The sequence below is a fragment of the Streptomyces sp. NPDC002623 genome, assembly GCF_053592635.1.
Map to the genome: position 1 here is coordinate 230,687 of NZ_JBSFWB010000010.1, position 57,671 is coordinate 288,357.

The window sequence follows — 57,671 nt, forward strand, 5'->3', positions numbered from 1 at the left end:
GTAGTTTTCTTGTGGATGGTTTTCCTCATAACTACCGTCCCTCGCATGCCGATTGCCACCGCTTGCCTTCCTGTCGACGAACTTCTCCGCGCCATACGTGAGTTGAGCCGCGCGGGCCGCTGGGAGACCGCCGCGCGTCTCCTCGACTCGCTGTCGGTCACCGATCCGGACGCGCGCGTGCGCGTCGCGCTGACCGCCGCCGAAGTCGCCCTGGAACACGACTGGTTCAGCGGGACGGACACCGCGGCAGAACGGATCGCGGCCGCGGACACGGTCGCGCTCGCGGTCGCGGTCGCGGTCGCGGTCGCGGAGAAGGAGACGCACACGACTTCGGACGACGCCTGGGATCTGGGGTTCGTACGGCTGCGGCACGACTACGCCCGGCTGCTCCTCGTCGACGGAGAACTGCGGTTCGGGCCCGCCGGCAAGGATCCCGAGGCGCTCGCCGCGCTGCGCCGCAGGGCGCGCGCCCTGTGCGACGGCGCACCGGACGGCCGACGGCGCGGCTGGGCGGCGCTGTACCTCGGCCTGATCACCGACAACCACTTCGCCGAGCGCACCGCCGCGCCCGTCCACTACGAGGCCGCGCTGCGGGCGGGCGAGGCGGGCGAGGACGATCTGCTGGCCCGGGAGGCCCTGCGTCACCTCGGCGACCACGACCACGACCGCGGGGACCACACCCACGCCCTGGACCGCTGGCGCCGCGCCACGGCCCTGGGCGCCCGGGCGGGCACCGTCCCCGGCACCCTGTCCCAGCAGTTGCTGCTGGCGGTCCTGGCCCGGGACACCGGCGACGAGCCGGCCGCGCGAGCACTGGCGACGGAGGTGACCCACTGGGCGGAGGCGATCGGCGCGACCCGGCTCGCGCAGCAGGCGAGCGCGTTCCTGGGCGGCACGGACCCGACGGCCCCGCCGCAGGACCGGTGACGGTCAGGCCTGCGCCAGGGTGTCGTCGGCGCCGACGGGGGCGTCCTCGGTCCGGGTGCGTGCGCGGCGGCGGATCACCGCGCTCAGCAGGACCAGTGCCACCGCCGCTCCGGCGCCGACGGGGAAGGCCGGCCAGTACGCGGGGACGTCTCCGAAGGCCGTGCGCATGAGGAGCGCGAGGAGCACGAGCATGCCGACCGCCCAGCCGAGCGCACAGGGGCCGAACCGATCGTCCCGCCCCAGCCGGACCCGGCCGGCCCGGGCCGCGAGGTAGGCGGCGGCGAGCACGGAGAGGGAGACGAGGTAGCCGGTGATCAACGGCATCAGCACCATCAGCGTGACGTCCAGCGCCCCGAAGTGCCAGCCTCGCCAGACGTTGCGGCCCTCGATCTCCACGACCCGCCCGTGCCACAGGCCGACCTGGACCCGCCGGCCCTCCCAGAGGTCCCGCGCGGCCCGCTCCTCGACCTGCTCGACCGTCCTGTTCCCTTCGCCCAGGGCGAGTCGGACCGTGAACTCGGTGTGGCTGAGGAGCGTGCCGTTGCCGCCGTCCTGGCCGCCGCCCGAATATCCGGAGACCGTGCGCGAGGTCACCTCCGTCACGGTCGCCGCGGCGGTGTCCAGGGACCCGTTGGACCGGGCGATCGCGACGGCCGTCTCCTCGTAGGTGCGTCCGGCGAGCAGCAGGATCAGGACGACCATGACGAGGCGGAACACCGCGCGCCGGGCCCGTCCGCCCCTGGACCGGACCGTCCCGACGTCCGCCCCGGCCTCACTCGTGTCCGACATGGCTCCCCCTTGACCCCGCACCTCGGCAGGAGGAAGGGATGCCCGGTCGGATCAGCCCTCACACGCGGTCCGGGCGGGCACGCGCGCGTGCCCGCCCGGACGGAACGGAACGGAATGGAACAGAACGAACCGGACCGGACCGGAGTGTCAGGTCAGCGTCCACTTCTGGTTGTCGGCGGTGCCGCAGGTCCACAGCACGATCGGGGTGCGGTTGGCCGTGCCCGCCCCGTTGGCGTCGAGGCAGAGGCCCGCGTTGACGTTGGTGATCGTGCCGTCGCTGTTGACGTTCCACTTCTGGTTGTTCTGGCCGTTGCAGTCCCAGATCACGACCTTGGTGCCGTTGGTCGTGCCGAGGTTGTAGGCGTCCAGGCACTTGTTGCCGTACACCACGAGTTCCTTGCGGGAGGTGTACGTCCAGGCCTGGTTGGAGCCGCCGTTGCAGTCCCACAGCTCGGCCTGGGTGCCGTTGGTGATGGTGCTGTTGTACAGGTCGAGGCAGCGGCCGGACTGTGTGCCGACGACGAGGCTGCCGTTCGCGCCCGGCAGCGGTTTCACCGTGATGTCCGCCAGGGTCGGGGCGTTCGTGAAGGTCAGCGTGTTGGCCGAGCCCTTCGACAGGGCGACCTGGAGGGTGATCGTGCCCTGCGCGGAGCCCGTCGGCGGGAAGGAGACGGTCGTCGTGGTCTGGCCGTTGACCTTCAGCGTCGCGGTACGGGCGGTCGAGCCGGTGTTGGTGTAGGCGACGTCGACGACCTTCAGGCCGGTGCTGCCGGCGACCACGCCGGAGAAGCTCGACGTGCCGGCGTAGGTGCTGCCCGACGCCTCGGTGCCGCCGCTGACGGTGAGCATGACCGAGCCGCCCGCCGGAACGCTCGCGGTGTAGCTCGTGGCGTAGGTGCCGACGTCGGCGCGCGCCCACAGGTCACGGACGGTCGCGGAGGCGTTGGTGAGACCCAGGTCCGACCAGCGCACGGTGATGTTCTGGGCGGCGGAGGTGCGGTTGAGCAGGACGACGGCGCGCTTGCCGCTGCCGGCGAGGACCTTGCCGTACACCTGCGCCCCGGTGACGTCCTCGGCGACCTTGACGCCCTGGAGGCCGCGTGCGTCCTGGTCGACGGCGATGACCTCGGGGTTCTTGAGGATGTTCGCCGTCTCGGTCGTCATCGTGGTCAGGTCGTTGCCGGCCAGGAGCGGCGCACCGGAGATGGCCCACAGGTTCATGTGGGTGCGGTTCTGGGCGGCGGTGAAGCCGGTCATGCCGACCATCAGCATGTCCGGGTCGTTGTAGTAGCCGGTGTGCTGGGCGGTGGGGTGCAGGCCCTGGTCGAAGTTGGACAACAGGTTCGTCATCGACGGCGAGTTGCCGTAGAAGATGATGTCGGTGCTGGTCCGGAACATCGGGGCGAGGCCGGGGGCCCAGTTCCAGGTGTTCTGGTAGCCCCAGTTGCAGATGGAGAGGGTGAGCGGGCGGCCCGTGGCAGCCGTCGCCTTCGCCACCGCCGCGCTGATCGCGGTGTACGTCGTCGCCGCGTCGAGGCCCTCGGCGTCGCCGCCGCACCAGTCGACCTTCACGAAGTCGAAGCCCCACTGCGAGAACTGGAGCATGTCCTGCTCGTAGTGGCCCTCGCTGCCGCTGCCCGGGGCGGCGGGGCGCCCGGTCGGGTAGTAGTAGCCGCAGCCGTCCTTGCCGGCGTCGGTGTAGATGCCGGCCTTGAGGCCCTTGCTGTGGATGTAGTCGGCGATGGCGCTCATGCCGCCCGGCCACTCGGACTCGTCGATGGTGATGTTGCCCGCGCTGTCGCGGGTGCCCTGCCACCAGCCCTCGTCGATGTTGATGTAGTTGTACCCGGCCGCCGGCAGGCCGGCGGCAACGAACGCGTCGACCTGCTGCTTGATGACGTTGTAGTCGATCTTCGCGGCGAAGCTGTTCCAGGAGGCCCAGCCCATCGGGGCGGTGGGCACGGATATCTGGCGCGAGGTCGCGGCCTGGGCCGGGCCGGGCTGGACGAAGAGCAGGGCGGCGGTGGCCGTCAGCAGGAGGGCCAGGGCCCGTGCGGCGGCTGATCTCCAGCGCCGGGCGAGGCCCGGACGGAGGGCGGGTGGGGGAAACATGCGGCGGCTCCGGGATACGAAATATCGAACGGGGGTCGATGAATCGAACGTATTGCGCGCCGAAAGTAGAACCGTCGGAGAGTGAAGTCAACGGCTGGGACAGAAGTGATGTGACCGCTCTCAAAGATGAAGTGGCCGCTTTCGTAGGGTCGTTCACCCCCCACCCGGCTGCCCGCCCCCATACTGTCCGTCGTGCGAGTGGCGATCATGACGGCGGGCTCCCGGGGCGATGTCGCCCCCTTCACCGGGCTGGGGCACGCGCTGGTGCGCGCGGGCCACGAGGTCACCCTGGTCACGCACGAGCGGTTCGCGCCGCTGGTGGCGGGTTCGGGGGTGGGCTTCCACCCGCTGCCCGTCGATCCGCGGGCCGAGCTGGAGTCCGAGCAGGGCCGGGGGCTGCATCGCAGCAGCACCGGTCCGGGCAAGCTGCTGCGGGTGGGCCGGATGGCGCGGGCGTTGGTCGGGCACATGACCGACGACCTCGTGATCGCCGCCCTCGCGGCCGACGCGCTCCTGCTGTCGGCCTCGGTGGCGCCGCTGGGCCACACCATCGCCGAGGGGCTGTCCCTGCCGAGCCTGGACCTCGCCCTCCAACCGGTCGCCCCCACACGGGAGTTCGCGCCGCCGTTGCTGGGCGGCGGCTCCTGGGGAGCCGCCGCCAACCGGCTCGCCGGACACGGCGTCGAGCTGGCCGTCGAGCAGATCTTCGCCCCCGTCCTGCCGACCGTACGGGCCCGGCTGGGCCTGCCCGCCGTACGCCGCCCGGTCACCGGCCTGCGAGCCCGCGGCCGGCGCGGCCGGCCGGTCCTGCACGGCTTCAGCCCGCTGGTGGTGCCCCGGCCCCGGGACTGGCGGGCGGAGCTGGGCGTCACCGGGTACTGGTGGCCCTACGACCGCGAGAGTCGACTCCCGTCCGCCCTGCGGGAGTTCCTCGACGCGGGGCCGCCGCCGGTCTTCGTGGGCCTGGGCAGCGCGACCGTGCCCGACCCGCGGCGGCTGAGCGTCGAGGTCGTCCGGGCGCTGCGGCGGGCGGGGCTGCGCGGGGTGATCCAGCGCGGCTGGGCGGGCCTCGCGGCCGACGGGGACGACATGCTGACCGTCGACGAGGTGCCGCACTCGCTGCTCTTCCCGGAGACGGCCGCGGTGATCCACCACTGCGGGGCGGGCACGACGGCGGCCGGGGTGCGGGCGGGGGTGCCCGCGGTGCCGGTGCCGATCCAGTTCGACGAGGCGTTCTGGGCGGACCGCCTGGTCGCCCTGGGGGTGGCCCCGGCCGCGGTGCCACTGCGCCGACTCACCGCCGACACCCTCACGGACGCGCTTGTGCGGGTCACTCGGGACCCCGAATTCGCCCGGCGGGCTCGGGAGTTGGGCGCACAGGTGCGCGAGGAGGACGGATCGGCGCCGGTCGTGGAAGCAGTGGGGCGGCTCGCAGAGAGATGACCGGCAGCCTCACTCGGCGTAGTGCGGACAGGACTTGCGCGTGGTCTCGACGATCTCCGGCAGCTCGGGAGCGGGCACCTGCGGCAGCCCCCATGCCGCCCTGGTGTCGTCGAGGAGCCGACGGGCACTGTGCGGCGAGAGGGAGAGTTCCGCCCGCACGACCGCCAGCCGCTCGAGACTTCCGTCCGGTCTGTTCACGTGCGCCTGCGCGCGGCGACGCTCGAACCCCGGCGCAGCGAACACATCGAGGAGAGTGACGCAGAAGTACGCGTAGGCGGCGGCCTCCTCCAGACGCTCCAGGGTGTCGGCGGGCAGATCTGCCCGCAGTTCGACGCCGCCGGGACCGTCCGCCCACCGCGCGAACCGGCCGATGTGCCCTCTCATCCCGTCGAGTTCGCACAGGCAGTCGGAGTGCAGGAACTCCGCCAGCCGCCTGGTCGCCCCGAAGACCATGTCCGTGCTCCGGGTGGGCAGGGCGCCCTCCTTCACCCCGACTCTGAAGGCGTCGACCGTGTCCCTCATCGCGCCGGTGACGAGCCAGGCGGCGATGTTCCGCAATTCGACCTCCCCCCTGCTTTCGCGCAGCGACACCATCTCGCGGGAGTACCGGATCAGGTCCCGCGGCACACCGCCGGCCAAGGCGTGGGCGAGCGCCACGAAGGGCTCCGAGACGCCGGCGGCGCGCTGGGCCAGGATCCGCTTCGACTCCTCCAACGAGCAGGGCCGCACATGGACGACGTCGTCGAACGTGCTGTCCGCGACATCGCGTCCGGGCAGTCCCCGCCGGACGAAGGACGCCCCCACGTCCTCCGAGACCGAGATCACGAAGTGCACGCCGGTGACGCCCAGGATGGCCTTGATCTCCCCGAGGAACTCCAGCGCCTTGGCGGTGGTTCCGAGCCGGTCGATCTCGTCGATGGTGACCACCACGCGGCGTTCCTGCGGCCGCAGTTCCCCCGCCACCTCGGCCAGGGTGCGCCTCAACTGCTGGACGAGTTCCGGCAGAGTGAGCGGAGACGCGGTGAGCGAGGTGCCGTAGGTGGATCCCAGACTGAGCAGCCCACCTGCCGGGGCCCCGCTCGCGCCGTACGTCACGCTCTGGACCGTCTGGAGCCGGTAGAGGTGCTCCCGGCACCGGCTGGCCAGGGTCGGCTCCCGCTTCCCGCGCTTCCACCGGAGTGTGCTGATCATGACGGCTCCCAGGGAGACCAGCGCCACTCGTTGCGACAGGTCCCACCCGAAGGCCGCATGCCGCATCCGGTCGTCGTTGAACGCCCCTGCGAGCCCGAGGAAGAAGACCAGGACCGCGGCCCGCTCCGTGATGCCGTGCGCGTCTTCCCAGAAAGGCATGACCGCCACCCAGACTGCGACGACGACGAGTGCCGCCACGACCGTCATCGTCGCGTAGTAGACGGCCGGTTCGTTGTGCCGCCACTCCTCGAACCAGGCGATCACCGGCCTCGGCGACCACGTGGTCACCAGGCCCAGCACTATCAGCAACCGGCCGACCGGGGCGAGAAGGGCCTTGCGCAGCACGCCGGTGAAGCCGCTGAACCGCCACCTCCTGACGTACTTCCAGACCAGGAAGCCGAGGACGACGGCCGCCAGGGCCCACCACGGCCGCCTGCCCTCCAGGACTGCCACCAGACCGTCCCGCAGCCGCTCCGCCGCGTCGTCGCCGACTCGCGCGAGCGCTCCGAAGCGGTGTACGACGAAGTCGTGCGCGGCAGCGAAGACACCCGTGACGAACAGCCCGAGCGCCAGCAGGCCGACGAACAGACGCCGAGTGAGCGCCTGCAGGGCGGCACCGAGCCTGCGCAGCCCGGAGCGCAGCGGGCTGAGGCGCCGGAACTCCGGAAAGCGGTACCCGTGGTCCTTCATGTACGTCTGGCACAGCTCGACGAAGAGAGCGGTGAGGAACTCCAGCGGGGCGTAGGAGGCGGGTGCCTGGACGGCGACCTTCAGGTCGTGCGCGTCCGCGCACGAGGCGAGCAAGGTCGACTTCCCCGAACCACGCGGTCCGCACACGGCGATGGTGCCGTCGACCAGAGCGTCGAGCTTCTGCCGGATCTCCGCCGCCGCCTGGTTGTCGACCACATAGCGCTGGTCCCGGTGGTCTCTGATGCCCTCGTAGTCCGTGGCGACGAGCAGACACTCGGGATCCTCGCCGAGGAGATCCGAGACGACGTTGTGCACCACCGAGGGCATGACGTCCCGCGCCGCGACGCGGGTGAGGTCGGCGGTCTCCTGCCGCACCTCGAGCACCCGGCCGGCCATGGCCGTCATCGCGATGACGCATCCCAGGAGAGCCCGCACCCGGCCGCGGGACTCCGGCCGCCCAAGGGTCCAGCCCAGAGCGCTCAGGGCGACGCCGAGCCCGGCAGGCCACCAGCCGCTCCCGGTCGCCGACAGGACGACCAGAGCCGTTCCGGACAGGGCGGTCAAGGCCAGAGGCAGGTCCCAGGTCAGACGGGGCAGCAGTCGCAGAACGCGGTCCTCGGCCCGGTCCCGTCCGTCGCGCGCGTCCTCGTAGCGCTGCAGGGCTTCCTGGTAGAGAGGCGCCTCACGGACCCGGGCGACGTTCTCCGGCAGCCGCATCGCCCGCCTGACGTCCTTGCGGAATGCGCCGGGGCGCCGGTCCAGGCGGCTCGCCACCCCGACGGCTCTCAGGGTCTCCTCCAGCGCCTGCGCGTAGGCCGCCCGCTCCCCCTCGTCCTGAACACCGGCCGCCGGCAGTTCCCGGTCGTCGTCGCCTTCGCCGTCCGAGTCGGGCGGCAGCAGTTCCAGGTCCCCGTCGAACGCGCGCCACCACTCGTCGTCCCCCGGTACCGGTTCAGGAGGAATGCTGTTCCCACCCTTGCGGCCGCAGTATCCCCAGCAGTTGTCGCACCAACTCGTCGACGGCCTCGTCCAGGGTGGCCTCCACCCAGCCGGCGCTCCAGTCGTGCAGGAGGCCGTTGACGCTGCCGATGAAGGCCGTGGCCGGGAGGCGGTAGTCACGGACGGCCGCCTCGCCGCGGTCCGCCGCGGCCATCGCCTCGCGGCAGATCAGGTCGATCCAGCGGGCGCGGCGGGCCAGGCGCTGTTCCTCCAGGCGGGGGCTGACGCCGACGATCTCGACGAAGGTGATGCGGATACGGCGGGGATCGGCGGTGACATTGGCGGCGTAGGCGCGGAAGATCGCGGTGGCGCGTTCGGCCAACGGCAGGCCCTCCGCGCCCGCGACGCCGGCCACGACCGCCGCCTCCGCCCAGTCGTTGACCTGAAGGTGCAGCGCCGCCAGGACATCCTCGAGGGTGCAGAACTCCTCGTAGAACTGGCGGGTCGACAGACCGGCCGCCTCGCTGAGCGCGGCGACCGTGGTGCCGCGGTAGCCGGGGACGTCCCCGAACAACCGCAGCGCCGCCGCCAGGAACCTCTCGCGCCGCTCGACCTGCCGCTGCTCGGCTGACTTGCCGCCGTACCGGCCGCTCGGCGCCCTGAGCCTGCCCGCCACTGACCCTCCTTCGTCGCTCCGTGCTCACCCTCCGCCAATTTTGTCGTGTACGGGGTCTTGTGGCGAAGGGCCCCCCTTCCTTACTTTCCAGTAAGTAAAGTCTGAATGCTTTCGTGTTCAGACTAGGCGGACCTCTTCCGCCCTGCCCCCACGCCTTCCGCCCCCAGAGGAGAGAGCAGCCATGCCTGCCTTCAGATCCAGGCACCTTTGCTCCGTAGCCGCCGCCCTCGTCCTGACCGTCACCGCCCCCGCGACCGCCGCCTCCGCCTCCGCCGCCTCCACCTCCGCCTCCGCCTCCGCCGCCGCACTGCGCGAGGTGCTGTTCGTCGGCAACAACTGGGAGGGCACCGCGGACGTCATCAACTCCCGCGGTGACTTCGCGAAGGTCGGCCGGATCAACGTGATCCCCGACAAGGACGCCCGGATGGCGGAGATCAACGCCGACCCGATCAAGTGGATCTACTTCCAGGCCATCCGCAACGGTGTCGGCGAAGGACACGACCAGTTCGTCGACGACATGTACACCACCCCGGACGGCGCCTCGGTCGTCGTCTCCCGGCCCAGTTTCGCCGACGTCGTCTCGATCGACCTGGCCACCGGGAACATCAACTGGCGTTTCCCGGTGTCCGGTTACCGCTCCGACCACATGGCCGTCTCGCCGGACGGGCTCCGGGTCGCGGTCTCCGCGTCGATCTCGAACACCGTGCACGTCCTGAACATCAGTACCGGGAAACAGTTGGGCTCGTTCAAGACCGGCGACAAGCCGCACGAGAACATCTTCACCAAGGACGGCAAGTACATCTACAACATGTCGATCGGCGACGTGAACACCTCGCAGGACGCGCCGTGGCAGGACTTCACGAAGGGCGACCGGCGCATCACCGTCGTCGACGCGAACACCTACCAGCAGGTCAGGATCATCGACATGCGGCAGCGGCTGGACGCGATCGGCCTCACCGACTACTCCGACGCGGTGCGCCCGGCGGTCTTCTCACCGGACGAGTCCAAGCTGTACTTCCAGGTCTCGTTCTTCAACGGCTTCTTCGAGTACGACCTCGCCACGGACCGGATCACCCGGACGAAGACCCTGCCGAAGAACCCGGCGACCAGCGACGACCGCACCACCTTCGTCAACGACTCGCGCCACCACGGCATCTCGATGAGCCCCGACGGCAGCAAGCTGTGCGTCGCGGGCACGATGGACGACTACGCGACGGTCGTCGACCGCGCCACGCTCCAGGAAGGCCCGCTGGTCACCGCCTCCAAGCCCTACTGGGCCACGGTCAGCGGGGACGGAAAGAGCTGCGTCATCTCCGAGAGCGGAGCCGACCAGGTCACCGCGATCGACTTCGGCACCGGGCAGAAGATCGTGTCGGTACCGGTGGGCGATCATCCACAGCGGGTCCGGATCGGCCATGTCGCGGCCGACTGGACCGGCACGACCTCAAACTGACGGGCCCTCATGTGATCGGGGCGGGTGGCGGTCACCGCCACCCGCCCCTGTGCCGTGCCCGGTGTGGCTACCCCACCTTCTGGGCCACCCAGGCCGCCAGTTCCGTGCGGGCCGCTGCCAGCAGGGTCGCGGACGGGGCGGTCGCGCCGTTGGTGACCAGGGCGTAGTGCACGGTGCCCGTGTCGGTCGTGCTCAGCAGCAGGCGGCGGCTGCCGGTGCCGCCCGGTTCGACGGCGGCGGCGATCTTCGTGGTGGACGAGTAGGCGGGCGGGCCGTACACCGTGCCGAGGTCGGAGACGACCGTGGTGGCGGCGGTCGGGAAGGACGCGGGCAGGTGCAGCTCGGTGGGCGCCGTGCCGCCGTTCGAGCGCCACACCAGCACGCTGTACTGCCCGGAGCCGACCAGCGAGGCCACGTTCGGCAGCGTGCTGGGGACGGGGTTCCAGGTGAGCGTGGTGGAGCCGTCGCGGGAGCGGTCCTCATAGGTGAAGGCGACGGTCGTGCCGGAGGTCGCGCTCGGGTAGATCCGGTCGAGGAGACGGGCGTCCTGACGCAGCGTCGCCGTCCCGCTGTCGTCCAGGCGGACGGCCGACAGGTCCTCGTCGTTCCAGGCGTCGCCCGTGGTGAGCAGCTTGTCGGGGTTGTCGTTCATCAGCTCGTGGTGGCGGCCGTTGTAGATGTCCCACTGCCATTGGCTGCCGGAGAGGACCGGGCCGGAGACGGCCGGGGTGGTCCACCAGGTCACGCCCTTCACCCGGGAGTCGAGTGCCTGGTACATCGCCTTCAGGACGGTCGGCGCCTTGCCCGCGGTGCTGCCGTTCAGCGGGTGGCCGAACTCGCTGACGATGGCCGTGGTCCCGGCCGCCGAGGCCCGGTCGCGGACGGTGCCGAAGTCGGTGACGTACTGGCCGTTCTCCGCGTTGCCCCACATGAGGATCCCGGAGATCGCCTTCTGGTCGTAGAAGTGGGTGTTGAAGACGTAGCGGGAGCCGAGCGTGCCCGCGTCGAGGAGCCCGCCCTCCTCCTTGCTGACGTTGCCGTTCCAGAAGAGGTTCGGCTCGACGAGGGCAGGCTTGTCGGTCCAGCCGGCCGCGTCCATCCGGGCCCGGAACTTCACGTAGAAGGGCCACAGGACGTCGCGTTCCCAGGTGCGGCTGGCCTGACCGGAGTCGTAGGTGCCGGCGTAGGGCTCGTTGTAGGGGTCGAAGCCCAGAACGCCGGCGAACTCCTCGGTGGTGAGGTTCGCCTTGATGTACGCCATGGTCTTCTGGGCGGTGGCCAGGAAGTAGTCCTGGAGGCCGTAGTTGTTGTGCCAGAAGTCGTACTGGGCGGCCTTCACCGCGCCGTTGTTGGTGATGTTCTGGCCCCAGAGGAAGCAGATGCCGCAGGACTCGGCGGGGTAGCCGCCGAGGGCCACCGCCCACGCGGGGGCGCCGTCTCCGGTGTACCAGCTGCCCGAGTTGAACAGGTAGCGGGAGTAGAGGTCCTGGTGGAAGTCGGGGTACACGCGGATGCCGGCGTCGAGGAAGGCCTGCATCTGGGCGGTCGCCGCGGCCAGGTAGGTGGTGCTGACCTGTCCTTTCACCGGCTCGGCGTAGGCCCAGGAGAGCAGGAAGCGGACGGAGTTGCCGCCGCCGAGAGCACGCAGGGCGGTGGCCGACTTCTTGGCGTCGGCGACCGAGGCGAAGGGCAGACCGCTGTTCTCGGCGAGCTTGGTCTCGCCGGAGACGTTGTAGCCGCGCAGCACGACCTCGCGGCCGTTGCCGTCGACGAAGCGGCCGCCGGACACGGTGAGCGCCGTGCCGTCGAAGGAGAGGGAGCCGGGGAGGGTGGCTGCGGTGGCGGCCGAGGAGCCCGCCGCCGTGAGGAAGCCACAGAGTCCGCAGAGGACAACCAGAACCGCGAGCAGACGTGCCCGGATATTCGGCATGTCCACTACAGTCCGGTGCTTTCCAGACACCGTCAATACCTTCTGACCCCCGAGTAAGTTCATGCTCCGTCAGCCACCGGGCCGGTCCCGTTCAACAGGACTCCGCACTGGTCAACGCATTACGGTTCAATCGTGCGCGAAATTCTCCCGGTGCTGAGCGAGTGGTACGCGGCCGACGAGCCGTTCGGGCTCGCCACCGTCGTCGCCGTCAGCCGCAGCGCGCCGCGCGATCCGGGCGCGGCGATGGCGGTGGGGCCGGACGACGAGGTGGTCGGCGGTGTCTCCGGCGGCTGCGTGGAGAGCGCGGTGTTCGAACTGGCCCAAGAGGTGGTGACCGACCGCGCGGCCCGGCTGGAGACCTTCGGATACAGCGCCGAGGACGCCTTCGCCGTCGGGCTGACCTGCGGCGGCGAGATCACGGTGCTCGTGCGGCCCGTCACCGCGAGCCTGGACCCGTCGTTCGGCGCGGTCGCGGAGTCGGTCGCCGCAGGCGAGCCGGTGACGGTGGCCACGGTCACCGACGGTCCCGCACCGCGCGGGGCCGCCCTCGCCGTCTGGCCGGACCGGACCTCGGGCACCCTGGGCACGGACGGACTGGACGCCGCCGTCACGGCCGACGCGCGCGGCGAACTCGCCCTCGGCGTCACCGGCGTACGGCACTACGGGCCGCGCGGTGAGCGACGGGAGGACGCCGTCTCGGTGTTCCTGCACTCCTTCGCGCCGCCGCCGCGGATGCTGGTGTTCGGCGCGATCGACTACGCGGCCGCCGTGGCCCGCATCGGCGACTTCCTCGGCTACCGGGTCACGGTGTGCGACGCCCGCCCGGTCTTCGCCACGCCCGAACGCTTCCCGACCGGCGTCGAGGTGATCGTGGACTGGCCGCACCGGTATCTGCGGGGCACGGACACCGACGGGCGCACGGTGATCTGCGTGCTGACCCACGACCCGAAGTTCGACGTGCCGCTGCTGGAGGTGGCGCTGCGCGGGCCCGCCGCGTACATCGGGGCGATGGGCAGCCGCCGGACCCACGACGAACGGCGGGCGCGGCTCGTCGAGGCCGGCCTCACCGACCGTGAGCTGTCCCGGCTGCGCTCACCGGTCGGGCTGGACCTCGGGGCCCGGACGCCCGAGGAGGTCGCCGTGTCGGTGGCCGCCGAGATCGTCGCGCTGCGCTGGGGCGGCAGCGGCGCCCCGCTGACGGCCACGGCGGGGACCATCCACCGCTGATCAGCCGCAGTCGGCCGAAAGGAGGTGTAGGACGCGTGGAGCGGGGTAGGCGGCCAGAAGGACAGGCATGCATGTCCTCCCTTCGTCTCACGAAGGAAGGAGGTCCGTTGAAGCAACGCACACTCGCAAGTTCCGGGCCGCCCCCGAGCCCACTCGGCCGGGGCGGCCCGGTCCTGTGTCCGCGGTCCTACGGCAGCCGGTGCAGGACGACGTCCGTGAGCCGGCCGTCGGCCGCGGTGGCGGTCATGAAGGTGCGGTGCGGCTGACGTCGGCGGTCGGTCGGGGAGCCCGGGTTGAGCAGCCGCAGTCCGCCCGGGGCCGTGGTGTCCCAGGGGATGTGGCTGTGGCCGAAGACGAGAACGTCCAGGTCGGGGAAGCGGGCGGCGCACCGGGCCTCCCGGCCCTGGGCGGGGCCGCTCTCGTGGACGACGCCGAAGCGCAGTCCGTCCAGTTCGGCGTAGGCGATCTCGGGCAGCCGGGCGCGCAGGTCGGGCCCGTCGTTGTTGCCGTACACGCCGACGACGGCGCGGCTGCGGCTCTCCAGCAGGTCGAGGGTGGCCGTGTCGACCCAGTCCCCGGCGTGGATCACCACGTCCGCGCGCGGGAGCTCGTCGAGCAGCGGGGCGGGGAGCTCCTTGGCGCGCTGGGGGAGGTGGGTGTCGGACATCAGAAGAAGGCGCACGGCCTCAGACTACGGACAGGTGAGGGGCGGTCGGCGGGGTTAGCATCGGGCCACGCGCACCCGCCGCCCCGCGCACGGCAGAGCGATCCAGCAAGGGGGCCAGGAGCCCGATGCCGGTCAAGGTCAGCGTCATCGTCCCCGTGTACAACCCCGGTCCCTACCTCGAGCCTTGCGTCGCCTCGCTGCTGAGGCAGTCGCTCCCGCCGGACGAGTACGAGGTGATCTTCGTCGACGACGGCTCCACCGACGCCACCCCGGCCCTGCTCGACGCGCTGGCCGCCGAGCACCCCCGGGTCCGGGTGATCCACGAGGAGAACTCCGGCTGGGCGGGCAAGCCGCGCAACGTCGGCATCGACGCCTCCCACGGCGAGTACGTCATGTTCGTCGACAGCGACGACTACCTCGGCGACGAGGCCCTGGAGCGGATGTACGGCTACGGGGTCGCCAACGACGCGGACGTGGTCGTCGGCAAGACGGCCGGCCGGGGGCGCCGGGTGCCGGTGGAGCTGTTCCGTACGAACCGGCCGCGCGCCACCGTCGAGAACGCGCCGCTCATCGACAGCCTCACCCCGCACAAGATGGTCCGCCGGGCGTTCCTGGACCGCATCGGGCTGCGCTTCCCCGAGGGGCGGCGCAGGCTGGAGGACCATGTCTTCGTCACCGAGGCCTATCTGCGCGCGGACAACGTCTGCGTGCTCGCCGACTACGTCTGCTACTACCACGTCAGACGGGACGACGGCGGGAACGTGAGCCTGCGGTCGTTCGACCCGGCGGGGTACTTCAAGAACCTCCGGGAGGCCCTCGACGTCGTCGAGCGGTACACCGAGCCGGGTCCGCTGCGCGACCGGCTGTTCCGGCGGTGGCTGCGGGTGGAGATGGTGGAGCGGCTGCGCGGCCGGCGCTTCCTGGACCTGCCCGAGGACTACCGCAGGGAGCTGTTCGAGGAGATCCACGCGGTGGTCGTCGAGCGGTTCGGGCCGGGTGTCGCGGGGCCGTTGCAGCCGACCCAGCGGGTGGTCGCCGCGCTGGCCGCCGAGGCGCGCTACGACGACGTCGTCGCGTTCGCGGAATGGGAGACCGGCGTCGAGCTCGCCGTCGACCCGGAGGACGTCGAATGGCGCAGCGGCGTGCTGCGGATCTCCTTCACCGCCGAGCTGATGCACGACGGCGGGCCGATGACGTTCCCGTCGGCCGGGGGCTCCCCGCGGTGGCCGCCGCACGATGTCGCCGAGGCGGTGCGATGGCTGGGCACGGACACCGTGGGCCGGTTCGACCGGGCCGTGCCCGATCTGCTGCTGCGCGAGCGGGCGAGTTCGGCGCAGTACTTCCAGCCGGCGGAGGTGGTCCGGGAGACGGTTCCGGCCGGCGACGGCAGCCGGGTGCGGCTCGTGCTGCGGGCGACCGCCACCGTCGACCCCGCCACCGCGGTCAGCGGCAACCCGGCCGGCGAGGGCCTGTGGGACGTGTGGGTCCGGGTGGGCCTGGGCGGCTGGACCAAGGAGCTGCGGCTGGGGCCGGCGCCCCGCCATGGCCACGGCCGTCCCACGCCGCCCGCCGGGGTCGTCGGGGGCCGCGTGGTGCTGCCCTACTGGACCGACCGGCACGCGAGCCTCGCGCTGGACGTCGGTCACGCGAGCGGACGGCTGGGCCTGGGCCGGGTCTCGGCCGGGGACGTCACCGTCGTCGAGGAACGGCTCCGGATCGTGCTGCCCCTGCACGTGCCCGAGACCGCCCCCGCGCTGCTGCGGCTGACGGGGGCGCGGTCCGGCGGCTCCCGCGAGATCTCCGGCACGCTGTCGCCGGGCGGACGGCTGGCGGCCGTCCTGCCGCTCGGCGAGCTGACCGGCGGGACCTGGCTGACGACCGTGTGCCTCACCCCCGGCGCACCCGGGGCGCGCTTCCACCCGCTGCCCTTCGCGCTGCACATCGACGCGGACGGTGTCCTGGTGGTGCCGGCGCCTCAGCCGGGCGGCGCACGGCGCGCGGCCCGCAGGGTGCGCCGGGCGCTGTACCGGACGCTCGGCAGGATCACGATCCGACGGCGGTGACCGGCCGGTTCATCACTCCAGCGGCAGTTCGCTCCACACCTGTTTGCCGCCGCTGACCGGGACCGTCCCCCAGGTGTCGGACATGGCCTCCACGAGGAGGATGCCGCGGCCTCCGGTGGCCTCCCAGCCGAGGGCGGTCGGCTTCACGGGGCTGCGGGGCGAGGCGTCGGTGACGGCGACGCGCAGCCGCCGGCCGATCAGGGTGAGGTCGAGGCGGACCGGGCCGTCGGTGTGCACGAGGGCGTTGGTGACCAGTTCGGAGACGACGAGGAGGGCCGCGTCCATCGCGGGGTCGGTGACGCCCCAGGCGCGCAGGGCGCGGCGGGTGAAGCGGCGGGCCTGCCGGGCCGCCTCGGGCACCCGCCACACCGTCCAGCCCTCGCGCAGGGGTTTGACGGCCATGCCGTCGTAGCGGATCAGGAGCAGGGCGACGTCGTCGCCGCGGTGGGCGTGGCCGAGGAGGGTGTCCGCGACGAGGCCGAGGTGGGCGGGGTCGGCGGCGGACAGGGCGCGGGCCAGGCGGTCCAGGCCCGTGTCCATGTCCAGGTCGGCGGATTCCACGAGGCCGTCCGTGGTCAGCGCGATGACGGTGCCGGGCGCGAGCCGCAGCGGGGTCATCGGGAACTCGGCCCGGGTCAGGACGCCGAGCGGCGGGCCGCCGTCCGTCTCGGCGATGTCGGTCGAGCCGTCGGGGCGGCGCAGCACGGGCGGCGGGTGACCGGCCCGTACGCACCAGGCGGTGCCCTCCTCCATGTCGAGGTCGACGAAGCAGCAGGTGACGAAGAGGTCGGTCTCCAGTTCGAGCAGCAGCCGGTTGGCGTGCGAGACGACGACGTCCGGCGGGTGCCCCTCGGCGGCGTAGGCGCGCAGGGCCGTGCGCATCTGGCCCATGAGGGTGGCGGCGGCCGTGCTGTGTCCCTGGACGTCGCCGATGACGAGTCCGACATGGTGGTCGGGCAGCGGGATCACGTCGTACCAGTCGCCGCCGACGTCGAGGCCGGCGGTGGCCGGCAGGTAGCGGGCGACCGCGACCGCGCCGGCGAGTCTGGGCAGCCGGCGCGGCAGCAGCTGGCGCTGGAGCATGCCGACGAGTTCGTGCTCGGCGTCGAAGGCGTGGGCGCGCATCAGGGCCTGTCCGGCGAGTGCGGCGGAGGCGGTGAGCAGGGCGCGTTCGTCGGGTCCGAACTCGTGCGGCTCGTCCCAGCCGATGAGACAGGCACCCGCCATACGGCCCCCGGCGGACAGCGGGAGCACGGCGAGGCCGCCCGGTCCGACCTCGGCGAGGGCCGGTTCCAGGGCGGTGCCGGCGGGCCAGATCCGGGCGCGGCCCTCGCGCAGGGCGGCGGCGAGGGTGGGCATGGCCCGCACGGGCGCGTCGGGCCACTCGGAGCGCCACTCCTGCTGCCACAGCTCGGGCCAGGACTCGGGTTCGGGCGGGTCGAGGACGGTGACCACGAGCCGCTCGTTCTCCAGTTCGGCGAGCGCGATCCGATCGGCGCCCAGCGGCCCCCGCAGCGAGGCCACGACGGCCTGGCTGACATCGCGGACGGTGCCGGCGGTCGCGAGCGCGGCGGCCAGCCGCTGGACGCGGGCGACGTCGGTGACCTCGTCGCGCAGGGTGGAGGCGTCGGCGACCGTGCCGACGAGCCGTGCGGCGCGGCCGTCGCGGCCGGGCAGCAGCCGGCCGCGCAGCCGGAGCCACTTCGGCGGCCCGGTGGGCTGGAGCACCCGGAACTCCAGCTCGCGTTCGCCGATCGACATGTGGTCGGCCTCGACGACGGACATCAGCGAGGGCAGGTCCTCGGGCACGGCGAGCCCCAGCAGGGTCTCCACCCGGCCGTCGAACTCGGCCCGGCTCAACGGGAACAGGTCCAGGATCTCGTCGCCGACCTCGACGCGGCCGGTGTCCATGGCCAGGCTGAAGGCGTTGGCACGCAGTTCCTCGCCCTCCACCGGAGCGGCGGCCGGGGCGGGCAGGGCCACGGCCTCGGCGACGAGTTCCAGACAGGCGCGGTCGTCGGCGTCGAACCCGCCGGGACGCTCGCCGACGGCGAGCAGACAGCCGCCCGCGCCGCCCTGGACGGGCAGTGCGGCCAGGTGGACGTCACGCGCGGGCATCCGCCGCGACTCCGCGCAGTCGGCGAGCTCCGCCGGGCCCAGCCACACCGGCCGCCCGGTGCGATGGGCGTCGGCGGCGGGCGAACGGCCGTCGAGCGGATAGCTCTCGCGCAGCCCGTACAGGGTCCTGGGGACGCCGGCCGACTCGACGAGGCGGAGCAGTTCGCCGTCCTCGCCGGGCGTGTAGACGGCGACGAGGGCCGCGCCGGCGAAGACGAGCGCCTGTTCGAGCGTGCGCCGCACCCGTTCGGGCGAGGCGGGATCGGCGGTGATCGTCTTGAGGGCGATCTCGGCACGCCGAGGTCCCGTTCCGCGCTCCCCCGCACCCTCACTGACCACGTCCGCAATTACAGCGCCAAAGGGGCCCGTGCGCAGCCCCTGCGCCTGTTCCACGGAGGTCGACGGGACGGGGTGCACGGTCACTCCCGGGTCGACGGGCCACTCGCCGTGCGCACTGGGCCGCAAGGGGGCAGATTTGGAGCCCGGGACCCGCGCTGCGCCGGGCGAGGAGGTGGTCGCCGTGCCGGAGGAGACATCCGGCCAGGCTCCGGCGGCCGTATGGGCACCGGTCGGCCGGCCGCTGCTCTCCCTGGCGCTGACGTCGATGATGGACGACGTCGGGGCGCACTCCGGTGCCGTCTACCTGCGCCGGGGCGACGATCCGGTACTGGAGATGGCGGTGGTGGCCGGGCTGCCCCGGGCCTTCGCGGCACCCTGGGAACGGGTCGGGCTGAGCGCGCCGATCCCGGTCGCCGAGGCGGCCCGCGAACGACGGCTGGTGTGGGTGGGCGGCGAGGAGGACATGGCCCGCCGCTATCCGCGGATCGCTGTCGTCCTGCCGTATCCGTTCGCCTTGGCCGCGCTGCCGGTGGCGACCGAGTCCCGGGTGTACGGGGCGGTCTTCGTCACCTGGCCGGGCTCCCACCCCACGGAGCTGTCCGACCGGGAGCGTCAGGAGCTGACGGCGGCCTGCGAGCGGCTCGCGCTGCGGCTGGAGCGCGCGGCGGCGCAGAACCTCTCGCTGCGCCCCGAGGCCGATGTGGTGGACGCGGGGCCGATGAGCGGGATCGCCGACACGCTCGGCACCCTGGAGGCGGCGCGGATGGTGGCCCGGCTGCCGTACGGGCTGTGCTCGCTGGATCTGAGCGGGCGGGTGGGCTTCGCCAACGCCGCCGCTTCCGAACTGCTGGGCGTCCCGGTGAGCGGGCTGCTGGGCTCGCAGCTGTGGGCGACCATGCCGTGGCTCAACGACCCCATGTACGAGGAGCGCTACCGGGCCGCGCTGATCAGCCAGAACGCGACCTCGTTCGTGGCGCTGCGCCCGCCGTCGCAGTGGCTGTCGTTCCGGATGTATCCGAGCACCACCGGGCTCAGCGTCCGGATCAGCCGGGCCCGGGCCGTGTCGGAGATGAGCCCGGCCGATCCCCGGTCGGAGGACGCGCCGACCCGGCTGGTGTCGATGTCACAGGCGCTGAGCCTGGCCGGGGCGCTCACCGAGACGGTCAGCGTGCAGGACGTGGTGGGGCTGGTCGCGGACGAGATCGCGCCGGCGGTGGGCAGTCAGGCCCTGGCGCTGCTCGGCGCCCGGGCCGGCCGGCTGCATGTGCTCGGGCACCACGGGTATCCCGACCCGCACACGGTGGAGCGGTTCGACGGGATGCCGCTGAGCGAGCCGAATCCGGGCGGGCACGCCGTCACCCACGGCGTCCCGGCGTTCTTCGAGTCCTGGCAGCAGCTGAATCATCTGTATCCGGCCCGGCACACCAGGCCGGACGGCTTCGCCGCCTGGGCCTTCCTGCCGTTGATCGCCTCCGGCCGGCCGGTCGGCGCCTGTGTGCTGGCCTACGCCGAACCGCACACGTTCTCCACGCACGAGCGCGCGGTGCTGACCAGCCTGGCCGGGCTGATCGCGCAGGCCCTGGACCGGGCTCTGCTGTACGACGTCAAGCACCGGCTGGCGCACGGGCTCCAGGCGGCGCTGCTGCCGCACTCGCTGCCGTCGCTGCCCGGCATCGAGGCGACCGCCCGCTATCTGCCGGCCACCCGGGGGATGGAGATCGGCGGGGACTTCTACGACCTGGTGCCCTCGCAGCCGCTGCCGGTGGCCGTGATCGGCGACGTGCAGGGGCACAACGTGACCGCGGCCGGGCTGATGGGGCAGATCCGCACGGCCGTGCGCGCGTACACGACGGTGGGTCAGGAGCCCGGGGAGGTCATGCGCAGCACCAACCGGCTGCTGATCGACCTGGGCTCGGAGCTGTTCGCCAGCTGTCTGTACCTGCGGCTGGACCCGGCCCGCGGGCGGGCGGTCATGGCCCGGGCCGGACATCCGCCGCCGCTGCTGCGCCGGGCGGACGGCCGGGTGCGGGTCCTGGATCTGGCGGGCGGCCCGCTGCTGGGCATCGACGACTCGGCGACGTATCCGACGACGGAGGTCGAGCTCTCCCCCGGCTGTGTCCTCGCCCTCTACACGGACGGGCTCATCGAGACGCCGGGGGTGGACATCGAGGACGCGGTCGCCGAGCTGGGGACGCGCCTCGGCGAGGCCGGGGACCGTCCGCTGGAGGAGCTGGCCGACGCGCTGGTGGGACATTACGCGGCGGCGGAGGAACGGATCGACGACGTCGCCCTGTTGTTGCTGCGGGCGTCGGCACCGGCGACATGAGGCGGGACGCGGCGCAGAACACGACGGTCCGGCCCTCCCGCCGGAGGGCCGGACCGTTCGACCGTGCGTCCGATCAGTGGTCGCTGATCAGTCGGTGATCAGTCTGATCTGTGGGGTGATCGGCGATCAGTGGGTCTCGGTGCCTTCGGCACCCTCTTCGACGCCCTGCTGGTCCTCGTTGCCGGCGCCCTGCTTGTCGCCCGCGCCCGCTTCCTCGCCGCCGACCGCGTCACCGCCGGCCTCGCCAGCGCCGGCTTCCTCGCCGCCGCCCTGGATGGCCTCGCCCGTGTTGTCGTCGATGCCGTCGGCGTTCTCGTCCACGGCACCCGCGCCGGCCTCTTCACCGCCGCCCTCGACGATGGCCTCGCCGGTGTTGTCGTCGATGCCGTCGCCGTTCTCGTCCACGGCGCCCGCGCCGGCCTCTTCGCCGCCGACCTCGTCACCGGCACCGAGTCCGCCGTCGCCGAGGGTCGCGCCGACGGCCTCCAGAGCGGTGGTCACCGGCTGGAAGAACGTCTCGCCGCCGACGGTGCAGTCGCCGCTGCCACCCGAGGTCAGGCCGATCGCCTGGCCGTCCTGGGTGAAGAGCGAGCCGCCGCTGTCGCCGGGCTCGGCGCAGACGTCCGTCTGGATCAAGCCCGTGACGGTGCCCTCGGGGTAGTTGACGGTGGCGTCGAGGGCCAGAACCTGACCGTCGTTGAGACCGGTGGTGCTGCCCATCCGGAAGACCTGGGTGCCGACCGTCGCCTCGGCGGCCTCCGTGATCTGGAGGGTCTGGTCGCCGAGGTTGACCTCGCTCGCGGCCACCGTGGCCGGGTCGTCGTACTTCACAAGCGCGAAGTCGCCGTCGCCGGGGAAGGTCGCCTGGTCGACGGTGGCGATGGGCTCGCCGTCCTCCGCGTCGGACCACTGCTCGGCCGCGACACCGCAGTGACCGGCCGTCAGGAAGGCCGGGGAACCGTCGCCCGCCGTCACGTTGAAGCCGAGGGAGCAGCGCGCTCCGCCGCCGAATATCGCGTCGCCGCCGGCCACCTTGGTGCTGAGGGTGCCGGCCGACTTCTGGATCGTCGCCATGCCCGAACCGAGGGTCTGGACGGTCGACTCCAGCTGGTCCCACTTGGTGCCGGTGACCGTGGAGTCGGCGGTGACGAGGATCTTGTTCGTCTTGGGATCGACGCCCCAGGCGGTGCCCGGGATGGTCGCTTCCTTCTTCAGCGTCGCCGCGGCCGCCTCGAGCTCGGCCGTGCTGTTGTCGACCTGGCGGATCTTGGCGCCGGCCTTCTTGGCCTGCACGATGACCTGGTTCTCGTCACCGTCGATGTTGATGTCGTCGCCCTCGACATTGATGACGTTGACGACCAGTTGCTGGCCCTCGCTGTCGTAGTACGAACCGGCGAAGGCTTCACCGAGCAGCTCGGCGAGCTGGGAGGCCAGGTCCGAGGCGTCGCCTGCCTTCAGGGTCTTCACCGCGGTGGCGTCGTTGGAGCCGCCGTCCTGGGAGGCGTTGGCCTGGGGAAGCAGGATGGCCGCCGCTCCGAGCGCCGCCACCGCGCCTGCGGCGATGATGACCTTGCGCTTCGTAACTCGCTTGTGACTCAAAAAACTCGACCTCCTGGGGGACGGGGTCTGCTGCCGGTGTCCGGCAGCTCCGTACAGCGGCGCCTGGTTGGTCATGGGTACGCAGGAGGCGCGTGGTGCGTTCAATCGCGTTTGCCAACTTCCTTTGCGAAACGCTGAATCGGCCATGACCCGCGCCCGACCCGGCCGCCGGGCGGACAACCGCCCAAATGGCGATGACGACCCCCTAAACCTCTCGTCTGCGAGCCGTCGAACTGAGGAAGACGGTCCGGCAGCCGACCTCGTTCCGGCGTTTGACGATCGATTCGGATGGCTGGATCTCGCCCACGATCACTCGGCACTCACGTCGGCACTTCCGGACCGACACCGTTCGTGGTCGGTCGACGACGTTCCGTTCGGATCGGGGGCCGGAATCCTGGTTTCGGAGAATCTGCACATCGAATGCCCAAGCAGGTCACTGGAAGCCGGGGTTCTGCACAACTCGACGGCACCGGGCATGCCATTGGGGCGGGAGTGTCGGATTCGCCGCGAGGGCGCAGCGCGCTCATCCGAGCGAATCCGCCCCGAGGTGTGAAGAAGTCGGCGACAAGCCGTGCCCGGTCCTGCACGGTTCAACACTCCTGTGACGCAAGTGCCCAGGTGGGACAGGGGTTTGATTGGAAGCCCCGGCGGCGGACCTGCTTTGATCCATCGCACCGCAGGGCCGTCGGGGCCTCCCGGAAACGGGTGTCCGGCGCTCTCGGCCGCGGCCGTCGTCTGTCCCCAGAGGGGGCCGCTCCCCCCTTATGAGATATCCATGTGAAGGGAAGTTCCACCATGAACTCCACCCCCCAGGTTGAGACCGTCGAGATCTCCGACGCCGAGCTGGACAACGTCTCCGGCGGTCTGTCCCTGAACGCCCTCGGCACCGTCACCGGCCTGGTGGACGGCATCGCCCCGGTCTCCGGCCTGGTCGACACGGTCGTCGGCACCGTCCAGGGTGTCACCGGCCTGAACACGGCCCCGGTCACCAACCTGGTCGCCGGTCTCTGATCGCGCCCTGTGTGACCCCTTGAGTCCCGGAGCCGTCACCCGGCTCCGGGACTCATCGGTGCTCCGAACTCCCGAGGGAAGTCCCGTGCAGTTCCGCCAACAGGCCCTCGCCAAGCTCCAGTCGCCGGAGGAACTCGACCTGCCGGTGCGTTTCGCGCGCCCGCAGGGCTGGCTGGTGCTGTCCGTGACCGTGGTCGTCATGGCGGCCGCGTCCGTGTGGGCGGTGACCGGCTCGGTCACGTCCACGGTGAGCGCGCCCGCCGTCCTCACCCACGGCGAAGGCAGTTACATCCTCCAGAGCCTCGCCGCCGGCCAGGTCACGGCGGTCCTCGCGAAGGAGGGCGAGCGGCTGCCCGCCGACTCCCCCGTGCTGAGGGTGCGCACGGCCGAGGGCGACGCCGTGGTGCGGACGGTCGCCGCGGGCCGGATCACCGCGCTCGCCGCCACGATCGGGCAGATCATCGCCACCGGCGCGAACGTCGCCGCCGTGGAGAAGGTCGCGGACGCCGACGACCCGCTGTACGCGACGGTGTACGTCCCCGCGGAGAACGCCGCGTCGATCCCCGAGGACGCGGCCGTCGATCTGACCGTGCAGACCGTGCCGTCCCAGGAGTACGGCGTGCTGCGCGGCCATGTGAAGTCCGTGGACCGTACGGCCCAGTCGGCGCAGCAGATCGCCGCGTTCCTCGGCGACAGCCAGCTGGGCGGGCAGTTCACGAAGGAGGGCCGCCCGGTGGCGGTCCTGGTCCGCCTCGACAGATCCTCCGCGACGAAGAGCGGCTACAAGTGGTCCTCGGCGGACGGGCCGCCGTTCGCGCTCACCTCCATGACCATGGCGACCGGTTCGATCCGGCTGACCGACCAGCGTCCCGTCGATTGGCTGCTCCCGTGACCGCGACCGAGCAGACCCGCAGCCGCCGCAAGGCCGCGCCGCCCCGGCGCACGGTCCCCAAGAGCCGGGTGAAGACGGTCCGCACGCCCACCGTGCTCCAGATGGAGGCCGTGGAGTGCGGGGCCGCGTCCCTCGCCATGGTCCTCGGCCACTACGGACGGCACCTCCCGCTGGAGGAGCTGCGCATCGCGTGCGGTGTCTCCCGCGACGGCTCGCGCGCCAGCAACCTGCTGAAGGCGGCCCGCAGTTACGGCCTGACGGCCAAGGGCATGCAGATGGACCTGGCCGCCCTCGCCGGGGTGCGCACACCCGCGATCCTCTTCTGGGAGTTCAACCACTACGTCGTCTACGAGGGCCTCGGCCGGCGCTTCGGCCGGCGGGGCGTGTACATCAACGACCCCGGCAAGGGCCGGCGGTTCGTGCCGATGGAGGACTTCGACGGCAGCTTCACCGGGGTCGTGCTGGTGCTGGAGCCGGGCGCGGACTTCGAGCGGGGCGGGCGCAAGCCGGGGGTGCTGGGCGCGATGCCCGCCCGGCTGCGCGGCACGGCCGGCACCATGCCGGCGGCCGTGCTGGCGAGCCTGCTGCTGGTCCTGGTGGGCGCGGCCGTGCCGGCGCTGAGCCGGACCTATATCGACATGTTCCTGATCGGCGGACAGACCTCGCTGCTGGAGGTGCTGTTCGCGTCGATGGGCACCTGTGTGGCGCTCACGGTCGCCCTGACCTGGCTCCAGCAGGCCAACCTGCACCACGGCCGCATCATCTCCTCGACCCTCTCCAGCGCCCGCTTCCTGCGGCATCTGCTGCGGCTGCCGGTGACCTTCTTCTCCCAGCGCAGCCCGGCCGACCTGGTCCAGCGGCTCCAGTCGAACGACGCGGTCGCCGAGACGCTGTCCCGCGACCTCGCCTCGGCGGGCGTGGACGCGGTGGTCGTCGTCCTCTACGCGGTCCTCCTCTACACCTACGACCCCCAGTTGACGTACGTCGGCATCGGCGTGGCCCTGCTCAACATCGTCGCCATGCGGATCGTCATCCGGCTGCGCGCGACCCGTACGGCGAAGCTGCGCGCGGACAACGCGCGGCTGACCAACACGGCCTACACCGGGCTGCAGTTGATCGAGACGATGAAGGCGACCGGCGGTGAGGACGGCTATTTCCGCAAGTGGGCCGGGCAGCACGCCACCACGCTGGAGGAGCAGCAGCGGCTCGGGGTGCCGAGCGCCTGGCTGGGCGTGGTCGCGCCGACGCTCGCCTCGCTCAACAGCGCGCTGATCCTGTGGATCGGCGGTATGCGGGCGATCGAGGGCCATATCTCGGTCGGCCTGCTGGTCGCCTTCCAGGCGCTGGTCACCCGCTTCACCGCGCCGCTGACCCGGCTGAACGGCGTCGCGGGCCGGATCCAGGACTTCGCGGCGGACGTGGCCCGGCTGAAGGACGTGGAGAACTTCCGCGCCGACCCGCTCCACGACCGGCGCGGCGGCGCCGAATCCACGCGCCGGCTCCAGGGTCACGTGGAGCTGGAGAACATCACCTTCGGCTACAGCCCGCTGGACAAACCGCTGCTGACCGGATTCGACCTGACCGTCGGACCGGGGCGGCAGGTGGCGCTGGTCGGCGGCTCCGGCAGCGGCAAGTCGACGGTGTCCCGGCTGATCTCGGGCCTGTACGCGCCCTGGGAGGGCGTGATCCGCATCGACGGGCAGCGGCTGGAGGACATCCCGCGCGGGGCGCTCGCCTCGTCGGTCTCCTTCGTCGACCAGGAGGTGTTCCTCTTCGAGGGCTCGGTCCGCGACAACGTGGCGCTGTGGGACCCGTCGATCCCGGACGACGCGGTCGTCGAGGCGTTGCGGGACGCGGCGCTCTATGACGTCGTCCTGCGGCGGCCCGGCGGCATCCACAGCAAGGTCGAGCAGGACGGCCGCAACTTCTCCGGCGGGCAGCGCCAACGTCTGGAGATCGCGCGGGCGTTGGTGCGCCGGCCCAGCATCCTGGTGCTGGACGAGGTGACCAGCGCGCTGGACGCGGAGACCGAGCAGGCGGTGATGGACAACCTGCGCCGGCGCGGCTGTGCATGCGTGGTGATCGCCCATCGGCTCAGCACGGTGCGCGACAGCGACGAGATCGTCGTGCTCCAGCACGGCACGGTCGTGGAGCGCGGGCGGCACGAGGAACTGGTGGCGCGCGGCGGCTCGTACGCGGCCCTGGTCAGGGAGCGTTGAGATGACGGCCGTACCCGAGGGCGGCGGCGACGTCGTGCTCGCCGCGCTGGGGCAGATGGGTTCGCGGATCGACTGCGCCGGCTTCGGCCGCCTCGATCTGGAGGGTCCGCAGGTGCTGTGGCTGGTCGCGTCGGGCGCGTTGGACCTGTTCGCGGTGGACGCCGAACAGCAGGGCCACTGGCACCACTTGGGCCGTCTGGAGGCGGGCGCGCTGCTGCTCGGTCCGGTCACCGGCCCGCAGCACACGCTGGTGGCCCGCCCGTTGCGGGACTGCGTGGTGCACCGCATCGGTCTGCGCGAGCTGTACCAGCCCGCGAACACCCAGACCTGGTCCTACGACGAGTACGGCAACCCCCAGTACGTGCCGCCGACTTCGAGCCCGCTGGAGTACGCGCTCGCCCTCGGCGTCGGGCGCGGTCTGTCCATCCTCTTCCAGGCGCCGATGGCCACCGAGCGGGCCATGGAGGATGGGGGTGCCCCCGCGCGAGTTTATTCGAGCGTGGGGGAGGACGACGATGTGTTCTGGATGCAGGTGCCGCCGGGCAGCGTGCAGTACGGCTCGCTGTACGGCGCCGAGGCGGCCGCCGACCTGCTGATGGACCCCGCGGTGTGGCAGAGCATGGTCGATCAGCAGTACCGGCTGCTGACCACGCTGGACCGCTGGATCGAGCAGCTGGAGCGCACCCACGAGACGCGCACGGCCGCCGGCATCAAGGCGGGCGAGGCGGTCCGCGCCCAGGCCGACCGGACGCTGCTGGCGTCGATCGGCAAGAAGCCGGGGCAGCGCACGACGGCCGCCGACGCCGACGCCACCTTCGCCGCCTGCAAGCTCGTCGCCCGGGCCGCCGGGATCACCCTCGCCGAGCCCTCGCAGATGGGCGCCGACAGCGACCGGCTGGACCCGGTCGAGCGGGTCGCGCTCGCCTCCCGGGTGCGCGCCCGGGCAGTACGGCTCGACGGCCGCTGGTGGCGGGACAACGTGGGCCCGCTGGTCGGGCACCGGGCGTTGTCCGGAGCGCCGGTCGCGCTGCTGTGGCGGCGCGGCGGCTATGTCGCGGTGCATCCGGCGACCGGGCGGGAGACGCCGGTCGAGAAGGCCAACGCGGCGGAGTTCGAGCCGCGGGCCGTCATGTTCTACCGGCCGCTGCCGGAGCGGCGGCCGAGCCCGCTCGGGCTGCTGCGGTTCAGCATGCGGGGCACCGGCGGCGATCTGACGAACCTGCTGCTCAGCGGGCTGGTGACGGTGGCGATCGGGGCGCTGGTGCCGATCGCGACCGGCAAGGTGCTCGGCGAGTACGTGCCGAAGGCCCAGCAGGGGCTGATCGTGCAGGTGTGTCTGGCGGTGATGGTGAGCAGTGTGGTCGCGGCGGCGTTCATGCTGCTGCAGAACCTGACCATCCTGCGGCTGGAGGGCCGGATCGAGGCGACGCTCCAACCGGCCGTCTGGGACCGGCTGTTGCGCCTGCCCACCAAGTTCTTCGCCGAGCGGTCGACGGGTGAGCTGGCGAGCGCCGCGATGGGCATCAGCGCGATCCGGCGGCTGATGGCGGGACTCGGTCCGGCGGTCGCGCAGTCCGTCACGATCGGCGCCATGAACCTGGGGCTGCTGCTCTGGTACAGCGTGCCGATGGCGATGGCGGCGATCGGCATGCTGGTCGTCATCGCCGCCGTGTTCCTGGGCCTCGGGCTGTGGCAGGTGCGCTGGCAGCGGCGGTTGGTGGTGCTGTCCAACAAGCTCAACAACCAGGCGTTCCAGACGCTTCGGGGGCTGCCGAAGCTGCGGGTGGCGGCGGCCGAGAACTATGCGTACGCGGCCTGGGCGGCGCAGTTCGCGCGCAGCCGCGAGCTGCAGCAGGGCCTGGGCCGGATCAAGAATCTCAACACGGTGCTGGGCGCGGTGTATCTGCCGCTGTGCTCGCTGGTGATGTTCATGCTGCTGGCGGGTCCGGCGCGGGGTGCGCTGTCGGCGGCGGACTTCCTCACCTTCAACACGTCGATGACGATGCTGCTCACCTCGGTGACCTCGCTGACCGGCGCCTTCGTCTCGGCGGTGGCCGCGCTGCCGCTGTTCGAGGAGATCCGGCCGGTGCTGGAGGCGACGCCCGAGGTCCGTACGGGCAACACCCGCCCCGGCCCGCTGACCGGCGCGCTCGAAGCCCGCCGTCTCTCCTTCCGCTACTCCGACGACGGTCCCCTGGTCCTCGACGACGTCTCCTTCGAGGTGCGGCCGGGCGAGTTCGTGGCGATCGTCGGCCCGAGCGGCTGCGGCAAGTCGACGCTGCTGCGGCTCCTCATCGGCTTCGACAAGCCGGTGTCCGGCAGTGTGCTGTACGACGGCCAGGACCTCGCGGCCCTCGACCAGTCGGCGGTGCGCCGCCAGTGCGGGGTGGTGCTGCAGCACGCCCAGCCGTTCACCGGCTCGCTGCTGGACGTCATCTGCGGCACCGAGGCCTACACGCCGGAGGAGGCGATGGCGGCCGCCGAGCTGGCGGGCCTCGCGGAGGACATCAAGCGCATGCCGATGGGGCTGCACACGATCGTCTCGGGCAGCGGGTCGGTCTCGGGCGGCCAGCAGCAGCGCCTGATGATCGCGCAGGCGCTGATCCGCCGGCCGCGCATCCTGTTCTTCGACGAGGCGACCAGCGCCCTCGACAACGAGACGCAGCGCACGGTCATCGAGAGCACCCGCAAGCTCAACGCCACCAGGGTCGTGATCGCGCACCGGCTGTCGACGGTGCTGGACGCCGACCGGGTCGTGGTGATGGAGAACGGCAAGGTCGCCCAGCAGGGCCCGCCCGCCGAGCTCCTTGCGGACACCGGCGGCCGACTGCACGAGCTGGTACGGCGGCAGCTGAGTTAGCGCTCCGCTGGACGTGCCGCGATGTGCCGTCGTTCGGCTGCGGCGCCGTCGTGGCTGGTCGCGCAGTTCCCCGCGCCCCTGACGGGGCGCTGCCGACCCGCTCAGGCCATGTGGATCAGTCCTTCGCAACGGTCTGTGGCCGCGGCTCACGGTTCCTGCAAGGTGCCCGCCCACAGCCCGGGCACCCGGCCGCCCGCGCAGGTCAGCTGCTGGGTCGCGGTGACCCGCAGGGCCGCCGCGAAACGGGCCGGGTCGCGCAGGAACTCCATGTGGATGCCGGGGAACTCCGCCCAGGGCGCCCCGATCCGGCGGGCGATCTCGATCGAGGGGCGGGCGTAGTAGGTGCCGCGGTCCTCGGCGCCGGCGGCCAGCAGGATCGGGAACGGGGCCGCCCGGAGGGCCTCCTCGTCGGGGCGGAAGCCGCCGAAGCCCGCCCATTCCGTCCCGAAGAGGTGGTCCTGGTTGGCCAGGAAGCGCTGCCAGAGGTCGGCGGGCCAGCGGTAGGCGCCCTCGCCGCGGGTCGTCTCGGCGAACCGGCGCCCGGCCGCGGGCCCGCCGCCGGCGGCGTACAGCGCGGCCAGTTCGGGGAAGAAGCCGCGCTCCGGGTCGTCGTCCGGCAGGACGTTCACGGCGGGCGGTTCATGGGCGATCAGGCCCGCCAGCGCCTCCGGGTGCGCGGCGGCCAGGGTGAGTCCGATGATCGCGCCCGCGCTGTTGCCGAAGACCAGGGCCCGGCCGCCGGCCAGGCCGTCGATCAGCGCCCGGGCGTCGGCGGCCTGCTGGGCGAGCCGCATCGGCCCGTCGCCCGCGCCGCCGCTGCGGGAGTTGCCCCGGCGGTCGTAGGTGATCACCGTGAAGGCGTCGGCGAGGTCCTCGGCCACGGCCGTGTAGTAGCCGGCGTCTCCCCCGGCCCCGCTGATCATCAGCAGCGCCGGGCCGCTGCCGCGCACCTCGTGGTACAGGCCGGTGCCGTCGATGTCGAACACACCGCTGCGCATGTCTGAGCTCCCCTCGCCGCGCCCCGCTAACGAAACTTTGCCGTTTCGCTGAAACTGGTTTAGCCTCTATCTGTACGAAACCGTTTCGTTTACGGGTTCTTTGCCTTCACGTCCCTGGAGTGGTTCCCATGTCTCCGAAGACCCTTACGGACGGCACCCTCACGGGTGCCGAACAGGATCCGTCCGCGGCATCCGCCAAGAAGTGGTGGATCCTCGCGGTCGTCGCCCTGGCCCAGCTGATGGTGGTGCTGGACGCCACCATCGTGAACATCGCCCTGCCCTCCGCCCAGGCCGACCTCGGCTTCTCCGACGGCAGCCGGCAGTGGATCGTCACCGCGTACGCCCTGGCGTTCGCCTCCCTGCTGCTGCTCGGCGGCCGGATAGCCGACCTCTTCGGCCGTAAGACGGCCTTCCTCGTCGGCGTCGTCGGCTTCGCCGCCGTCTCCGCGCTCGGCGGCGCCGCGACCAACTTCGAGATGCTGGTGACCGCCCGCGCACTGCAGGGCGCCTTCGGCGCGCTCCTCGCGCCGGCCGCGCTCTCACTGCTCAACACCACGTTCACCGACGCCAAGGAGCGCGCCAAGGCGTTCAGCGTCTACGGCGCCATCGCCGGCGCGGGCGGCGCCGTCGGCCTGCTGCTCGGCGGCATCCTGACCGACGCGCTCGACTGGCGCTGGACGCTCTACGTCAACGTGGCCATCGCCGTGGTCGCCTTCGCGGGCGGCTGGCTGCTGCTCTCCAACCACCGCGACGCAGCGAACTCCAAGCTGGACGTGCCCGGCACCATTCTGGTCGCCTCGGGTCTGTTCGCCGTCGTGTACGGCTTCTCCAACGCGGAGACGCACGACTGGAGCTCCCCGCAGACCTGGGGCTTCCTGATCGCGGGCGGGCTGCTGCTGGCGGCCTTCGCCTGGTGGCAGACGCGCGCCGCGCACCCGCTGCTGCCGCTGCGCATCCTGTTCGACCGCAACCGCGCGGCCTCGTTCTTCGCCGTGCTGATCTCCGGCGCGGGCATGTTCGGCGTGTTCCTCTTCCTCACCTACTACCTGCAGCTCAACCTCGGCTTCAGCCCGACGAAGACGGGTGTGGCGTTCCTGCCGATGGTCGCGGCGCTCATGGTGGCGGCGCAGATCGGCACCACGGTCCTGGTGCCGAAGCTCGGCCCGAAGGCGGTCATCCCGCTGGGCTTCGCGATCGCCGCGGTCGGCATGGGCTGGCTGACCGGGATCGGCGTCGGCTCCGACTACATGAGCGCGGTGCTGCCGCAGCTGATCGTCATCGGAGTCGGCCTCGGCCTGGTCATGCCGCCCGCCATGCAGCTGGCCACCGGCGGGGTCGCCGCCGAGGACGCGGGCGTGGCCTCCGCCACGGTCAACGCCATGCAGCAGGTGGGCGGTTCGATCGGCACGGCCCTGCTGAACACCCTCGCCGCGAGCGCCGCGACCGACTACCTGGCCGGGAAGGACCCGACGAACAAGCTGGTCCAGGCGCAGGCCACCATCGAGAGCTACACCACCGCGTTCTGGTGGTCGGCCGGCTTCTTCGCCGCGGGCGCGGCCATCGCGTTCGCGCTCTTCCGCCGCGGGGTGCCGCAGGTGGACGCCGACGCGGCGCCGGTGGTCCATATGTGACGGACCCTTCGAGGAGAGCCGCATCAGGGAGAGGGGCCGCCGTCCGGGATGGACGGCGGCCCCTCTGTGCTGCGCCCGCGGCGCAGCCTTTGTCGTGCCGGAGGCCGGCGGGCGGCCCCACACCACCCGCCGGCCTCCTGGTGCGGGATCGCCGTGGTCCCGGGTCAGGCTCGCACTCCCCACGTCACGAGCCTGCCTCGGCCGTCCCCACGGGGACCGGGCGACCCCGGCTCTCAGAACGCGAAGAGGCTGCTCGCGGCAGCGTTCCTCACGCACTCGTTGGCGAAGGCGCGCTCGAAGGAGACGCGCTTGCCCTGCCACACGCCGTCGACGGTGACGACCACCGGGTCGTACTGCTTGGTGCAGATGCCGCCGCCCGGACCCGCAAGGGCGTCGAGGTCGCCGCCGGCGGCGCGCAGTTCGGCGCAGGCGAGGGCGGCGGCGGGGTGGGTGCCGGAGGGCCTCGGCGCGCAGTTCAGGGTCACGGCCCGGGCCGCGTCGACGGTGGCGGCGCTCTCTCCGTGGCCCACGGTCAGCACGAGGGCCGACGGGGCGTAGAGGGAGGTCGGCGCTGCGGCCGGGGCGGCGAGCGCGGACCCGGTGAGGGGTCCGCAGACGGTGGCGGCCGTGAGGCCCAGGGTCGCTGCCCAGCGCGCGGTGTTCCGCATTGTGTGCATCCTTCCGCTCGATTCGGGGGTGTGCCGCTCCGGCTCCGATGGGTGCCGGACGCGACGAGCGCGAGTCTGCCGAGTCCGCCGCCGAATCTCACCTCGACCCCACCGGTTTCGGTAACCTTGCGTATTGAATCAGTGGCGTGAAGTGACGGAATTCGAACGTTCCAACGCCGGAAGCAAGCGCTTCATGATCCCTTCGGTCGACTCGATGACCGGTTTTCATAGCTCCGTTAATCGGCCTGAAACATTCCGCTCCGCGGCCGTCACGGATGCCCAGGGGCGGAGTAATGTTGATTACATGATTACCGCAGAGCAGAACGAGAAGCTGAGGGGCTGGTTCGCGGGCCGGCTGCCCGACGATCTCTTCGACGAGCTGACCGAGGTGACGGTCGATCGCGAGGAGATCACCGTCGTCGGCCGCATCCCCGCGCCCCGGCTGGCCGAGGACGCCCCGGCCGCCGAACGCGAGGCCGCCGTCGCCGCCCGGATCCAGGAGTTCCGGGAGCGCACCCGCGAGGCCCGGATGGCCGTGGCCGGCGACGCGGAGCACCGGTTCCGGCGGAAGGTGTCCTGGGGCGTGGTGTGCGACGGAGAGCGCGCACTGTTCACGCATGTGGCCGCGCCCGTGATGACCCGGCTGCGGCAGCCCGAGCGCCAGGTCCTCGACACCCTGATCGCCGCGGGCGTGGCCCGCAGCCGCAGCGACGCGCTCGCCTGGTGCGTCCGGCTGGTCCAGCGCCACACCGACGACTGGCTCACCGAGCTGCGGGACTCCCTCGAACACGTCCAGCGGGTACGCGCCCAGGGACCGGACGCGGAAGCGGACACAGGTACAGGCACGGACACGGCCGGGGACGCAGGCTCGGAGGAGGTGGCTGATTCGTCCACTCGTGACGCCGAGGAAGGATGATTCGCCCTCTGGCCGGGGTCTGTCCCAGCGCCGTACCTTCGGCAGACCCCGATCAGGACGGCATCCCCGGAGGCGCTGCAGGTCTTCAACCGCCGTCAGCGCGGGGGCCGTTACTGGTTCGCGCACGGCTGGAACCGGCGGGGCATGACCGCGTGGTGGGTGTCGGCCTGCCGCTGTCCCTCGCCGTCGCCGCCGTGCTCTGTCTGACGCTGCTGCGGATCTTCCCCGAGCCCCGGGCGGTGTACGCGCCGCAGGGTCCTCGGCCGGTCCGGATGTGTCGGCCGACGAACGTGCGGCGGAGCCGTCGCACCGCTGAACTCCCCCGCGCCTACCCGCCGGTATGGTCGCCCTGCGACGCAGGCTCGACCATGGGACGACGAGAGGCGGGACGGACGGGATGGCCAAGCACTGGGGAGACTTCCAGTACGAGATCTATCTCAACGGGATGACGGGCGCGGTGCCCCGACTGCCCACGGACCTCACCCGGCTGGAGGCGCTCACCGAACAGCGCCTCGGGCCGGGTCCGGTCGGTTATGTGGCGGGCAGCGCGGGGGACGGCAGCACGGCGCGGGCGAACCGGGCGGCCCTGGAGCGCCGCCGGATCGTGCCGCGGATGCTGCGGGACGTGCACGAGCGGGACCTGTCGGTCGAGGTGCTGGGCCGCACCCTGCCCGCCCCGCTGGCCCTCGCGCCGGTGGGCGTGCTGTCGATCATGCACCCGGAGGCGGAGTCCGCGGCGGCCCGGGCCGCGGCCGCCCAGGGGGTGCCGTACATCCTGTCCTCGGCGTCCAGCACACCCGTCGAGCAGGTCGCCGAGGCGATGGGGGACGCCGAGCGCTGGTTCCAGCTGTACTGGTCGAAGGACCGTGAGGTGACCCGGAGTCTTCTCGGCCGGGCGAAGGCGAGCGGGTTCACGGTGCTCGTGGTCACCCTGGACACCCCGATGCTGGCCTGGCGACCGCGCGATCTGGACCAGGCCTATCTGCCGTTCCTGCACGGTGTGGGCACCGCCAACTACTTCACCGACCCCGCTTTCCTCGCGGGCCTGGCCAAGCCGGTGCACGAGGATCCGAACGCGGCCGTCCTGCACTTCGTCGGCCTGTTCGCGGACCCCGGCAAGACCTGGCCGGACCTGGCGTTCCTGCGGGAGAACTGGGACGGGCCCATCGTCCTCAAGGGCGTTCTGCACCCCGACGACGCCCGACTGGCCGCCGACGCCGGGATGGACGGCGTGGTGGTCTCCAACCACGGCGGCCGGCAGGTGGCCGGTTCGGTGGCGGCCGCCGACGCGCTGCCCCGGATCGCGGCGGCGGTGGGCGACCGGCTGACCGTCCTGTTCGACAGCGGGATCCGCACCGGCGACGACGTCTTCAAGGCACTGGCCCTGGGCGCGCGGGCGGTGCTGCTGGGCCGGCCCTACGTCTATGGACTCGGCCTGGACGGGCAGCCCGGCGTCGAGCACGTGATCCGGTGTCTGCTCGCCGAGTTCGACCTCACCCTGGCCCTGTCCGGCCACGCCCGTCCGTCGACCGTCGGCCCGGCGGACCTGGCCGACGAGACACGGTGAGCTCCGGCCGACGCCGTACGGACGGGACGGGTCCGGACGCGACGCACACGCCGTCCCGTCGCCGAACCCCGTCTCCGTCCGTCAGGCCGTTCCGTCCGCCAGGTCGATCGGCTGGGCCGACGGCGGTGCGTCCGTGCCGGTGACCGCGAGGGAGCCGGGCGTGGCGGTGGGGGTGTCGGTCAGCCAGCGCTGGCCCGTGGAGTGGTCGCGGACCTTGACGACGACGTCGGAGCCCGCGACCTCGCCGGCGGTCGCCAGGGCGAGCGCGTCGTCCCAGCGGGGCAGCAGCTCGCCCTGGACGGTGAGGTCGTAGCGGACGTCGTCGCCGCGGGCGTCGGTCTCGTCCGCGCACGCGCCGAGCATGACCACGCCGGCGTCGACGTGCGAGTCCACGCACAGGTCGGGGTGGGACGCGCTGCGCAGCTGTCCGTCGTCGCTGTACGACCACAACTGCGTCTCGTCGGAACCGCAGGCGGCCAGTTCGACGGCGGCGCCCGCCTGCGCCTCGCCGTTGATGTCGAGGCACAGGTCGGCGGCGGCGTTGCGCAGCCGCGTCTGCTGCGGTGCGGTGGGCAGTTGGGCGGTGTCGGGGGCCGTCGACCCGGCGGTGACGGACGGCGAGTCGACTCCGGGGACGCTGCCGCTGGTGGAGGCGGCCGGGTCGGCGCCGCCGTCGTCCGACCACATGCCGGCCGCGAGCAAGGTCGTCAGCAGGCCGGCCGAGGCCAGGCCGACGCCGGTGAACAGGGTGCGCGGCGAACGCGGCGAACGCTCCTCCCCGGACGTCCGGCGGCGGGGCGACGGAATGCGCGAGAGGAGGTTGCCGCCGCGCTTTCCGCGCGTGCCGCCCCCGCCGCGGTGCCGCGCGGATCCCTTGAGCCGTACGGTCTGCTGCTTGGTGCGGCCGGGGCGGGTGTCGTGGTAGCGGCGGGCGCCCCAGCCGAGCACCGCCTCGGCGAGCAGCAGGCCGAGGCCGCTCTCGAAGTGGCCGAGCTGTTCGGCGGCGGAACGGCAGTAGCGGCACTCGTCCATGTGCTTGCGCACATCCGGCAGAAGATCGCCGCCGCGCCGGATGGGCACGTCGAGAAGCCGGTTGTAGAAGCGGCAGTCCTTGCTCGGCGCGAGTTCCGCGTGTGCGCGGACGACGCCCTCGCGGAGCTTGTCCCGGGCCTGTTCGAGGGCGGCGGACACGGTGTCGGTGTCCATGCCGAGCAGTCCGGCGGCGACGGTGATCTGCTCGCCCTCGACCTCCACGTGCCACAGGACGCAGCGGGCGACCGCGGGCAGGCCCTGGAACGAGCGCTCCGCCAGCACCCGGTTCTCCGGCGTCATGGACTTCGCGGCCCGCATCCCCCGGGCGCCGGCCGGCTTGCGCAGCACCGGCAGCACACCGGACAGCCCCTCGTCGGCGGACCACAGCCCGGCCATGTCCCGCACGGTCACCAGCAGCCGGGGGCGCAGCGCGGTACCGGGCTCGCCCAGTTTGAGCCGGTCGAGGACCTGGTGGAAGGCGCCCGCGGTGAGCATGGAGGCGACGTTCCCGGAGGAGGCGAGGCAGATGGCCGCGTACTCGTGCACCGGCCGCCAGTGCCGGGCGATCAGCAGGGCGGTGGACTGGGCGACCTCGCTGTCCGCGCCACCGCGTATCCCGGCGGCGAGGGACTCGTCGGACTCTCCGGGGCCCGCGCCCGGCGGCGGATACGGCGGAAGAGGAGGTTGAGCGGTGGGCACTGAGCGAGTTCCTTTGATACGTACCTGTTCGGTGCGGCAGGGAGCGTGAGTTCGCCTCCGCCGACGAACGCAGGGGGCCCGGCCTCGACCCCCCGCACGGGTCCTTCACCTTTACACAACTAAGTCGTGCACAACAAGGCGGCGGCTGAAGCTGCGCTTTGTTGATGGAAAGTCGATAAGCGGAACCAACTTCCACCGCTCATCGCGCCTTTCGGCGGCCCCGAGAACCTGCCGAGGCGTCCCGGCCGAGATCCGCCCCTGCGCCCCGTGTGAAACACGCGCACGCAGCGGTGTGCCTCGCACGCTCCCGGCGCACCGGCCCAGGTAGTTGGCTGGAACCGGCCACTTCCTCGGAGGCCCCGCGCAGGACGGCGGCTCTCCTGCGCGAAACGGCCGCCGGCCCTGCTCCTCCCGCCCGGGGCCGGCGGCCCGAACCGCTCTGCCGCACCACCGCGCAGGCCTATATCTGCCAGGACCTCAACCGGTCCGCCGCCCCGTAGACGTCGGTCTTGCCGTCGATCAGGTCCCGGGCGAGGTCGACGAGCGCGCCGTACGGCGGATCGATGCCGACTCCGCTGGTGAACATGTACGCCACCGCCGTCGCGCAGGCGAACCGGGCGTTGGCCGAGGGCAGGGGTTTGAGCAGGGTGAGCGTGTGCAGCAGCGCGGCGGCCCGCCAGGCCGGATCCGAGTCCACGCCGAGCTTCGGCGGGTCGACCCGGTGCCGGGCGACGGCGGCGACCAGCGCCGAGAAGTCGTTGATGGTGGGCTGCTCGGGCAGTACCTCTTCATGCCGTTGGAGCAGCCAGGGCACGTCGATGTGGATGACGGATGTCATCGGTCAGGCGACCCGCCCCTCGCCCTGGGCGGAACGTTCGTCGTCGGGGAAGGCGGCGGCGAATTCGTCGGCATGGGACGCGAAGAACCTGCGGAAGGCCTCCGCGCCCTCCTGGAGCGCCCGGTGCCGCGCGATGTCGGCCGCGGCCGCCTCTCGCACGAGTGCCTTCATCGACGTACCGCGTTCCTTGGCGATCTGCCGCAGGTCCTCCAGCTCGCGATCGCTGAACTCCACATTGAGGGCTGGCATGCCCTTCACGGTACCGCGCGGGTACTTACTCGTAAATATCCCCAGGTCAACATGATGACCGCGCGGTACCGGAAGGTGTTCGACCTTGCCCACTCCTGATCGGAGCGGCTATCGCTGAAGCGCTGTCCCTGATCCGCTGCCCGGTCCGCTACCCCTGGTCCGCCACGAAGGAGGCCATCCGGGTCAGCGCCGCGTTCCAGTTGATCGCGGTCTCGTTCGTCGACCAGGACTGGATGTCGTCGATGTAGCAGAACTGGCCCACGCAACCCCCCAGCTTGCTCTGCGCATAGGGGTCCTGGATGCTCGAGTTCGCTCCGCCCGCGAGGGTCCCGGCCGGCGGGTTCGGCAGGTTCGGGTCGAGCTGGTGCGCGTACCAGCGGCTGTGCTGGTGGTGGGAGTCGACGTCGCCGTAGCCGGTCACGTACGAGATGTTCAGCGCGTTGCGGCCGAGGACGTAGTCCATGCTCTGGACCGCCGCGTCCCGGTACTTCGAGGCGCCGGTGAGGTCGTAGGCGGTGGCGATGACCACGGCGTTGTTGAGGACCTGGTGGCTGGAGCCCCAGTCGTAGCGGTTGTCGGTGGGCGCGTAGGGCATGCCGTACGGCTGTGCGGCCAGCGTGGCGAGGTAGGCGTCGGCGCCCCGCACCACCGATCGGCGCACCTTGTCCCGGCCGGGCAGCCTGTTCGGGACGGTCGCGAGGTCGAGCCGGCCGGCGGCGGCCGTACGGGACCAGTCGAAGCCGTTGGGGACGAAGACGTCGGCGGTGTGCACCGGGGAGTTCAGCACATGGTCGGCGAACTGCTGCTCCGCGGTGGTGAGATACAGCTCGGCGGCCGCCCAGTAGAACTCGTCGGTCGCGTCGTCGTCGTTGTAGGCGCCGCCGCCGATGCCGTCGGCCGGGTCCGCGTGGACGTCCGGGTGGGCGAGGGCCGCCGTCCATGCCTTGCGCGCCGCTGTCAGCGCCTTCGCCGCGAACGCCTTGTCGTAGGGCCGGTAGAGGCGGGCCGCCTGGGCTGCCGTCGCGGCCAGGTTGAGGGTCGCGGCAGTGGTCGGCGGGTGCAGTTCGCGCTTCTGCGGGTCGGCGCTCGGCAGCAGCGGCAGGCCGGTCCACTGCTCGTCGTGGATCTTGTGGTGGGCCATGCCGGCCAGGGGCTGCCCGTCCGGCACCTGCATCTTCAGCAGGAAGTCCAGCTCCCAGCGGGCCTCGTCGAGAACGTCCGGCACCCGGTTGCCGCTCTCGGGGAGGGCGAGCGTGCCGTCGCCGAGCGCCGCCGGGCGGCCGGTGCGGGCGACGAGGGAGCGTTCGTAGGTGCTCAGCAGCTCCCATGCGGCGATGCCGCCGTTGACGACGTACTTGCCGTGGTCGCCGGCGTCGTACCAGCCGCCGGTGACGTCCAGGGTGTAGTCGCACACCCCGGGTTGGCAGGGGACGGCCGAGTCGCCCTGGTTGGGGGCCACGCCCACATGGCCGGCCGGCCTGCCGTAGCCGGGGCGCAGATCGTCCCGGATCTCGATGCCGCTGCGCTGTGTGTAGTAGTACTTCACCGCGTCCAGCCGCAGTCGCTCATAGCCGGCCGTGCCGATGTCGAAGGGGTGGCTGGTCTCGCCGTCGGCGACCAGCGTGAAGCCGGCGCCGCGCTTGCGGTAGGCGCCGAAGTCGATGGAGTGGACCTTCTGCCCGGAGGAGACGTCGAGGCCGCGCGGCACGCTCCAGCCGTGCGCGACCGTCGCCCCCGCGGCGTTCTTCAGCTGCCAGGGCAGCCTTACGGCGGCGTCCGTGACGAGCGTGGCGTTCTTCGGTCCGGCGGGCAGATAGCCGACCTGGTTGACCCGCACCCGCGGTCCGGTGTCAGGCTCGTAGACCTCCGGCGGCACCCCGCCCAGCAGGGAGACGTCGTCCAGGCAGAACCGCCAGGGATCCGCACTTCCGCCGACCTGGAAGGCGACCTGCCCCTGTGCGCTGTCGACCGGCGAGGTGAAGGTGTAGGAGTACGAGTCCCCCGCCGCGTCCAGCACCGGGGTCGCCTCGTACCAGGTGTCGTACGGAGAGACCCCGAGGCCCACGATCGCCCGCACCACGTGCCCCTCGGGCACTCCGGAGGCGCTGAAGGCGAAGCGGTACGTCGACCCCTTCACCAGGGTGATCGCGTCCTGGCCGACGGCTGAGTCCCAGCGGTCGACCGTGCCGCCGGGCACGTCCGCGCACAGCCGGCCGTCGGCGAGAGCGGGCGTGACGTTGCTCGTCCACCACGGGTCGGCGGTCGAGTCGAAGCCGCCGTTCCTGACCTGCTCGACCTCGTCGGCGCCGGCCTGCTGCACGGGCAGCGCGGTGAGCGCCGCGCCCAGCAGCGCCGCGAGGGACAGCAGGGCGGTTCTGCGTCGTTTCACGTCCGGGCTCCTCGATCCAGTGGGAGCGCTCCCAGGAAGGGGTCGCAGGACATGTTTGTTGCAGTCATGACACCCCGTCAACGGGTCGGACGGGATGAGGCCGAGATGTGGACGAGATGCGGACGAGACGGCCTCGAGGCCGTTGTCAGTGGTGCGTCCTAGTGTGGGCGGCAGGAGCACTCGTCGCGCACACGAAGAGGAACGGGGAACCGCCATGACCACCCTGCCCGGCCGGCCGAACACCGCCCTGCTCGTCATCGACGTCCAGAAGGGCGTGGTGGCGGGCACGCCTCGACGCGATGAGGTGATCGCCAACATCGACACCCTGATCGACGCGGCGCGCGCGCAGGACGTGCCGGTGATCTGGGTGCAGCACTCCGGCGACGACCTCGAACGCGGCAGTGAGAACTGGGAGTACGTGGAGGATCTGGTCCGCCTCGACTCCGAACCGCTCGTCCACAAGACCTACTTCGACTCCTTCGAGGACACCGAGCTGGAGTCGGTGCTCGCGAAGCGCGGGGTGGGCCGGGTCGTCGTCACGGGGGCGCAGACGGACGCCTGCATCCGCGCGACCCTGCACGGTGCCTTCGTGCGGGGGTACGACGTCACGCTGGTGGGCGACGCGCACACCACGGAGGACCTCAGCGCGTACGGCGCTCCGGCCCCGGAGCAGGTGATAGCCCACACCAACCTGTACTGGTCGTGGCAGAGCGCGCCCGGCCGCAGCGCGGGCACGGTGGACACGGCGAAGGTGACGTTCGAGGCGGGCTGAGGCGGCCGGCGCGGGCTGAGGGGCAGGGCGGTGTCCAGCCGGTTCCCTTCGGCCCGAACACCGCCTGCCCCTCCCCGTTCGGGTCGGCTACGCCTCCAACCTGCTGATGCGGACGGCTCCTTGAAGGGTGCCGGGTGCGCTGCTGGTCAGCGTCAGCCGCAGCTTCGAGCCGCGTACGGGGGCGAAGGTGAGTGCCGTCGGCGCGTCCGAGGCGGTGGCCCAGTCGACGGCCGCTCCGGTGACCGGCACATACCGCTCGCCGTCGAAGACCTCCGCCTCGACCGTCGCGGGCAGGCTGTGCGTGGCGTCGACGGTGAAGGACACTTCCACCCGGTGGAAGTCCCGGGCGCGCCCGTAGTCCACCGACACCCAGTCCTCGGGCCGGGCTCCGCCGAAGGCGGGCAGCAGGGCCGTGGCCGCCTTGGTGAAGGCGTTGGACCAGCCGGTGGCCGGGTCGCCGTCCAGCATGGCTGCGGGCAGGGTGTCCGGGCGGCCGGAGTAACCGGCGTCCGCGGCAGGGAAGTTCACCGGCGCCGGAAGGTCGGGGGCGAAGGCGGCAGGCGGGGTGGCGGCCGTCGAGCGGGCGGGTGTGGTGCGTACGGCGACCGTGCCCGTGCGCAGGCCGTCCACGCGCGCGGTCACCTTCAGGGCGCAGGCCCGGGTCCCGGAGCGCACGATGGCGAGGGCCTTTCCGCAGAACGCGGTGCGGGTGCTGGCCTGGTACCGCTCGGCGCTCTCCTCCCGGCCGTTGTCGAGGCCGGCGAGGGAGCCGCCGGTCACCTCGAAGGAGATGAGGTGCTCGGCGTCGGGCACCACGGTCCCGCGCGCGTCGACCACGTCGGCGGTGACGAAGACCAGTGAACGCCCGTCCGCCGGCAGGGACCTGCGGTCCGCGGTGAGACGTACGGCGTGCGGGGCGCCGGCCGTGCGCAGCCGGTCGACGGCGACCGGGCGGCCGTTCCTGCGCGCCACCGCCTTCAGCTCACCCGGCGCGTACGGCACCCGCCAGGTCAGGTGCAGCTTGCCCGCGCTGCCGTTGGGGCTGGTGTAGCTGCCGGGGTAGGGGCCGGCGGTGACGGTCTTGTCGTCGCCGGTGGCCTCGGTGGTCTCCAGATAGAGCCGGCCGTCGACGGTCTTCTTCGTGTCGAACTTCCGCACCCCCAGGGACTTTCCGTTCAGATACAGCTCGACGGTGTCGACGTTGGAGTACGCCCACACCTCGACCGTGTCGCCCACCGCGTGATTCCAGGTCGTCGGCAGCAGATGGACCATGGGCTCGTCGACCCACTGGCTGCGGAAGAGGTGGTACATGTCCTTCGGGAAGCCGGCCGTGTCGACCGCGCCGAAGAAGGACGCCTTCACGGGGAAGACGTTGTACGGCGTGGGCTCGCCGATGTAGTCGATGCCGGACCACAGGAACTGCCCGGCGAACCACTTCCGGTCGCGGTCCTTCTTGTGCCCGTACTCGCCGCTCATCGTCCAGGAGGCGAGATTGTTGTCGTAGGACGAGGTCGCCCGTCTGCCGGGGGTGTGGTTCTCACCGGTGTTGAGGTGCTCGGGCTCCTGGTACGTGCCGCGGGTCGAGGTCTCCGAGGAGGACTCGGACTCGAAGAGGAAGAGGTGCGGGTAGGTCGCGTGCAGCACGTCCACGGACCTGGCGGTGTTGTAGTTCAGGCCGAGGCCGTCCAGCTTGGCGAGCATCAGGTCGGCGGCGGAGCCCTTGGCGGGCGGGGTGCGGTACTTGTCCGAGCCGATGACGATCGGGCGGGTGTCGTCCACCGCCCTGATCGCGGCGATGATGCGGTCGGCCATGGCGAGACCGGCGGTGGAGGTGGAGTCGGTGATCTCGTTGCCGATGGACCACAGCAGGACGGCGGGCGAGTTGCGGGCGGCGAGCACCATCTCGGTGGCGTCCCGCTCGCACCACTCGTCGAAGAACCGTCCGTAGTCGTACCGCGTCTTGCCGGTCTTCCAGCAGTCGAAGGCCTCCACCAGCATCACGATGCCCAGTTCCTCGCAGACCCGGATCATCTCCGGCGACGGCGGGTTGTGGGAGGTCCGGAAGGCGTTGACGCCCATCGACTTCATGATCGTCATCTGTCGGCGGACGGCGTCGACGCTGATCGCGGCGCCGAGCGCGCCGAGGTCGTGGTGGAGGTCGACTCCCTTGATCTTGGCGTGGGTCCCGTTGAGGTGGAAGCCCTCGTCCGGGTCGAAGCGGAAGGTGCGGATGCCGAAGGGCGTGCGGTAGGTGTGCGTGCGCCGGCCGGCCACGCGCAGTTCGGTCTCCAGGGTGTAGCGGTGCGGGGTCGCGAAGTCCCACCGCAGGGGGTCGGTCACGGTGAGTTCGTGGATCTCCGTGGCCCGGTCGGTCACGGCGACCGTGGAGGAGGTGCGTGCGACCGTGCGGCCGTTCGGGGCGAGGATCCGCGAGACGACCTCGACGGCCGCGCCGGCGCCGGACGCGTCGGCGACGGTGGTCGCGACCCGGACGACGGCCCGGTCGTCGGTGATCTCGGGGGTCGTGACATGGGTGCCCCAGCGGGCCACGTGCACCGGCTCGGTGACGACGAGGCGGGCCTCGCGGTAGATGCCGCTGCCGGAGTACCAGCGGCTGCTCGGGAGCCGGTTCTGCACCTTGACCGCGATCACGTTCTTGGTGACGCCGTCGGTGTGCAGCAGGTCGGTGAGGTCGAAGGCGAAGCCGGTGTACCCGTACGGGTGGCGGCCGACCTCGACGCCGTTGCAGTGGACGTAGGAGTCCATGTAGACGCCGTCGAACTCGATCGAGATCCGCCGGCCGGCGTCGGCGGGCGGCAGGGTGAAGGCGAGGCGGTACCAGCCCAGGCCGCCGGGGAAGAAGCCGGTGCCGCTGGTCGTGCCGTGCTGCGTGGTGGGCGTCTGCTCGATGCTCCAGTCGTGCGGGACCGCCACCGCACGCCAGGTCGAGTCGTCGTAGCCGGGGGCGGCGGCGTCCGCGTACTGCCCGGTCGGGTCGGTGATCCCGCCCGGGTTGACCAGCGCGAACCGCCAGCCGTCGCGCAGCGGGACCGTGCGACGGCCGAAGGCGCTCGCCACGGCCTCGGCGGCCTGCGCCGCCGGGGTGCCGAGGAGCGCTCCGGCGGCCGGTGCGGCCGCGGAGGCGAGTAGGACCGATCTGCGAGTGACCGTCATGGTCGGCTCTCCCTCATCAGGAACCAGAAGTACTCACAACTGATCGATAACAAACAGAATCTGACGACGGGCCACTCCTGTCCGTCAAGGGCACGGAAAGCGCCTTCTGTCCCGGCCGCCCCGACCGTCAGGCGGGGCACCCGGTCGCGCACAAGCTCCACGCACTAGGCTGGAGCCCGAGTTATGCACTTGTTCACTGTGCGTAAGGGCGATGGAGTGGCGACGATGAGCCCGGTGGATCCGTTCGACGATGCCTCGACCGCGCGGGCCGTCATCGACGACCGGGGGAACGTGGTCCGGTGGGGCGCCGGCGCCCGTCGGCTGCTGGGGTACGAGGCGGCCGAAGCGGTGGGCCGCCCCGCCGCCGACTTCCTGGCCGACACCGCCGCCGACACCGCGGCCGACACCGCCGCCGGCACCGAGGCCCCCGCGAGCACCTTCGCCGCGCCGGCCGGCCCCCGGTGGAGCGGCTCCCTGACCCTGCGGCACCGCGACGGCCACACCGTGTCCGTCTGGCTGCTCGCCCTGCGCCGGCCGACGCACGGCTGGCAGGCCGTCGTCCCACCGGCGACCGCCGACCTCGACCCGCCGGACGACGCGCTGACCTCGGCGGCGATGCGACAGTCCCCCTGCCCGATGCTGGTCTGCGACCGGGAGCTGCGGCTGCGCTGGATCAACGACCGGATGGCCGCGCTGATCGACCTGCCCGCCCACCCGGTCGACGGTCTCCGGATCACCGACATCGGCGTCCGCCGCGAGAACACGGAGCTCGAGGAGCAGCTGAGCGATGTGCTCGCGACGGGCCGGCCGCGGGACATCGAGAACTACCTCCGCCCGAGCGGCCTCCAGAACGCCTCCGCCCATCTCACCCGGCTCGCCCCGCTCACCGACGCCGCCGGCCGGGTCCAGGGCGTCTGTCTGACCGGCCATGACTTCACCGAGCACTACCTGGCCCGCGAACGGCTGCGGCTGGTCAACGAGGCGAGCCTGAGCATCGGCACCACCCTCGACGTGACCCGGACGGCTCAGGAGCTGGCGCAGGTCTGCGTCCCCGCGCTCGCCGACTTCGTCAGCATCGACCTGCTCGACCCGCAGGACGGCGTGGAGCCCCCGGCCCGGTTCGCACCGCCGCTGCGGCTGCGGCGCACCGCGCACCACTCGGTCAGCCCCGGCACCCCGGAGGCCGTGGCCGAGCCGGGCCAGGCGCAGGACTACCCGGCGGGGTCGCCGCAGGCCGACTCGCTGGTCGCGGGGCACAGCATCGTCCGCACGGTGGCCGGCGGCGAGCTGGACGCCTGGCTGACCTGGGACACCGCGCGCGCCGCCCGGGTGCGGGAACTCGGCGTCCACTCGACGATGTCCGTGCCCATCCAGGCGCGCGGCGTGACCCTCGGCGTCGCCGTCCTCACCCGGTTCCGGCGGCCCGACCCGTTCACCCCGGACGACGTGCTGCTGGCCGAGGAGGTCACGGCCCGGGCCGCCGTGTGCATCGACAACGCCCGCCGGTACTCCCGTGAGCGTGAGACGGCCCTCGCCCTGCAGCGCAGCCTGCTCCCGCGCACCCTGCCCCGCACGGCCGCCGTCGACGCCGCCTCCCGCTATCTGCCGGCCGCCCGCGCCGGGGTCGGCGGCGACTGGTTCGACGTGATCCCGCTGTCCGGGATGCGCGTCGCCATGGTCGTCGGGGACGTCGTCGGACACGGCGTCCAGGCCTCCGCCACCATGGGCCGGCTGCGCACGGCCGTGCGCACCCTCGCCGACATCGACCTCGCCCCCGACGAGCTGCTGACCCACCTGGACGACCTGGTCGTCAGGCTGTCCGAGGAGGCCGGCGCCGAGGGCAGCCCCGGCGAGATGGGCGCGACCTGTCTGTACGCGGTGTACGACCCCGTGTCGCGGCGCTGCGTGCTGGCGCGGGCCGGGCATCCCCCGCCGGTGCTGCTCCGGGCGGGCGGCACGCCCCGGCAGGTCGAGCTGCCCGCCGGTCCCCCGCTGGGCCTGGGCGGACTGCCGTTCGAGTCGACCGAGCTGCAGCTCGCCGAGGGCAGCGTCCTCGCCTTCTACACCGACGGACTGATCGAGTCCCGGGAGCGGGACGTGGACGCCGCTCAGCGGCTGCTGTCCGAGGCGCTCGCGACGCAGTCGGACTCCCTGGACGAGACCTGCGACCGGATCCTGCGCACCCTGCTCCCGTCCGGCGGCGCCGCCGACGACGTCGCCCTGCTGCTCGCGCGCACCCGGGGCCTGCCCGCCTCCCAGGTCGCGACCTGGGAGGTCCCCGCCGACCCCGCGCTGGTCGCGCCGATCCGCAAGCAGGTCGTCGAGCAGCTGTCGAACTGGCAGCTGAGCGAGGCGTCGTTCACCACCGAGCTGGTGGTGAGCGAGCTGGTCACCAACGCCATCCGGTACGGCTCCCGCCCCATCCGGCTGCGGCTGATCCACGACACGACGACGCTGATCTGCGAGGTGTCCGACGACAGCCACACCGCCCCGCATCTGCGCCGGGCGAAGACCTGGGACGAGGGCGGCCGCGGGCTGCTCCTGGTGGCCCAGCTCACCCAGCGCTGGGGCAGCCGGCACACCCCCGACGGCAAGACGATCTGGGCGGAGCTGTCGCTGTTCGAGGAGGAGTGAGGCGGGCGCCCGGCACCGTGTCCGGGGCTCTTGCCCTCCCGTGTTTTGATGGAGGGGCACCCGGACCTCATCGATGGGCGGGCACCACCAGATCCCGTCCCGGAGTACCGCCCTGAACACCTCGCTCGCCGCTTCGCTGTCCGTCGTCCTGCTCGTCGCCGCTCTCGGGTGGGCGGTGCTGCGTCCCGCCGGGCGGTCGGAGGCACTGGTCGCCGTCCCCGCCGCGGCCGTGGCAATCGTTCTCGGGGCGGTGTCGCCCGGGCATGCGCTGGCCGAGGCCGAGCGGCTCGGGCCCGTCGTCGGCTTCCTCGCGGCGGTGCTGGTGCTGGCGCACCTGTGCGACGTCGAGGGACTGTTCACGGCGTGCGGGGCGTGGATGGCCCGGCGGGCCGCGGGCCGCCCGCGGCGCCTGCTGGTCGCGGTGTTCGTGCTGGCCTCGGTGATCACGGCCGTGCTCAGTCTGGACGCGACGGTGGTGCTGCTGACGCCGGTGGTGTTCGCCACCGCGGCCCGGATGGGCGTGCGGTCCAAGCCGCATGTCTATGCGTGCGCGCACCTGTCGAACACGGCCTCGCTGCTGCTGCCCGTGTCCAACCTCACCAACCTGCTGGCGTTCACCGCGAGCGGGCTGAGCTTCACCCGGTTCGCCGCTCTGATGGCGCTGCCGTGGGTGGTCGCGGTCGGCGCCGAGTACCTGGTCTTCCGACGCTTCTTCGCCGACGATCTGCCCGCCGTCGACCCGGTCGTGGACGACGGCCCGGCGCCCGAGCTGCCGCTGTTCGCGCTGGTCACCGTCGGCTGCACGCTCGCCGGGTTCGTGGTGGCCTCGGCCGTCGGGATCGAACCGGCGTGGGCCGCGTTCGCGGGCGCCCTGGTCATGGCCGGGCGGGCGCTGGTGCGGCGACGGGTGACTGCGGTCGCCGTCGTGCGGGCCGCCGCCCCGGGCTTCCTGGCGTTCGTGCTGGCGCTCGGGATCGTGGTGCGCGCGGTGGTCGACAACGGGCTCGCCGACGCGCTGCGGCACGTCCTGCCCGACGGCTCGGGCCTGCTGACGCTGCTGGGCGTCGCCGCGCTGGCCGCCGTCCTGGCGAACCTGATCAACAACCTGCCCGCGGTGCTGGTCCTGGTGCCGCTCGCCGCCCCGGCCGGGGCCGGGGCGGTGCTCGCGGTGCTGCTCGGGGTGAACATCGGCCCGAACCTGACGTACGCCGGATCGCTGGCGACGCTGCTGTGGCGGCGGGTGGTGCAGGAGCGCGCGGAGCGGGTCGAGGTCGGGGAGTTCACCCGCCTCGGCCTGCTCAGCGTGCCCGCCGCGCTGGTCCCGGCCGTCGTGGCGCTGTGGGCCTCGCTCCAGCTGGTCGGCGCCTGACCGCTCGGGTCAGTGCCGGCCGCCGTCGGAGCCGGAGCCGTATCCCCCGAAGCCGTTGCCCCAGCCGGAGCCGCCGTAGCCGTACCCGGAGCCGCCGGAGGAGCCCGACTGGCCGTCCCACGAGCAGTAGTACCAGGAGTAGTACGAGCAGGACGTGCTGTTCGAACCGGACGACGAGCTCGACGGCGCCTTGGTCGTCGAGGTGGCGGACGGCGTCGGCGTGGGCGTCGGGGGCTTGGCCGCCTTGGGCGTGGGGGTCGGCGCCGGCGTGGCGGAGGCGTCGGTGTCGATTCCCCAGTTGACGAACTGCATCTGCGGGTCGGGCTGCGAGGTGTCGATCACCCAGCGCTGGGCGGCGCTGTCGGCCCGGTTCTTCAGGACCAGGGCGCCCGACCCGTCGGTGGCGGCGGGCGCCAGCGCCAGGTTCTGACCGGAGCGCGGGACGAGCGTGCCCTGGAGCGTGAAGTCGTAGCGGACGTTCTTGGGATCGGGCTGGTCGGCGCCCGCGCACGGGGCCAGCCGGACCGAGTAGCCGAGGCTGGAGTCGAGGCACAGGTCGGCGTTGGCGGCGCTGCGCAGCAGACCGTCCGGTTCGTACGACCACTGCTGGCCTGCCACGGAGGAACAGGCGGCGAGGGTGGCCTCGGTGCCGCTGACGGCCTTGTCGCCGGCGATGCCGATGCACAGTCCGGAGGCGACGTTGTGCAGCCGGCCGCGCAGGGTGCCCTGGGCGTCCTCGCCGGCGCCGCTCAGCACCGGGTCGGTGGTGGCCGTGTCCGTTCCCGGGGCCGGGGTCGCCGTGTCGCTGTTGGCGGTCGGGGCGGCTCCGTCCCCGGAGCCGAGGGCCGCCCACACCGCGAGCGGCAGGACGACCAGACCGCTCACCGTCAGGACGGCGGCGGCGAGGTTGCGGCGGCGGGCGCGGCGGGCCGCCTTCTGGGCGAAGCGGCGCGATCCGGGCGGAGCGTCCGCGCCGGGCGCGGCACCGGTGCGGGCGACCGCGCCGGAGTGCGATCCGATACGGGCGAGCGCGCCTGCCCGCAGTCCGCCGCGGGAGACCGAGCCGGCGACGGCCCCGGCGGCGCGGGCGGCGATCGCCTGGGTGCCGTCGAAGGCCTCGCCCGAATAGCCGTGGGACTGCTCCGCGGCCGGGTCGGCGGAGTCGCCCTCGCCGGCCACCCTGATGCCCACGTAGGCCGCGGCGGCCCAGCCCAGGATTCCCTCGGCCAGGGCCGCGCCGAGCAGTCCCTCGAACTGGTGCAGCTGGTCGGCGGTGTGGGCGCAGTGCCGGCACTGCTCCAGGTGGCCGCGCAGGTCGGGGTCGACGTCGACCCCGCCGCGGCGGCAGGTGACGTCCAGCAGCCGGTGGTAGCGGTGGCACTCGTCGTCGGTGGCGAGTTCGCGGTGCACCTGGAGGCATTCCTCGCGCAGCCGCTCGCGGGCCCGGCGCAGTTCGACGCGGGCGCCTTCCTCCTCCAGGCCCAGCAGACCCGCCGGGACGACCAGCGGCTCGGCCTCGACCTCGATGTGCCAGAGCAGGCAGCGGGCGGACTCGGGCAGCCGCTGGAACGCCCGGGACAGCATGCGCCGGTGCACGGGCGGCAGCAGCAGGGCCGCCGCGCGGTCGCCGTCCTCGCCCTCGGAGCGCAGCGCGGGATGCAGCAGGTCGCGACGGCCGTCGGCGTCCCATTCGGCGGCGACGCGGCGCACGGTGACCAGCAGGTGAGGACGCCATGCGGCGGTCGGCCCGTTCTGCCGCAGGGTCTCGCCGAAGAGTCTGGTGAAGGCGGCGGTGGTGAGCATGCCGGCCGCGCGCTCGCCCTGGGTGCACAGCCGTGCATAGGCGAAGGCGGCCTCCCAGTGGCGATCCAGCAGCTCACCGACGGGATGCAGCGCGGGTGACGCTCCCGTCCATTTCTTCAGCTCCGAGCTCAGCTGTTCATCCGTCGCGTCGAAGCGGCGCGCCGAAGGGGAATTCGACAGGCCTGCGTCATTCACGGTCTGCATTCCTTCCGGAGGCATGCGGCATAAAGTCCATACCATCGGGTATGCGACCCCGCCCACGAAGCGGGATCGACTCGCACAGGGTTCGGCACCTCTGACGTCCGTGGGGGGACGGCTCTTTTGAAGCGAGGGGGGTGTGAACGGGAGGTGTCTCGTGCACACGGTGGAGAAACGTTGTCCGTGCGCCGACACGCTCACCTTTGCACAGCCGGACCAGGAGGAACAAGAGATCTCGCGGTTTCGTGCATAGTGTGCGCGCCGAAGAATTTTGACGAAACGTCAATCCTGGTTCGAGGTCCCGCCGCCGCCTCCGGGCCCCGGTGGGGCGGTCACTGTACCGGTGTCCCTTTTGGCGCCCTTATTCATGTCCCTTTCGGGTCGGTAATTGCCGAGCGCATTCCGTCCCGGTAGGCGCCCGGGGGTGTCCCGTAGCGGGCGCGGAAGACGCGGCTGAAGTGGAAGGCGCTCGCGAAGCCCGAGGCCCGCGCGACGCGTTCCACGGGCAGGTCAGTGGCCTCCAACAGCCGTGCGGCATGGCGCAGTCGGGTCTCGCGCAGGGCTCGCATCGGGGCCTGGCCGACCTGTTCCGTGAACAGATGGGCGAACCGCGAGGGGGACAGCGCGAGTTCCTCCGCCAGCGAGCGGACGGTGTGCGGGGCGCCGGGGTCGGCCGCCATCCGCGCCTGCGCCCGGCGGACCCGGTCGTCGAGGCCGGCCGGGGGCGCGGTGGCCCGCGCCGAGGCGGTGGCCAGCAGGACGGCCTCTTCCAGCGCGCACAGGGCGAGTTCCCGCGCGGCGGCGCCCTGGGCCACCACGATCCCCTCCCCGTCGGCCGGGTCTTCCCCGCCGGTCCACCGGGCGTCGGCGCTCATGCGCCGCCAGACCGCCCCGACCCGGTCGTGCAGCGCGGCGGGGACGGGGCCGACACGGTACAGGCCGTCGCCGGTGTCGTACGGCCGCAGCCAGGGGGTCCAGGACGGACGGGCCTGGCAGTGGGCCCACCAGAACCGCCAGTTCCGGGCCCCGGGTTCGATGCCGTAGGAGTGCGGGACGCCGGGCGCGAGCACGACCAGCTCCCCGGCGCCGGCCCGCACCTCGCTCCCGCCCTGCCGCAGCCGGCCCTGCCCGTCCGTCGTCCAGACGAACAGCCAACTGTCCGCTCCCCGGGGCCGGTCGACGCCGTACCCGGGGCCCTCGTCGAAGTGGGCGACCACCACCAGACCGGGCGGCGGGGAGGGAGCCCCGGACCCGGCAGTCCCGGGCAGGTCGTCAGCACGCATGGACATCCTCGCGGTGGGGTGCGTCGGCCTAGCGTGGCGGTGTCGAGGGCAGTCGACGATCGAGGAGGGCACGCATGACAGTCACGGGCATCGGCGCCGCCGGAACTCCCATCCTGACCCAGGCCGGGCTGCGGCAGTACCGGGAGGACGGCTTCACCGTCGTCCGCGGATTGTTCGGGGACGACGAAGTCGCGCGGCTGCGCGAGGAGTTCGCCGCGCTGCACGCGAGCGGGCGGCCGGCGCCCGGGCACTTCGAGCCGCGCCCCGGATCCGCCGATCCGCTGCACGCCTACCCCAGGGCGATGAACCCGCACGAGATCAGTCCCCTCGCCCGGCGGGTGCTGCTGGACGCCCGACTGCGGGGCGTGCTGGAGGAGTTGCTCGGCGAGGAGGCGCTGGCCGCGCAGAGCATGTTCTACTTCAAGCCGCCGGGCGCCCGGGGGCAGGCGCTGCACCAGGACAACTTCTATCTGCGGGTCGAGCCGGGCACCTGTGTGGCGGCCTGGCTGGCCTGTGACGTGATCGACCGGGACAACGGCGGCCTGGAAGTGGTGCCCGGCACCCACCGGATGGACCTGTACTGCCCGGAGGAGGCGGACGCGGAGCTGTCGTTCGCGCGGGAGTACGTGCCGCCGCCGCCCGGGCTCACGGCGGCGCCGGTCGACATGGAACCGGGCGACGTGCTGTTCTTCAACGGCAGCCTGGTCCACGGCTCGCAGCCCAACCGCAGCGCCGACCGGTTCCGCCGGTCGTTCATCGGGCACTACGTGGGCCGCTCCGCGCGGCGCATCGGCTCCTTCTACCGGACGGTGTCGATGAGCGGGGAGCCGGTGCCGCTGGCCGTCAGCGAGGGGGCGGGTCCCTGCGGCACCGAATTCGCACCGCAGGGCCCGCACTGAGCGCGCACGGAACCCGTCCTGAGCCCGCGTTGAGCCCGCCCGGAGCCCGCGAAAGCGCCGGGGAGGCTCAGTGGCCGGCGATCGGGTGGGGCGTGTAGGGCTGCTGAAGTTCCTCCGACTCCTTCTCGGTCAGGGTCAGTTCGAGCGCCGCCACCGCGTCCTCGAGGTGCTGGGGCTTCGCGGCTCCGACGATCGGGGCGGTCACCGTGGGCTGTTGGAGGAGCCAGGCGAGGGCGACCTGCGCACGCGGGACGCCCCGGTCGGTCGCGACGCGGGTGACCGCCTCGACGATGCTGCGGTCGCCCTCCGCGTAGAGGGAGCCGCCGAAGCCGTCCGTGGCGCTGCGGCCGGTCTCGGCGCCCCAGTCGCGGGTGAGGCGGCCTCGGGCCAGCGGGCTCCAGGGCAGGATGCCGACGCCCTGGTCCGCGCACAGGGGCAGCATCTCGCGCTCCTCCTCCCGGTAGAGGAGGTTGTAGTGGTTCTGCATCGACACGAACCTGGTCCAGCCGTGCCGCTCGGCCGTGTGCTGCATCTTGGCGAACTGCCAGGCGTACATCGAACTCGCCCCGAGGTAGCGGACCTTGCCCGCCCGCACCAGGTCGTGCAGCGCCTCCATCGTCTCCTCGACCGGGGTGTGCGGGTCGAAGCGGTGGATCTGGTACAGGTCGACGTAGTCGGTGCCCAGACGGCTCAGGCTGTGGTCGATCTCGGACAGGATCGCCTTGCGGGACAGACCGCCGCCGTTGGGGCCGGGCCGCATCCGGCCGTGCACCTTCGTCGCGAGCACGATCTCGTCCCGGCGGGCGAACTCGCGCAGGGCCCGGCCGACGATCTCCTCGCTGGTGCCGTCGGAGTAGACGTTCGCGGTGTCGAAGAAATTGACGCCGGACTCCAACGCCTGCCGGATCAGCGGCCGGGACGCCTCCTCGTCGAGGGTCCACTCGTGCGCTCCCCGGTCGGGAACTCCGTAGGTCATACAGCCCAGACAGATCCGCGACACGTCCAGACCCGTCGAGCCGAGCTTCACATACTGCATCGTCGCCGCTCCTGACATCGGTGTGGGCAGGTGTTCAGCCAATCAGGTCGAGCGCCCGCTGCCACCCGAATTCCTCGCCCTCCGCGCCGTCGTAGGGGTACCCGAACCGGACGCCCATGCCGCGCAGCCGGATCAGACTGTCCTGGTAGGCGGGGTGGCCGCCGAGGGTCTCGTTCACGCAGGGCAGGACGCCGACGGGCACGCCCAGGCCGGCGACCTCGCACAGGGTGCCCAGGGCCAGGGTGTCGGCGATGCCCGCCGCCCACTTGTTGATCGTGTTGAACGTGGCCGGGGCGACGACCACCGCGTCGGGCTCCGGGAACGGCCGCGGGTCGCCGGGCCGCCGCCAGGCGGAGCGGATCGGCCGCCCGGTCTGCGCCTCGACGGCGGCGGTGTCGAAGAAGCCGTTCATGGCGTGGGGCGTCGCGATGACACCGACATGCCACTCCCGTTCCTGCGCGGCGGTGATCAGCCTGCCGACGTCCGCGGCGATGCCGGCGGCGCAGACGACGACGTAGAGAAAGGGCGGCTGTTCGTCCTGTTGGCTCACCCGCGAACCCTACTCAAGCGGCGAGGACCGGCCGCGTCCGGTCCCGGGGCGCGGGGCGCTCCGGGGACGGCGTCGGGAAAACGGGTTGCCGTCCGGCGGTCGTCAGCCGCAGGATCCGGCCATGGCCACCTTCGACGCCCTTCCGCCGCTGACGTCCGCCGCCGCTCTTCCGGCGACGGGTCGACAGCAGCCCGGCCGTCCCCGTAGGACCGACGCCGCACGACCGTGACGGCCGCGCTCGTCGCGGGCCTGGTCGCGGGCTACGGCATCGCCGTACCCGTCGGCGCGGTCGGGACCTACCTCGTCTCGCTCACCGCCCGCACCTCCCTGCGCACCGGCCTGTGCGCCGCGCTCGGCGTCGCCACCGCCGACGGGCTCTACGCCCTGGTCGCCACGGTCGGGGGCGCCGCCGTCGCCGCCGTGCTGCGGCCGGTGCTGACGCCGCTGAGCTGGGCCTCGGCGGCGGTCCTGCTGGCGCTGGCGGCACTGGGCGCGCTGACGGCCGTCCGACAGCACCGGGCGCGCCGTCTCGCCACGCACTCCACACCGCCGCCGCCGAGCCCGGCCCGGGCGTATCTCAGCTTTCTCGGCATCACGCTCCTCAACCCGACAACCGTGGTCTACTTCGCCGCGCTGGTTCTCGGCAGCGGCGCCGTCGATTCCGTACGGCCGCTGGAGCAGGGCGTGTTCGTGCTGGCGGCGTTCGTCGCCTCCGCGAGCTGGCAGCTGGCGCTCGCCGGGGGCGGCGCGCTGCTGGGCAGGGCGCTGACCGGTCACCGGGGCCGGCTGGCGACGGCGCTGGTGTCGAGCGCGGTGATGACGGTGCTGGCCGTGCGGATGGTGACGTAGACAGGTCCGCGGGCGGATGAATCACGCGGGCTCCGGTGTTGAAGCACGGTGCGGGGCGGACGTGCGTGGCACGGCCGCCGTGACGACATGACGGCACGACGAAGGGGACGGATGCCATGCCTCTCGAAGGCGAGTACGAAGCCAGCCCGACGCAGTGGGTACGTGAGCAGGTGGAGCTGTACGAGAGCTCCGGCGGCACGAAGGGGACGACGCTGATGGACACGGGAATGCCCGTCATCCTGCTGACGACCCGGGGCGCGAAGAGCGGGAAGCTCCGCAAGACGCCGCTCATGCGGGTCGAGCACGACGGCCGGTACGCCCTGGTCGCCTCCCAGGGCGGGGCGCCGAAGCACCCGGTCTGGTACCACAACGTCACGGCCGACGCCCAGGTCGAGCTCCAGGACGGACCCCGCAAGCAGGACATGACGGCCCGCGAGGTCACCGGCGCGGAGAAGGCCGAGTGGTGGGAGCGCGCCGTCGCCGCGTATCCGCCGTACGCCGACTACCAGAAGAAGACGGACCGCGAGATACCGGTGTTCGTGGTGGAAGCGGACGACAGCGCTCCAGAGATTTCATAGAAAAATCTGCCGCAGGGATGCATGAAGGTGCTCCCACCGGGCACCCGTCATTCAGGCCCCGCCGCGTTCCCCCGTCGCGGCGGGGCTCTCTCGCGCCCCGGTCTCAGTCGGCCACGAGCCACTTCCCGTCCCGCATCAGCTCCCGCCCCTGGATCTCGTCGGCCGCGCGCCAGGCCTGGATCCGGCTGGGCAGGACATGGAAGTACAGGTAGGGCGCGGACAGTTCACGCGGGTCGAAGCCGGTCTTGCCCGCGAAGATCTCGGCGTCCTCCTCCGGCAGTTCGGCGGGCGGCACGGCCACGGCGGAGCCCTCGATCATCACGACGTCCTGGGTCGGGCCGACCGCGATCCGCGCGATGCGGGTGGCCAGCAGATTGCGGCCGGTGGGGCTGGTGGCGGGCGTGGCGAAGAGCAGCGTCGCGCCGTCCCAGACGAAGGAGAGCGGGACCAGATAGGGGGCGGCGCCCTCCGCACCTGCCGTGGCGACCCAGGCGTCGGCGTCGTGTTCCAGCCGGTGCAGTGTGTCGGTCTTGCGCTGCCGCGCAGCGCGTGCGGGTACTCGCGTCATGTTCTCAGTGTGACCGTGATCCGCCGGCGGGCCAGCGGCCGCCGTCGTCGGCTGGACTTCTTGGACAGGTGTCCCGTTATAGTGGACACCTGTCCAAGACTGTTTGAGGGAGATCATGGAAATCCTGGCGAACGTGCTCGTCGTCCTGGTGGCCGCACTGCACGTCTACATCCTGGTGATGGAGATGTTCCTGTGGCAGAAGAAGCCGGGGATGGGCTTCCACGGGTTCGATGCGGAGATGGCCAAAAAGACCGCCGCGATGGCCGCCAACCAGGGGCTCTACAACGGGTTTCTGGCGGCGGGTCTGGTGTGGGGGCTGATCGCGGCCGACCCGACCGGGTTCCGGGCGCAGGTGTTCTTCCTGTCCTGCGTGATCGTCGCGGGCGTGTACGGCGCGGTGACGGCGAACCGCCGGATCCTGGTCGCACAGGCGCTGCCGGGCGCGCTCGCCCTGGCCGCCGTCCTGATCGCGCAGTGACCCGCGGCGAGCCCGAGGACCCGCGGGCGGCCCGCACCCGGGCGAGGCTGCGCTCCGCGCTGCTCGAGGAGTGCGCCGAGCGGCCGTTGGAGGAGGTGGGGGTGGCCGCGCTGGTGCGGCGGGCCGGGGTCGGCCGGGCCACTTTCTATGTGCACTATCCCGACCTGGAGGCCCTCGCGGTCGACGCCTGTGCGGACGTCGTGCGCGAGGCCGTGGAGGCGCTGCACTCCTGGCAGGGGCGGCCGGACCCGGTGCGGGCGCCGGCCGCGCTGGCGGAGTTCTTCGGTTCGCTGACCCCGCACGCCACGCTGTACCGCACCCTGCTCGCGCCGGGCGGCGGCGGGCCGCTCGGCCGGGTGCTGCACCGGGACCTGCGGGCCTACAGCCTGCGGGAGCGGACGCGGGCGGGTGCGGCGGACGCGCCGCTGGTCGCCTCGGCCGTCGCCGCGACCTTCGCCGGAGTGCTGGCGGACTGGCTGCACGGCGACCTCGAGGGCGCCCCCGGCGAGATCGCCGACCAGGTGTGGCAGTTGCTCGTCGCGTTGCACGCGAGCCGCTGAGCGAGAGTCAGCGGCAGGCCACCGTATCGGTCGCCAGCGGCCAGGCCTCGACGCCGTCGGACGTGCGGACGTAGGCCGTCCTGCGGTCGTCCGTCAGCCACAGCTGTCGGCCCCGGTAGCGGTATCCGGTGTCGCGCGCGTCGGCCGGCATCCGGACGTCGCCGTCGTACGGGGCGGTGAGCAGTTCGCCCGGGAGCACGCCGTCGGGGTCGCGGACGTACTGCCGGTGGTCCTTGCTGCGGCCCATCCCGAGGAAGTGCACCTGCTCCCAGTCGCAGTGCTCCGCGCCGGCGTAGCTGCTGAGTGTGGTGGTCGGGATCCGCTTCCCGTTCCGGTCGGTCCAGATCTCCTCGTCGCCGGAGTCGGTGACGCTTGCGGGGAGTTCTGCGGGGTCGCAGGAGGCGTTGGTCTCCGGGCCCCAACCCGGCCTGTCCTTCTGGTCCTTGGCGACGACGACCGCCA

The 57,671-nt window shown here is 72.3% G+C and carries 42 protein-coding genes and 1 pseudogene (1 of these 43 cut by a window edge); 22 read left to right on the top strand and 21 right to left on the bottom strand.

What is annotated here, in order from left to right:
• Nucleotides 1–45 precede the first annotated feature (45 nt).
• Nucleotides 46–927, top strand: coding sequence for a hypothetical protein (locus tag ACWD4O_RS20610; RefSeq protein WP_451281620.1), 882 nt, complete (start codon nt 46–48; stop codon nt 925–927).
• Nucleotides 928–930: 3 nt separating this feature from the next.
• On the opposite strand, the gene ACWD4O_RS20615 is transcribed toward ACWD4O_RS20610, so the two are convergent.
• The gene (locus ACWD4O_RS20615; RefSeq protein ID WP_451281622.1) at nt 931–1,716 is read right to left on the bottom strand and encodes a hypothetical protein; all 786 of its coding nucleotides are present in this window, start codon (nt 1,714–1,716) and stop codon (nt 931–933) included.
• A 147-nt stretch (nt 1,717–1,863) separates the two neighbouring features.
• Nucleotides 1,864–3,828 (bottom strand): ricin-type beta-trefoil lectin domain protein, encoded by a 1,965-nt coding sequence (locus tag ACWD4O_RS20620; protein ID WP_451281624.1) that lies wholly within the window; start codon nt 3,826–3,828, stop codon nt 1,864–1,866.
• A gap of 207 nt (nt 3,829–4,035) precedes the next feature.
• On the opposite strand from ACWD4O_RS20620, the gene ACWD4O_RS20625 reads away from it, so the two are divergent.
• Complete coding sequence (locus tag ACWD4O_RS20625; protein WP_451281731.1) at nt 4,036–5,271, top strand: glycosyltransferase; 1,236 nt, start codon at nt 4,036–4,038, stop codon at nt 5,269–5,271.
• Nucleotides 5,272–5,280: 9 nt separating this feature from the next.
• Here ACWD4O_RS20625 and ACWD4O_RS20630 read toward each other — a convergent pair whose 3' ends face one another.
• Entirely contained in the window at nt 5,281–7,926 is a 2,646-nt protein-coding gene (locus ACWD4O_RS20630) for a P-loop NTPase fold protein (RefSeq protein WP_451281626.1), read from the bottom strand.
• 178 nt (nt 7,927–8,104) lie between these two features.
• Nucleotides 8,105–8,767 carry a TetR/AcrR family transcriptional regulator gene (locus ACWD4O_RS20635; protein WP_451281628.1) on the bottom strand — a complete coding sequence of 221 codons (663 nt, stop codon included), beginning with the start codon at nt 8,765–8,767 and terminating at the stop codon, nt 8,105–8,107.
• 181 nt (nt 8,768–8,948) lie between these two features.
• Here ACWD4O_RS20635 and ACWD4O_RS20640 point away from each other — a divergent pair, with 181 nt between their 5' ends.
• Nucleotides 8,949–10,220 carry a YncE family protein gene (locus ACWD4O_RS20640; protein WP_451281629.1) on the top strand — a complete coding sequence of 424 codons (1,272 nt, stop codon included), beginning with the start codon at nt 8,949–8,951 and terminating at the stop codon, nt 10,218–10,220.
• A 67-nt stretch (nt 10,221–10,287) separates the two neighbouring features.
• Here ACWD4O_RS20640 and ACWD4O_RS20645 read toward each other — a convergent pair whose 3' ends face one another.
• Complete coding sequence (locus tag ACWD4O_RS20645; RefSeq protein ID WP_451281631.1) at nt 10,288–12,150, bottom strand: endoglycosylceramidase; 1,863 nt, start codon at nt 12,148–12,150, stop codon at nt 10,288–10,290.
• A 132-nt stretch (nt 12,151–12,282) separates the two neighbouring features.
• Between ACWD4O_RS20645 and ACWD4O_RS20650 the strand changes: the two genes are divergently transcribed.
• A complete protein-coding gene (locus ACWD4O_RS20650) occupies nt 12,283–13,377 on the top strand; it encodes an XdhC family protein (protein ID WP_451281633.1) in 1,095 nt (364 codons plus the stop codon).
• 187 nt (nt 13,378–13,564) lie between these two features.
• On the opposite strand, the gene ACWD4O_RS20655 is transcribed toward ACWD4O_RS20650, so the two are convergent.
• Nucleotides 13,565–14,059, bottom strand: a complete 495-nt coding sequence (locus ACWD4O_RS20655; RefSeq protein WP_451281635.1) for a metallophosphoesterase family protein — start codon at nt 14,057–14,059, stop codon at nt 13,565–13,567.
• 110 nt (nt 14,060–14,169) lie between these two features.
• Here ACWD4O_RS20655 and ACWD4O_RS20660 point away from each other — a divergent pair, with 110 nt between their 5' ends.
• Nucleotides 14,170–16,107 carry a glycosyltransferase family 2 protein gene (locus ACWD4O_RS20660; protein ID WP_451281637.1) on the top strand — a complete coding sequence of 646 codons (1,938 nt, stop codon included), beginning with the start codon at nt 14,170–14,172 and terminating at the stop codon, nt 16,105–16,107.
• A gap of 12 nt (nt 16,108–16,119) precedes the next feature.
• Here the strand turns inward: ACWD4O_RS20660 and ACWD4O_RS20665 are convergent, their stop codons facing one another.
• Entirely contained in the window at nt 16,120–18,564 is a 2,445-nt protein-coding gene (locus tag ACWD4O_RS20665; protein WP_451281733.1) for a SpoIIE family protein phosphatase, read from the bottom strand.
• A 181-nt stretch (nt 18,565–18,745) separates the two neighbouring features.
• On the opposite strand from ACWD4O_RS20665, the gene ACWD4O_RS20670 reads away from it, so the two are divergent.
• Entirely contained in the window at nt 18,746–20,890 is a 2,145-nt protein-coding gene (locus ACWD4O_RS20670; protein WP_451281639.1) for a SpoIIE family protein phosphatase, read from the top strand.
• A gap of 126 nt (nt 20,891–21,016) precedes the next feature.
• On the opposite strand, the gene ACWD4O_RS20675 is transcribed toward ACWD4O_RS20670, so the two are convergent.
• Nucleotides 21,017–22,489: a S1 family peptidase gene (locus ACWD4O_RS20675; RefSeq protein WP_451281640.1), complete on the bottom strand. Its 1,473-nt coding sequence runs from the start codon at nt 22,487–22,489 to the stop codon at nt 21,017–21,019.
• 795 nt (nt 22,490–23,284) lie between these two features.
• Here ACWD4O_RS20675 and ACWD4O_RS20680 point away from each other — a divergent pair.
• From ACWD4O_RS20680 to ACWD4O_RS20695, 4 genes are all read left to right on the top strand, one after another.
• Nucleotides 23,285–23,500 carry a type A2 lantipeptide gene (locus tag ACWD4O_RS20680; RefSeq protein WP_450944873.1) on the top strand — a complete coding sequence of 72 codons (216 nt, stop codon included), beginning with the start codon at nt 23,285–23,287 and terminating at the stop codon, nt 23,498–23,500.
• A gap of 85 nt (nt 23,501–23,585) precedes the next feature.
• Nucleotides 23,586–24,392 carry an HlyD family efflux transporter periplasmic adaptor subunit gene (locus tag ACWD4O_RS20685; protein ID WP_451281642.1) on the top strand — a complete coding sequence of 269 codons (807 nt, stop codon included), beginning with the start codon at nt 23,586–23,588 and terminating at the stop codon, nt 24,390–24,392.
• Nucleotides 24,389–26,611 carry an NHLP family bacteriocin export ABC transporter peptidase/permease/ATPase subunit gene (locus tag ACWD4O_RS20690; protein WP_451281644.1) on the top strand — a complete coding sequence of 741 codons (2,223 nt, stop codon included), beginning with the start codon at nt 24,389–24,391 and terminating at the stop codon, nt 26,609–26,611. Before ACWD4O_RS20685 ends, ACWD4O_RS20690 begins: the two co-directional genes overlap by 4 nt.
• 1 nt (nt 26,612) lies before the next feature.
• Entirely contained in the window at nt 26,613–29,471 is a 2,859-nt protein-coding gene (locus ACWD4O_RS20695; RefSeq protein ID WP_451281646.1) for an NHLP bacteriocin export ABC transporter permease/ATPase subunit, read from the top strand.
• 146 nt (nt 29,472–29,617) lie between these two features.
• Here ACWD4O_RS20695 and ACWD4O_RS20700 read toward each other — a convergent pair whose 3' ends face one another.
• Nucleotides 29,618–30,469 carry an alpha/beta fold hydrolase gene (locus ACWD4O_RS20700; protein WP_451281648.1) on the bottom strand — a complete coding sequence of 284 codons (852 nt, stop codon included), beginning with the start codon at nt 30,467–30,469 and terminating at the stop codon, nt 29,618–29,620.
• A gap of 128 nt (nt 30,470–30,597) precedes the next feature.
• On the opposite strand from ACWD4O_RS20700, the gene ACWD4O_RS20705 reads away from it, so the two are divergent.
• On the top strand, nt 30,598–32,100 hold the full coding sequence (locus ACWD4O_RS20705; RefSeq protein WP_451281650.1) for an MFS transporter: 1,503 nt from the start codon (nt 30,598–30,600) through the stop codon (nt 32,098–32,100).
• Nucleotides 32,101–32,333: 233 nt separating this feature from the next.
• On the opposite strand, the gene ACWD4O_RS20710 is transcribed toward ACWD4O_RS20705, so the two are convergent.
• Nucleotides 32,334–32,768: a protease inhibitor gene (locus tag ACWD4O_RS20710; RefSeq protein ID WP_351917482.1), complete on the bottom strand. Its 435-nt coding sequence runs from the start codon at nt 32,766–32,768 to the stop codon at nt 32,334–32,336.
• Nucleotides 32,769–33,072: 304 nt separating this feature from the next.
• Here ACWD4O_RS20710 and ACWD4O_RS20715 point away from each other — a divergent pair, with 304 nt between their 5' ends.
• The 3 genes and pseudogenes from ACWD4O_RS20715 (at nt 33,073) to ACWD4O_RS20725 (ending at nt 35,251) form a co-directional block, all read left to right on the top strand.
• On the top strand, nt 33,073–33,684 hold the full coding sequence (locus ACWD4O_RS20715) for a hypothetical protein (protein WP_451281652.1): 612 nt from the start codon (nt 33,073–33,075) through the stop codon (nt 33,682–33,684).
• 66 nt (nt 33,685–33,750) lie between these two features.
• Nucleotides 33,751–34,133: pseudogene (locus ACWD4O_RS20720) on the top strand (hypothetical protein); the annotation flags it as partial.
• Nucleotides 34,082–35,251 (top strand): lactate 2-monooxygenase, encoded by a 1,170-nt coding sequence (locus ACWD4O_RS20725; RefSeq protein ID WP_451281654.1) that lies wholly within the window; start codon nt 34,082–34,084, stop codon nt 35,249–35,251. The pseudogene ACWD4O_RS20720 and the gene ACWD4O_RS20725, both read left to right, overlap by 52 nt.
• An 81-nt stretch (nt 35,252–35,332) precedes the next feature.
• On the opposite strand, the gene ACWD4O_RS20730 is transcribed toward ACWD4O_RS20725, so the two are convergent.
• From ACWD4O_RS20730 to ACWD4O_RS20745, 4 genes are all read right to left on the bottom strand, one after another.
• A complete protein-coding gene (locus ACWD4O_RS20730) occupies nt 35,333–36,982 on the bottom strand; it encodes an RICIN domain-containing protein (protein ID WP_451281656.1) in 1,650 nt (549 codons plus the stop codon).
• Nucleotides 36,983–37,442: 460 nt separating this feature from the next.
• Entirely contained in the window at nt 37,443–37,820 is a 378-nt protein-coding gene (locus tag ACWD4O_RS20735; RefSeq protein WP_351917472.1) for a toxin Doc, read from the bottom strand.
• A 3-nt stretch (nt 37,821–37,823) separates the two neighbouring features.
• On the bottom strand, nt 37,824–38,069 hold the full coding sequence (locus ACWD4O_RS20740) for a hypothetical protein (RefSeq protein WP_351917470.1): 246 nt from the start codon (nt 38,067–38,069) through the stop codon (nt 37,824–37,826).
• Nucleotides 38,070–38,217: 148 nt separating this feature from the next.
• The gene (locus tag ACWD4O_RS20745) at nt 38,218–40,458 is read right to left on the bottom strand and encodes a glycoside hydrolase family 9 protein (protein ID WP_451281658.1); all 2,241 of its coding nucleotides are present in this window, start codon (nt 40,456–40,458) and stop codon (nt 38,218–38,220) included.
• A 214-nt stretch (nt 40,459–40,672) separates the two neighbouring features.
• Between ACWD4O_RS20745 and ACWD4O_RS20750 the strand changes: the two genes are divergently transcribed.
• Entirely contained in the window at nt 40,673–41,230 is a 558-nt protein-coding gene (locus ACWD4O_RS20750) for a cysteine hydrolase family protein (protein ID WP_451281659.1), read from the top strand.
• An 87-nt stretch (nt 41,231–41,317) separates the two neighbouring features.
• On the opposite strand, the gene ACWD4O_RS20755 is transcribed toward ACWD4O_RS20750, so the two are convergent.
• Complete coding sequence (locus ACWD4O_RS20755; RefSeq protein ID WP_451281661.1) at nt 41,318–44,404, bottom strand: glycoside hydrolase family 2 TIM barrel-domain containing protein; 3,087 nt, start codon at nt 44,402–44,404, stop codon at nt 41,318–41,320.
• A gap of 225 nt (nt 44,405–44,629) precedes the next feature.
• Between ACWD4O_RS20755 and ACWD4O_RS20760 the strand changes: the two genes are divergently transcribed.
• Together ACWD4O_RS20760 and ACWD4O_RS20765 are read left to right on the top strand one after the other, a co-directional pair.
• Nucleotides 44,630–47,038 carry a SpoIIE family protein phosphatase gene (locus tag ACWD4O_RS20760; protein WP_451281663.1) on the top strand — a complete coding sequence of 803 codons (2,409 nt, stop codon included), beginning with the start codon at nt 44,630–44,632 and terminating at the stop codon, nt 47,036–47,038.
• 73 nt (nt 47,039–47,111) lie between these two features.
• Nucleotides 47,112–48,407: an SLC13 family permease gene (locus tag ACWD4O_RS20765; RefSeq protein WP_451281665.1), complete on the top strand. Its 1,296-nt coding sequence runs from the start codon at nt 47,112–47,114 to the stop codon at nt 48,405–48,407.
• Nucleotides 48,408–48,416: 9 nt separating this feature from the next.
• On the opposite strand, the gene ACWD4O_RS20770 is transcribed toward ACWD4O_RS20765, so the two are convergent.
• Together ACWD4O_RS20770 and ACWD4O_RS20775 are read right to left on the bottom strand one after the other, a co-directional pair.
• Nucleotides 48,417–50,414 carry a ricin-type beta-trefoil lectin domain protein gene (locus ACWD4O_RS20770; RefSeq protein ID WP_451281735.1) on the bottom strand — a complete coding sequence of 666 codons (1,998 nt, stop codon included), beginning with the start codon at nt 50,412–50,414 and terminating at the stop codon, nt 48,417–48,419.
• Between the two features lie 359 nt (nt 50,415–50,773).
• The gene (locus tag ACWD4O_RS20775; protein WP_451281667.1) at nt 50,774–51,691 is read right to left on the bottom strand and encodes a helix-turn-helix domain-containing protein; all 918 of its coding nucleotides are present in this window, start codon (nt 51,689–51,691) and stop codon (nt 50,774–50,776) included.
• 74 nt (nt 51,692–51,765) lie between these two features.
• Here ACWD4O_RS20775 and ACWD4O_RS20780 point away from each other — a divergent pair, with 74 nt between their 5' ends.
• On the top strand, nt 51,766–52,590 hold the full coding sequence (locus tag ACWD4O_RS20780; protein ID WP_451281669.1) for a phytanoyl-CoA dioxygenase family protein: 825 nt from the start codon (nt 51,766–51,768) through the stop codon (nt 52,588–52,590).
• A gap of 67 nt (nt 52,591–52,657) precedes the next feature.
• On the opposite strand, the gene ACWD4O_RS20785 is transcribed toward ACWD4O_RS20780, so the two are convergent.
• Nucleotides 52,658–53,626 (bottom strand): aldo/keto reductase, encoded by a 969-nt coding sequence (locus ACWD4O_RS20785; RefSeq protein ID WP_451281671.1) that lies wholly within the window; start codon nt 53,624–53,626, stop codon nt 52,658–52,660.
• A 34-nt stretch (nt 53,627–53,660) separates the two neighbouring features.
• Nucleotides 53,661–54,176, bottom strand: a complete 516-nt coding sequence (locus ACWD4O_RS20790) for a flavoprotein (RefSeq protein ID WP_451281673.1) — start codon at nt 54,174–54,176, stop codon at nt 53,661–53,663.
• Between the two features lie 225 nt (nt 54,177–54,401).
• Here ACWD4O_RS20790 and ACWD4O_RS20795 point away from each other — a divergent pair, with 225 nt between their 5' ends.
• Both ACWD4O_RS20795 and ACWD4O_RS20800 read left to right on the top strand, forming a co-directional pair.
• Nucleotides 54,402–55,025, top strand: coding sequence for a LysE family transporter (locus tag ACWD4O_RS20795; protein ID WP_451281675.1), 624 nt, complete (start codon nt 54,402–54,404; stop codon nt 55,023–55,025).
• A gap of 116 nt (nt 55,026–55,141) precedes the next feature.
• The gene (locus ACWD4O_RS20800; protein WP_451281677.1) at nt 55,142–55,603 is read left to right on the top strand and encodes a nitroreductase family deazaflavin-dependent oxidoreductase; all 462 of its coding nucleotides are present in this window, start codon (nt 55,142–55,144) and stop codon (nt 55,601–55,603) included.
• Between the two features lie 103 nt (nt 55,604–55,706).
• Here ACWD4O_RS20800 and ACWD4O_RS20805 read toward each other — a convergent pair whose 3' ends face one another.
• Complete coding sequence (locus ACWD4O_RS20805) at nt 55,707–56,171, bottom strand: pyridoxamine 5'-phosphate oxidase family protein (RefSeq protein ID WP_451281679.1); 465 nt, start codon at nt 56,169–56,171, stop codon at nt 55,707–55,709.
• Nucleotides 56,172–56,286: 115 nt separating this feature from the next.
• Here ACWD4O_RS20805 and ACWD4O_RS20810 point away from each other — a divergent pair, with 115 nt between their 5' ends.
• Nucleotides 56,287–56,649, top strand: coding sequence for a DUF1304 domain-containing protein (locus tag ACWD4O_RS20810; RefSeq protein ID WP_351917443.1), 363 nt, complete (start codon nt 56,287–56,289; stop codon nt 56,647–56,649).
• Nucleotides 56,646–57,209, top strand: coding sequence for a TetR/AcrR family transcriptional regulator (locus tag ACWD4O_RS20815; RefSeq protein ID WP_351917441.1), 564 nt, complete (start codon nt 56,646–56,648; stop codon nt 57,207–57,209). The genes ACWD4O_RS20810 and ACWD4O_RS20815 overlap by 4 nt, the downstream gene beginning before the upstream one ends.
• Nucleotides 57,210–57,216: 7 nt before the next feature.
• On the opposite strand, the gene ACWD4O_RS20820 is transcribed toward ACWD4O_RS20815, so the two are convergent.
• On the bottom strand, nt 57,217–57,671 hold the 3' portion of the coding sequence (locus ACWD4O_RS20820) for a hypothetical protein (RefSeq protein ID WP_451281682.1). 406 nt of this gene lie beyond the right edge of the window; 455 of the gene's 861 nt are visible here — the last part of the coding sequence; its start codon lies off the right edge, out of view; it ends in the stop codon at nt 57,217–57,219.

Excerpts from the sequence above, each read along its gene's own strand:
- ACWD4O_RS20610 (WP_451281620.1), top strand. The coding sequence starts at position 46 with ATGCCGATTGCCACCGCTTGCCTTCCTGTCGACGAACTTCTCCGCGCC.
- ACWD4O_RS20615 (WP_451281622.1), bottom strand. The coding sequence starts at position 1,716 with ATGTCGGACACGAGTGAGGCCGGGGCGGACGTCGGGACGGTCCGGTCC.
- ACWD4O_RS20620 (WP_451281624.1), bottom strand. The coding sequence starts at position 3,828 with ATGTTTCCCCCACCCGCCCTCCGTCCGGGCCTCGCCCGGCGCTGGAGA.
- ACWD4O_RS20625 (WP_451281731.1), top strand. The coding sequence starts at position 4,036 with ATGACGGCGGGCTCCCGGGGCGATGTCGCCCCCTTCACCGGGCTGGGG.
- ACWD4O_RS20640 (WP_451281629.1), top strand. The coding sequence starts at position 8,949 with ATGCCTGCCTTCAGATCCAGGCACCTTTGCTCCGTAGCCGCCGCCCTC.
- ACWD4O_RS20645 (WP_451281631.1), bottom strand. The coding sequence starts at position 12,150 with ATGCCGAATATCCGGGCACGTCTGCTCGCGGTTCTGGTTGTCCTCTGC.
- ACWD4O_RS20660 (WP_451281637.1), top strand. The coding sequence starts at position 14,170 with ATGCCGGTCAAGGTCAGCGTCATCGTCCCCGTGTACAACCCCGGTCCC.
- ACWD4O_RS20680 (WP_450944873.1), top strand. The coding sequence starts at position 23,285 with ATGAACTCCACCCCCCAGGTTGAGACCGTCGAGATCTCCGACGCCGAG.
- ACWD4O_RS20695 (WP_451281646.1), top strand. The coding sequence starts at position 26,613 with ATGACGGCCGTACCCGAGGGCGGCGGCGACGTCGTGCTCGCCGCGCTG.
- ACWD4O_RS20700 (WP_451281648.1), bottom strand. The coding sequence starts at position 30,469 with ATGCGCAGCGGTGTGTTCGACATCGACGGCACCGGCCTGTACCACGAG.
- ACWD4O_RS20705 (WP_451281650.1), top strand. The coding sequence starts at position 30,598 with ATGTCTCCGAAGACCCTTACGGACGGCACCCTCACGGGTGCCGAACAG.
- ACWD4O_RS20710 (WP_351917482.1), bottom strand. The coding sequence starts at position 32,768 with ATGCGGAACACCGCGCGCTGGGCAGCGACCCTGGGCCTCACGGCCGCC.
- ACWD4O_RS20715 (WP_451281652.1), top strand. The coding sequence starts at position 33,073 with ATGATTACCGCAGAGCAGAACGAGAAGCTGAGGGGCTGGTTCGCGGGC.
- ACWD4O_RS20725 (WP_451281654.1), top strand. The coding sequence starts at position 34,082 with ATGGCCAAGCACTGGGGAGACTTCCAGTACGAGATCTATCTCAACGGG.
- ACWD4O_RS20735 (WP_351917472.1), bottom strand. The coding sequence starts at position 37,820 with ATGACATCCGTCATCCACATCGACGTGCCCTGGCTGCTCCAACGGCAT.
- ACWD4O_RS20740 (WP_351917470.1), bottom strand. The coding sequence starts at position 38,069 with ATGCCAGCCCTCAATGTGGAGTTCAGCGATCGCGAGCTGGAGGACCTG.
- ACWD4O_RS20750 (WP_451281659.1), top strand. The coding sequence starts at position 40,673 with ATGACCACCCTGCCCGGCCGGCCGAACACCGCCCTGCTCGTCATCGAC.
- ACWD4O_RS20755 (WP_451281661.1), bottom strand. The coding sequence starts at position 44,404 with ATGACGGTCACTCGCAGATCGGTCCTACTCGCCTCCGCGGCCGCACCG.
- ACWD4O_RS20760 (WP_451281663.1), top strand. The coding sequence starts at position 44,630 with ATGAGCCCGGTGGATCCGTTCGACGATGCCTCGACCGCGCGGGCCGTC.
- ACWD4O_RS20765 (WP_451281665.1), top strand. The coding sequence starts at position 47,112 with ATGGGCGGGCACCACCAGATCCCGTCCCGGAGTACCGCCCTGAACACC.
- ACWD4O_RS20770 (WP_451281735.1), bottom strand. The coding sequence starts at position 50,414 with ATGCAGACCGTGAATGACGCAGGCCTGTCGAATTCCCCTTCGGCGCGC.
- ACWD4O_RS20775 (WP_451281667.1), bottom strand. The coding sequence starts at position 51,691 with ATGCGTGCTGACGACCTGCCCGGGACTGCCGGGTCCGGGGCTCCCTCC.
- ACWD4O_RS20780 (WP_451281669.1), top strand. The coding sequence starts at position 51,766 with ATGACAGTCACGGGCATCGGCGCCGCCGGAACTCCCATCCTGACCCAG.
- ACWD4O_RS20785 (WP_451281671.1), bottom strand. The coding sequence starts at position 53,626 with ATGCAGTATGTGAAGCTCGGCTCGACGGGTCTGGACGTGTCGCGGATC.
- ACWD4O_RS20800 (WP_451281677.1), top strand. The coding sequence starts at position 55,142 with ATGCCTCTCGAAGGCGAGTACGAAGCCAGCCCGACGCAGTGGGTACGT.
- ACWD4O_RS20805 (WP_451281679.1), bottom strand. The coding sequence starts at position 56,171 with ATGACGCGAGTACCCGCACGCGCTGCGCGGCAGCGCAAGACCGACACA.
- ACWD4O_RS20810 (WP_351917443.1), top strand. The coding sequence starts at position 56,287 with ATGGAAATCCTGGCGAACGTGCTCGTCGTCCTGGTGGCCGCACTGCAC.